Here is a 56,887-nt window from a genome sequence, read left to right as displayed (position 1 = left end):
AGTGAATCTACGTCGTAAAGGCGTCGCGTGGACAAGTGCTCTGTCCGGTGAGGAGACGAGCACCGGACCGACATCCCCACAGGGCCGCCGCCTCCGGGCAGGAGCCGCGTTAGAGTTGCGGCGACCCGGTTCCGCGTCCCACCGCGAGACCCGCCGCCCCCATGGAAAGCGGAAGCAATGACCACGACGTCCGGACATCCCGCACGCTCTGGCCCCGCCGACCCGCCGCCGGCCGCCGACCCCCAGGACACCGGGGAGACCGACGCGGTCTCTGCCCAGGACGCCGCCGACGTGTGCGACCAGGCCCAGGACCTCGCCGAGAACGGCCACCTCAAGCGCGCCGCCAAGCTCTACCGCAGAGCCGTCGCCGCGGACCCGCACCCGCGGGTGCTCGCCCGCGCCCTGCTGGGCCTGGCCGTGGTCGAGGACCAGCGGGGGGACCTCCCCGCCTCCCGCGAGGCCGCCCGCGGGGCGGTGGCCACCGGCGACCCCCGGTACGCCCCGCGCGCCGCCTACCACCTCGGCCTGTCCCTCGAGCAGGAGGGCGAGCACGTCGAGGCCGAGGGCGTCTGGCGCAGGCTCGTCGACCTGGGGGAGCCCTCCTACGCCGCCGTGGCCCACTACGGTCTGGCGCGGTCGGCGGAGGACCGCGGGGACCCCGGCGCGGCCGAGGAGCACTGGGAGGCGGCCCTGCGCCTCCCGCGCGGCTCCGACCCGATCGGCCGCCTGCACGCGGCCACCGTCGTCGAGGCGGCCCGGGACCTGGCTGGCCGCCTGCTCGGCCGGGGGCTGCCGGGCGCCGCCTCCGCGGCCGTCGAGCGGGGGCTCTCGGTCGCGGACGACCCCGGCTTGCGCCTGCTGCGCGCGGCGGCCCACCTCGAACACGCCATCGCCGACGTCGGCGCGATCGTCGACCCGGGCGAGGGGGAGCGGGACGCGCCCGCCCCGGACGCGGGGACCTCGGCCTCGGCGGTGGAACTCCTCGCCGGACTGCTCGCCCTGCGCGGGGAGCCCGACGGCGCCGAGCGGGTCTGGCGCGCGGGCCTGGGGAACGGGGACCCGGAGACCGCGCACGAGGTGCGCCGTCGGCTGCGCCGGGGGTTCGCCGCCCCGGAGGACGCGGGGGCGGGCCCGTGGTGGGAGCCCTACCTGGAGGAGGCCGCGGCGACGGCCACCGCCCCGGCGCTGGCGGGGGAGCTGTTCGCCGTCGTCACCCGGATGCACGCGCTGCTGGCGCTCCCGGTGGTGGAGGGGGAGTCGCGCGCCGACGCGCTGCGCGCCGCCATGGAGCAGGCCCTGCGCACCCCGAGCGGCCTGGTGTGGGGCGCCGACGTGCACGCCGACTTCCGGAGCCGGCTGCGGGAGGCGATGGGGGGAGAGGACGTCCTGCCCGAGGGCTGGCCCGACCTGTGACACGGAACCGCCCGGGGCTCGTCGCCTTCCGGGCGGGTGTGCGTCGGCCGGGGACCGCGCCGGCGGTGGCCCGGGGCCGGCGGCGGGCGGTGTCGCCCGCTTCCGGTGCGTGGGCGGGGCGGGTCCCTGGCCGTGTTCCTCGGTGTGCGGGGTCAGGCGGCCACGCGGGGCCGGTGCGGGGCGACAACCGCCCCGTCGGGCAGCAGTTCGCCGGTGTCGTCGAAAAGGACGACCCCGTTGCAGAGCAGGCTCCATCCCTGTTCAGGGTGGCTGGAGACGACCCGTGCGGCTTCGCGGTCGGTGTCCTCGAAGGACGGGCAGGCGGGTTGGTGGCTGCACATGGGACAGGCCTTTCGTTCCAGAAGAGCTCGTCGTTGAGCTGACGCCAACTTTAGTGGCTCACATCACATGCTTGCTCTGGTTTAGGCCCACCGTGGTGGTCCCGGTGTCGTCGTCCGCTCTCACACGGTGAGATATCCGCAGGCAGGCAATGGTTCCGGTGTGTCCGGCTCCGGCCAGAACGGTTTCAGTATCCGCCGCGCGTTCGGCGTGCCGCTGGGCGGCTGCGCATGCCCGCCCCGGCGAGCCCGCCGCGCTGGAAGGCCCGCACCAGTTCCCCGCCGAGGTTGACCCCGGCGCCCAGCGCCAGGCCCACCATGACCGCCTCCACCACGCTGAGCAGGCCCGACACCGCCGTGCCCTGGGTGATCTCGATCAGCCCCCGGTACAGGATGCTGCCCGGGAGCAGCGGCGCGATCGACGGGACCAGGTACGGCAGGACCGGGCGTCTCGTGCGTCTGGCGAGCCAGTGCCCCACGACGCCCACCGCGACGGCGCCGGCCATCGTGCCCACGACCGGCGGCACGTCCAGGAGCGAGCGCAGACCCGCGTAGATCGCCCAGATCATGACACCCAGGGCCCCGATCGTCGGGAGCATCCGGGGCGGGACCGCCAGCGAGATCGCGAACGCCATCGCGATCCCCGCCGCGCCGATCAGGACGGGGACCTCCAGGGAGGTACCCGCCGAGGGCAGGCTGTCGAGGTCGACCGGCACGCCCAGCCGGATCGCCGTGTAGGCCACGGCGCCCACCCCCGACACGATCGCGCCCAGGATGAAGAAGGTCTCCAGGAGGCGCGCCGCGGACGACACGTAGCTGCCGCTGATGCCGTCCTGGAGGCTGGACACCAGGGGCCGCCCGGGGAGCAGGGCCATGATGTTGCCGGTGATGATCGCCGCGGCCTGCAGTCCCAGGTCCAGCGTGGTGCTCACCCAGAGCAGGGCCACGCCGATGGTCGCCGCGACCACCGCCGCCGCGGCCATCTGGTAGAACTCGGCGACGCCGCGCCGGGCCAGGAACACCGCGGTCCGGTCGCCCAGCACGGTGGCGAGGAACGCGGCGGCCGCCACGACCAGGCCGCCGCCCATCATCACACTGGCGCTGGAGGCGATCAGGCCGAACCCGAACACGATCACCCAGTTCGGGTACGGCATGCGGGCACGCCGGATCTGGGACAGCCGGGCGGTGGCGTCCTCCAGTTCCAGCAGCCCCAGCGCGGCCTGCTGCACCAGGGTGTGCAGCTCGTTGACGCGGAAGTAGTCCAGGGAGCGCCGGCGCACGACCCGTTCGCCGGTGACGGGCGGCTGGTCGCCGCCCGGGTGGGTGGACAGGGTGATCGTGGTGAAGGTGACCGACACCTCGGACCGGGGCAGCTCGAAGGCGACCGAGAGGCTGAGCATCGACTCGCTGACGGCCTCCGTGCCCTCGCCGCTGGCCAGCATGAGCTCGCCGACGCGCAGGACCAGGTCCATGGCCCTCGCGTCGGGCAGGTTGACGCCCTCGTTGTCGTCGAGGCCGTCCGGGGTCAGTTCCCGTTCGTGTTCCGCCCGCCAGTCCCGCATCCTGCTGAGCAGGCGGTCCTCACTCGGGGGAACCGGTCGCTCCCGCTTGCTTGGCATCCCTGTTCTCCGTTCCCTCCCCGCCTGTACCCCGTGGTGGTCGGCGCGTCGATCACAACCCCAGAGGGGACGCAGTCCGGACGTGTCGGGTTCGCCTGGAACAGGGGCGGGCGCCGGTGAGTTCGATCACCGGCTCATCCTGTCAAGGCGGGATGGACTCCGACAGCGACGCGCCGGGACCCGCGGGGCGGGTGGCCCGGTGTCGCGGCGCGCCCGGACGGCGCCGTGCCTCAGCCGTCCCCGTCGGGCCGTCCGGGCCTGACGAGTCCGTGTTCGTAGGCGTAGACCACGGCCTGTACGCGGTCCCGCAGTCCCAGTTTGGTGAGGATGCTGCCCACGTGCGACTTGACGGTCGTCTCGCCCAGGACGAGGTGGGCGGCGATCTCGGCGTTGGACCAGCCGCGCGCCACCAGCCGCAGGACCTCGTGCTCGCGGGAGGTCAGGGCCGCGGCCGGGGCCTCCTCCTCGGCTGCGGGGGGCAGCAGCGGCGTGAAGCGGTCCAGGAGGCGGCGCAGGACCGGTGGGGCCACGACCGCGGCGCCGCTCGCGACCACCTCCACGGCGGTCACGAGATCGGCCGGCGGGGAGTCCTTGAGGAGGAACCCGGTCGCGCCCGCGCGCAGGATCTCCACCACGTACTCGTCCAGGTCGAAGGTGGTCAGTGCCAGGACCCGCACGCTGTGTCCCAGCGGCTGGGCCCAGGACGTGATCCGGCGGGTGGCCTCGACCCCGTCCATGCCCGCCATGCGGATGTCCATGAGGACGACGTCGGGCACCAGGGTCCGGGCGGCCCGCACCGCCTCGCGGCCGTCGGAGGCCTCCCCGACGACCGACAGGTGCGGGGCGGACTCCAGGATCATGCGGAAACCGGCGCGGACGAGGGGCTGGTCGTCGACCAGCAGTACAGAGACGGGCACACGGCCGATTGTGCCTCATCGGGGGGCTTGTCCGGTCCCCGCCGTTCGGGGCGCGGGCGGCGGCGCGGCGGACGGGTCCGGGCCGCGGCCGGTCAGGCGGTGGGCAGCGGCGGCGGTGTGCCGCCGAACTCGGGGCACAGGGCCTGGTGCTCGCACCAGCCGCACAGCTTGCTCTTGCGGGGCGCCCACACGCCGGTCCGTCCGGCCTCCTCGATCCGGGCCCAGATGCCGGAGATCTCCTCCTCCGCGGCCCGGAGCTCGTCCTCGGTCGGGTCGTACCAGCGCACGGCCCCGTCGCCGCCGAGGTAGACGAGCTGGAGGCGGGCGGGGACGACGCCGAGGTCGCGCCAGATCATCACGGCGTAGAAGAAGATCTGGAAGCGGGCCTTGTCCTCGAACCTGGGGTGCGGGGACTTGCCGGTCTTGTAGTCCACGATCCGGATCTGCCCGGTCGGGGTGACGTCGAGGCGGTCGACGTAGCCGCGCAGTTTGAGCCCGGTGGGCAGGGCCACGTCCAGGCGCATCTCGCGGTCGCGGGGCTCCAGGGCCGTCGGGTTCTCCAGGTCGAAGTAGCGGCGCACCAGGTCGCGGGCGGACTCCAGCCAGGTGTCGCGCTCCGCCTCGTCGGCGAAGAGCTCGTCGACCTCGGGCTTCTTCTCGCGCAGAGCGGTCCACTGCGGGTCGACGAGGGCGGCGGCGTTGTGCGGGGTGCGCGACTCCGCGGGGAGCTCGTAGAGGCGTTCGAGGCAGGCGTGGACCAGGGTGCCGCGCAGCGCCGCCGCGCTGGGAGCCTCCGGGAGCCGGTCGATGGTGCGGAACCGGAACAGCAGGGGGCACTGGAGGAAGTCGGAGGCACGCGAGGGCGAGAGGGCGGACGGAAGGGGCGCGGTGGTCATGGGACGAGCCTATGAGAAGGTCGCGACAGGCCGGGCGCGGTGGCCCCGTACCCTGGGGACGTGACCACCGGTAGTGAGCCCTCCGCGCCCAGAACCCGCGACCGCGCCAAGAGCAAGGGGCTGCTCCTGGGCCGCCCCTTCGGCATTCCCGTGTACGTGACGCCGTCGTGGTTGATCGTGGCGGTGCTGATCACCCTCGTCTACGGGGGGATCGTCGAGGGGCGGCTCGCGCTGGGGCCCGCCTCCTACCTGTTGGCGTTCGTCTTCGCGGTCCTGCTGTACGCCTCCGTCCTGGTGCACGAGCTCGCGCACTCGGTGGTGGCGCGCATGTACGGGCTGCCGGTGCGGCGGATCGTGCTGTACGTGCTGGGCGGGGTCTCCGAGATCGAGCGGGAGGCGCCCACTCCGGGGCGGGAGTTCTGGATCGCGTTCTCGGGTCCGCTGTTCTCCCTGATCCTGGCCGCGGGCGCCTTCGGCCTCTACCAGTTCGCCGACCCGTTCAGCGTGGTGGGCGAGCTGCTGTTCCAGCTGTGGATCGCCAACTTCCTGGTGGGCGTGTTCAACCTGTTGCCCGGGCTGCCCCTGGACGGCGGCAGGCTGTTGCGCGCCGGGGTGTGGAAGGCGACCGGCAGGCAGGTCGCGGGGAGTGTGGCGGCGGCCTGGGGCGGCCGGGGGCTGGCCCTGGTCGTGGTGGCGCTCCCGTTCGTCCTGGCGTGGTCGTCCGGCGGGCGGTTGAGCCCGTGGGCGGTGGTGTGGGGCCTGCTCCTGGGCGGGTTCATGTGGATGGGCGCCACCGACGCCCTGCGGGCGGCCCGGGTGCGCGAGCGGGTGCCCGGCCTGAGCGCGCGCGACCTGGCCCGGCCGGCGGTGCGGGTGCCGTCCGGCACCCCGCTGGCCGAGGCGCAGGGGAGGGCGCGCGAGGCGGGGGTCGTGGAGATCGTCGTGACCGACGCCGACGGCACCCCGACGTCGATCGTGCACCCGGCCTCGGCCGCGGCGATCGCGGAGGAGCGCCGGGCCCGGGTGCCGGTGTCGAGTGTGGCGCGGGCGGTGACGGACTCCTCCCTGGTGCCGGTGGACCTGAGGGGCGAGGAGCTGCTCGACGCGCTGACCGGGCACCAGCTGCCGGAGTACCTGGTGGTGGACGAGGCGGGCGGCGGGGTGTTCGGCGTGCTGCGCGCCGCCGACGTCAACGCGGCGATGTCCGGCCGGGCCTGAGGCGGCGGACGGCCACGCCTCCGCCGGGCCTCCGCCGGGCGCTCCCCGGGCGGCAGGCCGCGGCGGCCGGCGGTTCCGATGCGGATCACGGGTATTCCCCGCCGCTCCCCGCCTCTTAATCCGGGGCCGCGATACCGGTCAGGAGCGACGTGAGCCGGCGGTCCAGGTCGTCGACGCATCCGGCCCGGGGCCCCCGGTACCCGCGCCTGAACCTCCGCACCCGCCCGATCACCCGCTCGGAGTCGAAGCGCACCCCCGTGGCGAGCGCCTCCCGCGCCAGGCGGAACGCCTCGTCCACGTCGCCCGCCTCGGCGTGCGCCGAGGCCAGCTCGACCTGGAGGACCGCCGCCTGCTTGGCGTTGGCGGCCTTCTGGGCGAGGGCCTCCGCGAAGGCCTCGCGGGCCTCGTGCGGGCTCCGCAGGCGCACCCCGACCAGGGCGCGGTAGCCGGCGACCTTGGCCTGGTCGAAGGCGAACACCCACGGCCAGGGCGGGTCGGTGTTGGTCGTGCGGGCGGCCTCCTTCTCCGCCCTGCCGATGGCGCGGGAGGCGGCGGCCCCGTCGCCGGTGCCCGCGTGCGCGAGGGCGCCCACGCAGGCGAGCCAGGCGCGGGCCGTGGGGTGCGCGGAGGGGCCCAGGACGTGCTCGGCCTCCCGCACCAGCCCCAGGCCCAGCTCGGGGTCCTCCGCCGTGTCGATCTCGAAGGCGGCCAGGGACCCCAGCATGTACACGTCGAGCAGGCGCATCCCGGCCTGGCGGGCCCGGACGACCGCCGTGCGGTAGTGGACCCGGGCCGAGCCCATGTCGCCCAGGTCGGCGTGGAGCCAGGCGGCGAACCCGGCGGCCTCGCTGGCCGCCGCGCTGAGCGCCGGATGGAACGGAGTCCCATGCGAGTGCGCGAGCATCTGCTCGGCCAGCTGCACATGCGCCACGGCGCTGGGCAGCAGGTGGCGGGCGGGGGCGGACGCGTCCATGCGGCGCTGGCCGCCGGTGATGGAGCGCAGCGCGGACGCGGTGGTCTCGTCGACCGGGTGGGGCGCCTGCGAAGGCGGGGGAGCGGCGGGGGCGGCGGTGAGAAGGGCCCCGGCGGCGACCGCCTTCCCGAACTCGCGTCGTCTCGTGGTGTCCACCTCCTTCTGGACGGGTCCGTCCGGAGGCGGGGAGCCTCCGAAGCGGAGCAGGTGCAGCGGGACGCCCAGGCGCTGGGCGAGGTCCTGGACCTGGCTGACCGTCAGGGCCTGCTGTCCGTTGACCACCCGGGAGACCCAGCTCTGGGAATAGGCGACCGCGCGGGCGAGGTCTCCCTGGGACCATCCGCGCGCAGTGCGCACGCCTTCGAGAACTGTGGCCATGTCGCAGGTCGCCAGCGCGTTCGCCATGCGGGGCCGCGACCACAGGTCCGGTGGCAGAACACCGTCGGGTTGGGGCATGAGCTTAGATTAGGGATTCCGGCCACCCTGGGTGGCTATGTGTGAAAAAGAAGGTGCGATGCGTGATCCGCATAGAGACGCCCCGTACCGGGGCCGATGCGGGAGAGTACAAGAGTCGTTGGTCCCGGTAGGCATCCGGGAGGAAAGGGAGGCACCCCGTGACCGTGGAGACCCCGCCGGCGGGAAGCCCGAGTCTGCGGTGGGAGCCCGCCGCGGCTGATCCGGCGGACCGCGTGGACCCCGCCGGTCTGGCCCTGCGGGTCCTGGCCGCCGAACTGCGCTCACACGGCGTGGAGGTCCGCGAGGACGGGGCTTCCGGAACGGTCGACGCCGGCCCCAGCGCCCGCCCCCAGCGCGCGCTGCTCAGACCGCACAGGGGCGACCTCTGGTGGTGGATGCGCTGGCCGGCCCAGGTGGATGTGCATCCCGCCCTGTCGGGGGTCCCCATCTCCCCCGCCACCCGGACCTCCGACGCCGCCAGGCGGATCGTGGGCGCCCTGTCCATGACCGTCGGCGACGCCTGAACAGGCGCGGGTCCCCCTCAGCGCCCCCACGGGCGTGAGCGGTGCCCGCGCCCGGGAGGCGGGCGGGCCGGGTCTCCCCGAAACCCGGTCTCCCTCCGCGCGGGGCCCTGCCCGGTCCCGCCCGCCCACCCGTTCGACCCCCCGTGCGCGGGCCGTCCGCCGCCCGGCCCCCTCCGTCCCGGTCTCCGGCGGGCGGCCCGCGCCTTACCTCCGTCGCGCCCGGTCCGTCCGCCGCACTCTTCACCGAGGACCTCTTCGCCACCGGCAACGACGACGACAACCGGGCCGCCGTGCTCGGGGCGGCCGCCGAGGACCTGACCCTGGCGGGGGTGGCGGTCCACGGACCCGGGAGCGACGTCGACCAGGCGCTCAAGGGGCTGCGCCCGCACCCCTGAGGGACCCGGCGCGGGAGCCGCCCGGCTCCCGCCGGGGAGACCGCGGGCCGCCGCCCGGCGGGGACGGGACGGCGGCCGTGGCTCAGACCGTCCCGGGCTCGGCCGCCGCCAGCGCGGCGCCGACGATCCCGGCGGTGTTGCGCAGGGTCGCGGGGACGATGGGGGTGCGGATGTCCACATGGGGGAGGAACTTCTCCGACTTACGGCTCACCCCGCCGCCGACCACGATCAGGTCCGGCCAGAGCAGGTCCTCGACCACCCTGTAGTAGCGGTGCAGGCGCTGGGTCGCCCACTCGTGGTAGGAGAGGTCCTCGCGCTCCTTGGCGCCGGAGGAGGCCCGCGTCTCCGCGTCGTGCCCGTCGATCTCCAGGTGCCCGAACTCGGTGTTGGGCACGAGCTTGCCGTCCACCACCAGGGCGGAGCCGATGCCGGTGCCCAGGGTGGTCATCAGCACCACGCCCGGCACCCCCTTGGCGGCGCCGTAGCGGCTCTCCGCGACCGCCGCGGCGTCGGCGTCGTTGAGGACCCGCACCGGTCGGCCGGTCGCCTCGGTGAACAGGGTCCGCGCGTCGGTGCCCACCCAGCTCTTGGGCAGGTTGGCGGAGGTGCGCACGACCCCGCCCTGCACCACCCCGGGGAAGGTGATGCCCAGCGGCGCCTGCGAGACCTCGGGGAAGTGCGCGGAGATCTTGCCGACGATCTCCGCGATCGCCGCGGGGTCGGCGTGGCGGGGCGTGAGGACCTTCATCCGCTCCCGGAGGAACTCCCCGGCGACCAGGTCGACAGGGGCGCCCTTGATGCCGCTGCCCCCGATGTCGATCCCCAGTGCCGTGTTCGGCTGTGACATGGGTCGTCGCCTCCCGTGTTCCTCGTGTGGTGGATGGGCGTCGTCGCGGTCCCGCGGTGTCGATACTGCCCCGGAGGCGGGGTGTTCGCACGTTCGGACCCGGCGGGAGCCGCCCGTTTCCGGACTTGTGCCCGGACCGCTACGACCGTCCGTAGTCGGTTCGGGCCGCCTCCGGCCGTTCGCCACGGTATCGGGGGGCCGATACCCTGGGCGACTGCCCTGACTCAACCAATTGCGACGTGGGAAGACGAGAGCGACGTTGACCGGTATCCATGGCCGCCGCGGCCCCTTCACCGACGGCGACACCGTGCAGTTGACCGACCCCAAGGGTCGCATGCACACGATCACCCTGCGCGAAGGCAGCGCCTTCCACTCCCACAAGGGCAAGGTCGAACACGACGAGCTCATCGGCCTGCCCGACGGCAGCGTGGTCCGCTCCAACACCGGCACGGCCTACGTGGCGTTGCGCCCGCTGCTGATCGACTACACGCTGTCGATGAAGCGCGGGGCGACCATCGTCTACCCCAAGGACGCGGCCCAGATCCTGGTCGAGGCGGACATCTTCCCGGGGGCCCGGGTCGTCGAGGCGGGCGCCGGATCGGGCGCCATGTCCAACTGGCTGCTGCGCGCAGTCGGTGAGAACGGCATGGTGCACTCCTACGAGCGCCGCGCCGACTTCGCCGAGATCGCCCGCAAGAACGTGGAGAGGTTCTACGGCGGCCCGCACCCGGCGTGGAAGCTCACCGTCGGCGACCTGGTGGAGGAGCTCGACGAGACCGACGTGGACCGCGTCTTCCTCGACATGCTCGCCCCCTGGGAGTGCCTGGACGCGGTCGCCGGGGCGCTGATCCCCGGCGGACTGCTCTGCTGCTACGTCGCCACCACCACGCAGCTGTCGCGCGTGGTCGAGGGGCTGCGCGAGGACGACCGCTTCTACGAGCCGCGCTCGTGGGAGACCATGCTCCGCACCTGGCACGTGGAGGGGCTGGCGGTGCGCCCGGACCACCGCATGATCGGGCACACCGGGTTCCTGGTGGTGGCCCGCCGCCTCGCCGACGGGGCCGAGGCCCCCGAGCGCCGCCGCCGGCCGGCCAAGGGCGCCTACGGCAAGGACTTCACCGCTGCCCGCGAGCAGGACGGCCGCGGTCCGGCGCAGACGGCTGCCGGGACGGCGCCCGCCGAGGCCGTGGACCCGCAGGCCCCGGAGACCCCCGACGCGGGCCCGGGGGAGCCGGGCACCGCCGGGGAGTAGCGGGAGCGCCCGCCCGCCCCCTGCGTCCCACCGCGCCGCGCGAGGCCCGTCCGGAAGACCCGGGCGGGCCTCGCGCGTGTCCGGGGTCGCCGCCCCGGACACGCGGCCGGCCCCCGTCCGAGGCTTCTTGGGGGAGTCCTTCCTTGCCCGGGCCCGGCACGGAGGTTACTTTCTGATTACGTCGGGTCATCCGCTATCACTGTGACCTGGCGTAACGCAAGAGTTCAAAATGAGTCCTACGACACTCCCCGCGGCAGACAGGTTAGGAAATGGGCAGGGGTAGGTAGGCTCCGAGTAGTCATACTTCTCCTAGGGAGGTGGCGGACGTGGCCGAGCGCGACGACGAGCGTCAGAGCGACCGGGACCGTGAAGTCGCTGAACTCACGGCTCAGGTCTCCTACATGGAAAAGGAACTCAGCGTGGTTCGGCGCAAGCTCGCCGACTCGCCCCGACATGTACGCCTGCTGGAGGAGCGGTTGAGGGAGGCCCAGGCCAACCTCGCCGCTGCCAACGGCCAGAACGAACGGATCGTCTCCACGCTGAAGGAGGCGCGCGAGCAGATCGTGGCGCTGAAGGAGGAGGTCGACCGGCTGGCGCAGCCGCCTTCCGGATTCGGCGTCTACCTCGGTTCACGTGACGACGAGACCGTCGAGATCTTCACCAACGGCCGCAAGATGCGCGTCAACGTCAGTCCCTCGGTGGACCTCGAGAGCCTGCGCCCCGGCCAGGAGGTCATGCTCAACGAGGCCTTCAACGTCGTCGAGGTCGAGTCCTTCGAGACCGTCGGCGAGGTCGTCATGCTCAAGGAGCTCCTCGAGGACGGCGAACGCGCCCTGGTGATCTCCCACCACGACGAGGAGCGGATCGTCCGCCTGGCCGAACCGCTGCGCGACGAGCCGATCCGGCCCGGCGACTCCCTGCTGCTGGAGCCGCGTTCGGGCTACGTGTACGAGCGGATCCCCAAGTCGGAGGTCGAGGAGCTCATCCTCGAAGAGGTCCCCGACATCGCCTACACCGACATCGGCGGCCTGTCCGGGCAGATCGAGATGATCCGCGACGCCGTCGAGCTGCCCTACCTCTACAAGGAGCTCTTCTACGAGCACAAGCTGCGCCCGCCCAAGGGCGTCCTCCTCTACGGCCCTCCCGGCTGCGGCAAGACGCTCATCGCCAAGGCGGTCGCCAACTCGCTGGCCAAACAGGTCGCCGAGCGCACCGGCCGCGACGTCGGCAAGAGCTTCTTCCTCAACATCAAGGGCCCGGAGCTGCTGAACAAGTACGTGGGCGAGACCGAGCGGCACATCCGCCTGGTCTTCCAACGTGCCCGTGAGAAAGCCTCCGAGGGCACCCCCGTCATCGTCTTCTTCGACGAGATGGACTCGATCTTCCGGACCCGCGGATCGGGCGTGTCCTCCGACGTGGAGAACACGATCGTCCCGCAGCTCCTCAGCGAGATCGACGGCGTCGAGGGCCTGGAGAACGTCATCGTCATCGGCGCCTCCAACCGCGAGGACATGATCGACCCGGCGATCCTGCGGCCCGGCCGCCTGGACGTCAAGATCAAGATCGAGCGGCCCGACGCCGAGGCGGCCCGCGACATCTTCGGCAAGTACATCACCGAGGACCTGCCGCTGCACGAGGAGGACCTCGTCGAGCACGGCGGATCGACCAAGGCCACGGTGGACGCCATGATCCAGCGGGTCGTGGAGCGGATGTACACCGAGGGCGAGGAGAACCGCTTCCTGGAGGTCACCTACGCCAACGGCGACAAGGAGGTCCTGTACTTCAAGGACTTCAACTCCGGCGCGATGATCGAGAACATCGTCTCCAGGGCCAAGAAGATGGCCATCAAGGACTTCATCGACCAGCAGTCCAGGGGCATCCGGGTGTCGCACCTGCTCCAGGCCTGCGTCGACGAGTTCAGCGAGAACGAGGACCTGCCCAACACCACCAACCCCGACGACTGGGCGCGGATCTCCGGCAAGAAGGGCGAGCGCATCGTCTACATCCGGACCCTCGTGACCGGCAAGAAGGGCGCGGACGCGGGCCGTTCCATCGACACTGTCGCCAACACGGGCCAGTACCTGTAGAAACGCGCCTGCCACGCGCTCGGAGGGGGCCGACCGGATTTTCCGGTCGGCCCCCTTTCGCGTCGGTTGTTGCCGGTCCCCGTGTCAGCAGGATGAGGGCTGTTCAGCGGGGTGCGGGCGCGAACACGCCGTCGAGTCGGTGCTCGATCAGCTCCACGGCCTGCTCAGGACTGTGCTGACCGAGCAGGACGCTGGTCTGCAGGCCGATGGCGCCCGCCACCAGGAACGCGCTCTCGGCCTCGGTGTCGATCCCTGCCGGCACCTCGCCGGACTGCCGGCCCCGGTCGAGCAGGCCGGACACGAGGTCCTCCAGGGCGCGTGGCGCGTCGCGGGCCGCGGCGGCCAGGGCGGGATCGACGACGAAGGGGATGAAGTAGGCGGCGTACACCAGGTGCCGGGTGCGGCGCTCCTCGTCCAGCGGGAGCAGCTCCCACAGCACCCCGCGTACGAGCGCGCGCATGCCGGGAGCCTCGCCCAGCTCTGCCAGGCGTTGCCCGGCCCGCTGCTCGGCGTCGGCGTTGAGGATCTCCAGCGCTCCCAGCAGCAGACGGTCGCGGGTGCCGAAGTAGTACTGCAGCAGCTGGGCGGAGACCTCGGCCTCGGCGGCGACCTGGCGCAGGGTGACGTGTTCGAGTCCGCCCCGGGTGGCCAGGCGCCACACCGCCTGGGCGATCTGGCGACGGCGCAGGTCGTGGTCCACCTGTCGGGGCATGGCGGTTCTCGGCCTCGTCCTGGCCGGTTGGGGCTCGGGAAGGGCCAGACGGTCCGGGCACGTCAGGTGAGCGGTGGCCAGGGCGTCGGAGCAGGTCTGGATACGTGCCGGGAGGAGGACGAGGAAGGGCTGGAGGAGCTGCGAGAACTCGGCAGGGGATACCGTCTCGGTCCGCGCTGTGCGGCCTTGAACTACTCGAACACGCTGGGCGGCGTGGGCCAGGCGAGAGTTTCGCCCAGACGGCCGCTGCGGACCCGGTCGGGGCGTGCCTCTCCGAGAACGGGGCCGTGGTCATCGGATTGCATCACTGACTCGGCGCGGCTGCACGGCTCCGGCCCCGGGGGCGGGCGCACGGTGGTGATCGCCTTCGCTTCCCCCGGGCCTTACTGTCTGTGGAGTGTCAGCCGCACCAGGAAAAAACCTTTCATCACACCAGCCCCGTGGTGTCGAATAAGCGACACATTAATCGACAGGTATGGCTATGGTCGTTACATGGACAGGTATCGTCTTCCGGCATCCTATGGTTTCATCGGAGAAATTCTCCTTCGGCAACATATGCAAGCGATGCAAGCGCAAGCCGAGCGGCAGGACGAGATAGAACGCTTTTTGTCGTTCTGGGGATGGAAGATCCGCCGAGCTCTTGTGTATCTTGTCGGCGGTTCGGCCGCTCTGCTGTACTTCAACGGCGGGTTCGCGTGGACAACGGCCATGACTGTAGGTGTGTGTGCCACGGTGGTGGTCAGCCTGCTGTGGATTCTCTGGGCAGGTCGGATTCCTCGTGAGTACCAGCTGGGTCAGATCCTCCTCGTATGGTCGATCGCCAGCGGGTTCCATCTCGCCGTACTCATCTGGGGCTGGGTGGCCTATGGAGCCGCCACGGCCATACCGTGGCTTTTCATCGAGTTCGGCATTGTGGGGCTCGTCAGCGGTCTCGTGCAGGTCCGTAAGAACGATCTGTTCTGGTATTGAACGTCGATGTCTGCGGGACCGGTGCTCATTCCGGTCCGTTCGGCAGGCGTACCGGGTCCTCCGTTGCCGAGGCAGCGCCGTTGAATTTCTCGCCGGTGCGGAGAGGAAACGGACGCGAGTACTCGGTGCCACCAGGTGTAGCGTTCACCGTCCAGGGAGTCATGCGGTTCTCTCTGTTTCCTGTCCCCGAAGCAGCGGCGTAGCCCACCCGGTCCACTCCTCGAGGGGTGCGGTCCCACACCCGGTCGGCGTGTGCGCCGGAAGGTGAGGACACAGGCTCCCTCGCCGGTATGGCGCCGCCTTCGTCAGCGGGAACAGAATATGTCCGGTATACGGGCGGGGGGTTCGGTTCTGCTCCAGATGCAACGGTCTTCCCCGGTCGTCCGCCGAGCGGTACTTTGCACGCATGAGCGAACAGGAGAAGCCCTCCGTCGTGGAGAACACGATTGGGGAGGTCGGCCCCGGGGCCGATATCACCCAGCTCGGCCACATCGGCGCCCCCGCGCAGGGCGGGACTGTTCGCAACACCATCGGCAGGGTTTCCGGGAACGCGAAGGTGGTCCAGGCGGGGGACATCGTGGGCGACCTCCACCTGTGATCCGCCCCGGCTCGATCGAGGAGACCGGCAACGACCTCGCCCGTCGAACCCGTGTGTGACGCTCCATGACGTGCACGGGCGAGCCGGAGCCGCTGGCACGGCTCGGCCGAAGAGTTCGGTGATGACGTGAGGGGTGAGTCGTTCGGAACGCCCTTCTCACAGGGAAACCCGCGCTCAGCGGTGTCGGGCGGGGGAGAGGCCGGTGCGGGTGGCGCAGAAGGTGAGGACGTCGGTCCGGAGCCCGAGCCGGCGGTCCGGGGATCGCGGTCCGTGGCCTGCACCGCTCCAGCAGCGCAGCACGGGACCCCCCTGACCCCCGACACGGGAGAGCCCTTCCGACGCGGTCGTCGGAAGGGCCCGTCCGTCTTCGGTCACCGACCGGGTCAGTGTGCTCCGCTGATCGTGCTTGAGGAACCCGCCCCGTGCTTGCCCGCGTGCGTACAGGACTTCGAGTACCAGGACTTGCCGTCCTTCGCCTTGGACTGCACTTCGCAGTGGTGGGCGCCCTTGGGTCCGGCCGAGCTGGACTCCGACCCGTAGTAGGCGTCGGCCATCGACACCGCAGGGGCTCCGAAGGCCAGAGCGGGAGCGATGGCGGCGATGAGTGCGAAGCGGCGCAGGGTCTTCTTCGGCATGCTAGCTGTTTCCTCTCACGGAAGGTCCGGCTCGGCGCCGGACCCGCTCAGGCCCTTCCCCCGCGGCCACGTCGACGTGGCGGGGTCCCGGACCTCGTCCACGTCCCACCCTGCGGTCCGGGCGCACCAACAAAGAACCCCAGCTGTTCCCGTATACGCCCAAGCCGCTCGTGGAGCACCCGGTCGGGTGGGGCCGAGGCCGCTCCTTGTCTTCGTCCGGTCGGCTGTGGCGGCGAGGTGCGGAGAGCGTCGTTTCGCCGCTGAGCGGTCGGACCGGTCGAGCGGAGACGCCGGGTGACCCGGGATCGTTTTCCGTGGGCCGGGGCCGGGCGGAGGTGTTCGCCGCCCGGTGTCGAGCCGGGTACACCACGCGGGGGTAGGTACGGCGTCCAGATGGGCAAGGGCGAGCCAAGACATAGTCATAACTACTTTATGTTAACATTTGAATACTCAGGGTTGCCACTTGGTTGGTGTGGATATTTATTGCGTGGGGCCGGACATCGACTCCGAGCCCCGCACATGGTTCCTGTGACATGTCACCCCACTGGTGGCCTGCCAGGCCATACCGAGAGGAAACACCCTTGGACCGCAAGACCGTGACCCGCCTTGCCTTCGCCGCCGTCGTCGCGCCCGCTCTCGCCTTCGGCGCTCCGACCGCGGCCATGGCCGACTCCTTCTTCGCGACCGGCCACACCGAGGCCGGTCACCACGGCGCCTCGCAGAGCGCCGTCATCGCCTTCGCCACGGACGGCCACCACCAGAACGGCGAGGGCGGCCACGAAGGCGGCAAGAGCGGCAGCTTCTACATCGAGAAGCACAGCGAGGCCGGCCCCAAGGGCGCCTCCGAGGGCGGCACCGTCAGCGCCGCCGGCTAGGACGCTCCAGGGAGCCCGCGGTGACACATCCGCGGGCTCATGAGGACCGCAGCCCACAGCCCGAATACGGGTGAGCCCTGGCGCGGTGGTGGTTCCCCCCACCGGGCCAGGGCCTTTCCACCTCTGAACACGATAGGCAGGATCGATGGTTCTCTCATACCGTGCCCTGGCCGTGACGGTCCTGGCACTCGGCCTCACCCTGGGGGCGCCTGCGGTGGCCTCGGCCGACGCCCGCTTCCAGAGCCTGGACCATTTTTCCGGGCCGGAGGGGGCCGGTATCACGATGATCCGAAGCGTGGCCAGCGACGACGGAACGGTCGTCTACGAGATGGTGACCTACTTCGCGGGTCCGCACGGCGCCGGGATGAGCCGCACCTTCAGCTCCGCGAGCTGACGTCGAGGCAAGGTCCCCCGCGGCCACGACGTGGCCGCGGGGGACCGGGCACGCGGGAACAGGGCTTGCCCCCGCCCCGGCCACGAACGCGGGAAGGCTGCGGCACCTCTCTCTGCGCGAGGCCGTCCTGCCCGCCGGGTCCGGCCCCTGACAGCCCGGAGCCGGCGCCGACTCTTCCGGACACGGAGCGGGCTCACCCCTGGTCGTCCGGGTGCGAGCCCCCGCCGCCCCCCAAGGGCAGGGGCCGGTCACCAGGTGAGGGACGTGGTCCACGACTCCCCGTCGGCGGCCACGTAGCAGAAGGCCTCCTGGATCCCGTAGTCCCACGATTCCTCGTTCGGGGCGATGTAGCCGACGAAGTACGTGTCCGGCATGCGCGCGGGGTCCAGGGCGCTCTCGCTCATGGGGCTACAGGTGGCGTCGATGTCGGCGGTGAAGGCCGCCTCCCCGGGCCAGTCGCTTCCTGAGGGCGAGTAGGAGCCGATCACCTGGGCGTTGTGCGGCTCGTCGCAGGAGGTGAGCTCGACCTCGTAGAACTCGGCGGTCGCCGGGTCGATGAAGCAGTCGCCGGTCTCCAGCGTGCACACCGTGGCGTATCCGGGCGAGGGCTCGCACAGGTCGACGGGGGAGGGGCCCTCGCCCTCGCCGGAGGCGGAGGGGAGCGTGCCCGGGATGGACAGGTCCGTGTCCTCCGAGGCGTAGGAACCGGAGTCCGCCTGCGCGACGATGACGGCCGCGGCCGTCCACCCGAGGCCCCACATGCCTGCTGCCAGGAGTCCGACCAGGGAGAAGACGACGCTGATCGCCTTGGCGGCCGCGAACCCGCTTCCGGCGGCCGGGACGAAGGGGGCCGACGCCTCGGCGACCGGAGGTGCGAACGGCGGACTCGCCGCAGCGGGCGTGGGCGCCGGCGGCGGGTACACGCCCGCGTGGAATTCCGCCTGGCCTGCGGGCCAGTCCGGTGTGATCGGCGCGGCCGGGTCCGCCCCGGGGGGAGCGGCCGAGCCCGCGGGGTCGGCCTGGCTCACCGGCCGGTCCGGTGTGAACGGTGCGGCGGGGTCCGTGCCCGAGGACGCCTCGGTTCCGGAAGGCCACGCCTCGCCCACGCGCCCGTCGGGTGCGCCGGCCGCCGGGTCGGCGGGTCCGGGCGGCCAGGCGGGCTCGGCCGGAGGGGGAGTGCTGTTCGCCGCGGCTCCGGCGTCCTTGCCGGTCGGGCCCGCGGGTCCGGTCATCGCTTCCCCGGGCCCCGCCGCGGACGGACCTCCGGCGGCGGACGCGCCGCCGCCTGCCTGGTCGGCGCCCGGGAGCTGGGCCTGGGACGGCGACCGGAGCACCCGGGTGAGGGCCAGGAGCCCGAAGACGATGGCAAAGGGGATGGGCAGGACGAGGAAGCCCAGCAGGCCCAAGACGAGCGCCGCGATGGAGAAGCCGCTGATCTTCCGCTCGTGGACGGTGTTGTGCACCGTGTGGTGGACGTTGTGGTGCGTGTTGCTGGTGTTGTCGCCCATGTGGATCGGGCCCTGATGGTCGCCGCCCACGCTCACGTTGTGGTGGCCCGTCACCGTGAAGGAGGACACCCGTATGTTCATCATGGCGGCCACCTCCCTGGTCAGGCCCGGGTCCTCCTGCAGGGCCTGCCTGATCCCGCCGTGGAGCTCCCCTGCGGCGCCGGGGTCCTCCGGCGCTCCGGCGAGCCTTCTGACCGCGTCCTCGACCTGGGGTGCGGCCCTCCCGCGCCTGAGCACGGCGGCCAGCACCCGCTGGCCGAGTCGCACGGTGCCGCTCGCCGCCGCGTCCTCGGTCTGTGTCAGCACCGCCTGCCCGTAGGCGCTGATCGCGCCTTTCACATAGGGAAACACCTGGGAGGCGAGTGTTTCGGGATCCATCGAAGGCGCTCCTCTTCGGTTCCGGCGGCAGGCGTCGAGATGACGCGAGGGGGACCGGCCGGTGGGGGCCACCACTATAACGACGCGGTGCGCGCGCACAAGGAGGAATGCGACAACGGTTTACCGGGTTCGTGGAGAACGGTCTTTCCGCAGCCCTTGGAACGGGAAAGGAAACGGTCTGAACTCGTAGAACGCCCTCGGGGTCGGTGGTTGCGCGTCCGTGTCCGGAAGCGGACACGGTTTTTCGGCTCCGCCCGGGAGCCTGTCGTTCTGCCGGTCTCCTCGCGAACCTGACGAAGGTCCTGAACAGGAAAAACCTTGGGGTGACGAAAGGTGATTGTTTATTTATGGGACTGGAGAGGTGAAGTTCATGCGCTTTCTGGTTTTGGACAAAAGGTCGGGTTCAGGGTGATTTGTGGTGAATGCAGAAGCTGCTGCGGTCCATGGCGGGGAGACGCCCGAGCAGCCCGGGCCCGGCCTCTGGGGCCGAGGCGGACCGCCACCGTGCGGGCGGTTCCCGCGTGCGCGGGAACCGCCCCTCACGCGGTCCGGGAACGGACTCAGTCGCCGGCCAGGGGGTCGTAGGCCTCGCCGGTCACCGGGTTGGTGGCCAGGCCCGTCGCGGGGTCGTAGTCCACGTCCATGCCCAGCTCGGGATCGTGGTACAGCCCGGTGTCCGGGTTGCGCGGCAGACCCACCTCGGGGTCGACCTCCCAGCCGGTGACGGGGTCCACGGTCGGCGAGGGAGCCTCGGAGGGCTGGGCCGAGGGCTCCGCCGTCGGCGCGGCGGAGGGCGCGGGCTCCTCCTCCTGCCGCTGCTCCTCCGGGTCCTCCTGCTCCACCGCCACGACGTCGCTCCTGGCCGCCTGCGATTCCGCGCCGCCCTCGGGGTCGAGCACGCCCCAGCTCACCAGGGCCAGGATGAGGATGCCCAGGCCCACGCGGTAGTAGACGAACGGCATGAAGCTGTGCGTGGAGATGAAGCGCATCAGCCAGGCGATCACCACGAACCCGACCACGCCGGCGACGAGGGTCCCCACGATCGTGGCCCCCCACCCCGCGTACTCGTTCCCGCCGATGTCGGTCAGCTTGTACAGGCCGGAGCCGAACACGGCGGGCAGCGCGAGCAGGAAGGAGTACTCGGCCGCGTCCTTGCGGGTGAACCCGAGCAGCATCCCGCCGGTGACGGTGCCGCCCGACCGGGACACGCCCGGGATGAGGGAGAGGGCCTGGAAGAGGCCGAAGACCAGGCCGCGCGAGGCGGTGAGGTCCTCGATCCCCCGGTGCTTGCGCGTGTACCGGTCGACGATGCCGAGGATCACGCCGAAGACGATGAGGGTCAGCGCGATCAGGCGCAGGTCGCGGAAGACGCTGTCGATCTGCTCCTCCAGGAGCAGGCCCAGGACCACGATCGGCAGGGAGCCGAGGATGACGTACCAGCCCAGGCGCGCGTGGATGTCGCCGCGCAGCTCGCGGTCGAACAGCGACCTGGTCCAGGTGGAGAGGATGGCCCAGATCCGCTGCCGGAAGTAGATCAGGACCGCCGCTTCGGTGCCGAGCTGGCTGACGGCGGTGAAGGCGGCCCCGGGGTCGGGCCAGCCGAAGAACGCGGACATCACGCGCAGGTGTCCGCTGGAGGAGACGGGCAGGAACTCGGTCAGCCCCTGGACCAGGCCGAGGACGATGGCTTCGAAGAGGGACACGGCGGGAACTGCTCCAGGATGCTTCGGGCGCCCCTGGGGAGGGCGGGGTGGCGGGTGAGCGGCGGGGGATGCTCCGGGAGATCGGCCGAGGGCGGCGGGGCCCACGGCGTCCGGCCCCGGTCTGATCTGCGCCGCGTTCGACTGGGTGGGCACGGCGGCCCGCTCCCGGGAGGTCCGAGCGTACGCGGAGCCGCCACCGGGGTTCCCGGCGGGTCGGCCGCGACGCAGGGGAGGTGGTGCGGGGTGAGGCGACGACCGTCCGACGAGAGGCGTCCGAAGCGTCACTCAACGTCACACACTAGCGCCGTGGGGTAGCGTTTCGCGACTCGGGGTGGGACCGACGGCGCGGGGGCCGAACACGGCAGGGTCCTTGTCCGGAAGCGGCCAGGGTTTCCCTCCGTGCGGGTCGCCGCCGTGAAATGCCTGTTCCGCGGGTGCGTGTCTGCCCGGCCCGCACTCCGCGCGGGCCGGGCAGGGCGTGGCCCCCTGCCGCCGGCGCCGGGGCCCGCCCCGCCCCGGTCCTGCCGGACCCGGTTCCCGTTGCCGCAGGCGGGGGGCGGGTTCTGGGGTACCCGGGCGGAATGAACAGTGGCTTCTCGCCCCTACGGACCCCGTGCGGGTTTCCGGGGGACGACCCTTAGCGTGAGTTCCACGGACGGACAGCACCAGGGGAGAGAGCCATGGACGTCGTCATCATCGGAGCCGGAGTCGGCGGGCTGGCGGCGGCCGTCGGCCTCAGGCGCAGGGGACACGACGTACGGGTCTTCGAGCGGGGCGAGGTACTGCGCACCGGCGGAGCGGCCCTGACGCTGTGGTCCAACGGCACGGCGGCCCTGGGCGGGCTGGGCATCGACCCGACCGTGCTGGGACGTCCCACCGAGGTCATCATCGGATCCACGCACACCGGCGCCGAGCTGTACCGGATCGACCTGCGGTCCGTCTCCGAGCGCCTCGGGTGGCCCAATCTGTGCCTCCCGCGCCGCGAGCTGCTGGACCGGCTGGCGTCGCAACTCCCGGACGGCGTCGTCCGCTTCGGTCCGGCATGCACCGATGTGCGCCAGGACGCCGACGGCGTGACGGCGCTGTTCGAGGACGGCACCACCGCCCGAGCCGACGCCGTGATCGGCGCGGACGGCGTCCACTCGGCGGTCCGGGCCTGCCTGCGCCCCGGCGACGTGCCCCGCCCGCGCGGCTACGCCAGCTGGCAGGGCCTGACCCCGCTGCCGGTGCCGCTGGCAGGGAGCACCACCTCGCGCTGGCTGACCGGTCCCGGGGGGACGTGCGGAATCATCCCCACGGGCGGCGGGATGGTGCAGTGGTGGTTCGACCTCCCCTGGGCGCCCGGGGACCCCGAGCCCGTCTCGCCCGCGGAGGTGCTGCGGGAGCGCTTCGGGCAATGGACCGATCCGGACGTCCGCGCGGTGCTGGCCCACGCGAAGGACGAGGACGTCACCAGCTTCCCCCACGTGCAGACCCCGGTCCCGAAGACCTGGGGCAGCGGACGGATCACCCTCCTGGGCGACGCCGTGCACGCCTTTCCCCCCTCGACCGCGCAGGGGGCGAACCAGGCGCTGGAGGACGCCCTGGTGCTGAGCGCCGCGCTGGACGGCGTCCGGGCGGCCGACGCGGCCCCGGCCCTGCGCCGGTACGAGCGGGTGCGCGGCCCGCGGGCCGCTCGCGCCTCCTGGGTCTCCGGTCACCAGCCGACCCAGCGCATGAGGGGGACGAGGCCGGTACCGCTCTCCCCGGCCGCGATGGGCGGACTGCTGGAGGGGTATCTGAAGCTGGTCAGCAACGCCCTGCGGAACGCTCCGCGAGGACCGCGGGCCCGGGTCTGATCGCAGGCCGGGCGGCGGGGAGGAAAGGCGGGAACGGGACCGGGTGCCGGAGGGCGGTTCCGCCGTCTCCACCGCCGCCGGAGAAAAAGAACGGATGGCGCAAACGCCTCCGATTTTCCCCACTGGTGTTCCGGGATCCGTTGCGACCTGCGATGACAACGGATCCGACGCTTGCGGCGAAACGCCCGGGAAGACGGCGCTTGGGCCACGATTGGCGCGGAAGCGTTCAAGAGCGGGTCGCGGTGGATAACCTCTCACCATGAGTGTGCGGCGGATTATGGGTATCGAGACCGAGTACGGGATCTCCGTGCCAGGCAACCCCGGGGCCAACGCGATGGTCACCTCCACCCAGGTGGTCAACGCCTACCTGGCCGCCTCGGCGGCCCGGGCGCGACGTGCCCGCTGGGACTTCGAGGAGGAGAACCCGCTGCGCGACGCGCGCGGCTTCGACCTCGCGCGTGAGGTCGCCGACCCCACGCAGCTCACGGACGAGGACCTGGGGCTGGCCAACGTCATCCTCACCAACGGCGCCCGCCTGTACGTGGACCACGCCCACCCCGAGTACTCCGCGCCGGAGGTCACCAACCCGCTCGACGCGGTGCTGTGGGACAAGGCCGGGGAGCGCGTGATGGCGGACGCGTCAGCGCGGGCCGGGACCACCCCGGGCATCGACCCCATCCAGCTGTACAAGAACAACACCGACAACAAGGGCGCCTCCTACGGCTGCCACGAGAACTACCTGATGAACCGGTCGACGCCGTTCGGCGACATCGTCCGGCACCTCATCCCGTTCTTCGTCTCCCGGCAGGTGGTGTGCGGCGCGGGCAAGGTCGGCATCGGCTCGGACGGCCGGAGCAGCGGGTTCCAGCTCTCCCAGCGCGCCGACTTCTTCGAGGTCGAGGTGGGTCTGGAGACGACCCTCAAGCGCCCCATCATCAACACCCGGGACGAGCCGCACGCCGACCCCGACCGGTACCGGCGGCTGCACGTCATCATCGGCGACGCCAACATGAGCGAGATCTCCACCTACCTCAAGCTGGGGACGACCGCGCTGGTGCTGTCGATGATCGAGGACGGCTTCCTGAGCGTGGACCTGTCGCTGGAGACCCCGGTGGCGGACCTGAGGGCGGTCTCGCACGATCCGGGGCTCACCCACAGGGTGAAGCTGCGCGACGGGCGCAGGATGACCGCGCTGGAGCTGCAGGGCGAGTACCTGGACCAGGCGCGCAAGTACGTGGAGGACCGCTTCGGCACCGACGTCGACCCGGACACCGCCGACGTCCTGGACCGGTGGGAGTCGGTGCTGAGCAGGCTGGGCTCCGACCCGATGAGCCTGGCCGCGGAGCTGGACTGGGTCGCCAAGCTGAAGGTGCTGGAGGGGTACCGGTCGCGGGACAACCTGGAGTGGTCGCACCCGCGCCTGCAGCTGGTTGACCTCCAGTACTCGGACGTCCGCCCGGAGAAGGGCATCTACAACCGGCTGGTGGCCCGCGGCCGTATGCAGCGCCTGGTGGAGGAGGCAGAGGTGAACCGCGCGGTCACCGAGCCGCCGGAGGACACCCGGGCCTACTTCCGGGGCCGCTGCCTGGCCAAGTACGCGGACGAGGTCGCCGCGGCCTCCTGGGACTCGGTGATCTTCGACCTGCCCGGCTACGACTCCCTCCAGCGGGTTCCCACCCTGGAGCCCCGCCGGGGAACCAAGGAGCACGTGGGCGCGCTGCTCGACGCGTCGGACACCGCAGCGGACCTGGTCGCGGTGCTCACCCGCAGGAAGTGAGTCGCTGAGACGACGCCTGGGGAGGGACCGCGAGGTTCCGCCCCAGGTCGCTTCGGTTTCCCGGTTGATCACGGGGAGATAACGCCCTGGGTTTGCGCAGGTCGGTAACTGTGAACCCCGCGCACGCGGGGATGGACCGACGTTCCCCTGACGGCGCGAGATCACGGTCTTGTGAGCCCCGCGCACGCGGGGATGGACCGGGCGACCCGAGGGAGATGCTCGCCGGGGAGCAGTGAGCCCCGCGCACGCGGGGATGGACCGCGCCGGAACGCGGCGCGGCGCCGGTCCATCCCGTGAGCCCCGCGCACGCGGGGATGGACCGCGGGTCACTGCTCGGGCACTGCATGGCGAACGGTGAGCCCCGCGCACGCGGGGATGGACCGCGCTTACGGAGGGCCGTGAGCAAGGTGCGCAGTGAGCCCCGCGCACGCGGGGATGGACCGACACTCTGTTTTGAGGAGGACGTGCGAAGGCCGTGAGCCCCGCGCACGCGGGGATGGACCGGGAGTGCGGGGGCCCCGGAGCCGACCGATCGGTGAGCCCCGCGCACGCGGGGATGGACCGGGAGCGCCCCAGGACATTCCAGTCGAACCAGCGTGAGCCCCGCGCACGCGGGGATGGACCGGACCAGCCGCGGCTGACCCTGGCTCTGCTCGGTGAGCCCCGCGCACGCGGGGATGGACCGAGGTCGCCGAGATCTCCGGCGACGTCGATCAGGTGAGCCCCGCGCACGCGGGGATGGACCGCGGCCTGCATGTGCAGCCGGGCGTAGTCCGGGGTGAGCCCCGCGCACGCGGGGATGGACCGATCACCGTGCCCACCGCCCCCCCAGGGCGTGCAGTGAGCCCCGCGCACGCGGGGATGGACCGCGGTCGCCGAGGCGGTCCACATGGGCCCGTACCGTGAGCCCCGCGCACGCGGGGATGGACCGATCACCGTGCCCACCGCCCCCCAGGGCGTGCAGTGAGCCCCGCGCACGCGGGGATGGACCGCCTACACAGGACCGCTTCGACTGGCTGATGACGTGAGCCCCGCGCACGCGGGGGCGGGACCGCACTGAGACGGCCCGGGGCAGCGGCGGAAGTGTGAGCCCGTGCACACCGGAGTTCCGTGCGGATCGGCCCTCCCGCAGGGCCTGAGGACGGTTTTCGCAGGCCGGGCGCCGACCGCCATGTCCTGAAAGCCTGTGGCGGGATCCCCGCTTCCGAGACCGCTCCGAGTCGTGTGGCAGTCCCATGTTTGCCCGCGGCGGATCGGGTAGAGAGGGGTGTAACGCATCTGCGCGCCCCGAGGACCAGGGGGTACGGCCTCTACGGTCGTGCGGTCCCGGGATGACACAGCACGGATGCGGGGCCGGGCGCTCATGGGGGTGCGCGCGCGGCCCGCGCCGGACCGCCGGTATCGGGGGATGCCGCAGGGTCCGGCGAGACGCGGAGGCCCCCGCGCGACCTAGCGTCGCGCGGGGGCACTTCCCTTTTCCGGGGCGGACGGGCGCCCGAGGGCTGTTCCGCCGCCGACCCCTCGCCGGAAGGGGTCACTCCGCCGGCGGCTGCCCGGGTTCGCTCGCGGGCTCGCCTCCCCGGGCTGCGGCCTCGCGTACGGCCTCGGCGATGGCGTGGAAGTCCTTCTTGAGGATCGCGCCGTGGTTGCTGGGAACCTTCGCGCTGACCCGGATGTGGGGGTTGCGCGCGGTCACCCCGTCGAGACTGGTGCGGATCTGTTCCTGCTCGTCACCCTTGCTGCCGAAGGACGTCCCCGAGGCGACCACGTACCGTGTCGGGACGGCGATGGCGTCCAGCACCGGGCCCAGTTCGCGTTCCCGGGAGATCCGGCCGATCTCGATGTTGCTGTCCGCCATCTGCTCGGCGTTCATCCGCGGGGTCAGGCCCGTCGGGCGCATCAGCGCCGTGAAGGGGCTCAACCGCTTGAACAGCTTCCGGATCCGCTGCTCCGTGGCCTCGTCGATCCAGTCGTAGGGGAAGGCGCCGTCGACCAGGACCGCGCCCAGGGCCCGGTCCGGGTTGCGGCTGGCCCAGTGCGCTCCGACGAACGCGCCGTAGGACCAGCCCACGACCAGGGCCCGCTCCACGCCCCTGGCCGCCAGGACGGCGTCGACGTCGCGGACGGCGATCTCGAAGGAGTAGTCCGCCGACGTCCGCGACTTTCTGCCGCGGGCCCGTTCGTCGTAGGTGATGTGCCGCCATCCGGGGCCCAGGTCGGCGATGACCCGGCGCCAGTAGCCCTGGGTGGCGAACTGTCCGTTGAGGTAGACGACGGGGGTGCCGGGGCCGCCGGTGTCGGTGACGGCCAGCGCCGTGTCGTCGACCGGCACCATGCCGGTCCATGCCGCGCGGGTCGGGGAAGTGCTGTTCTTCGTCATGTCTCGCCTTGTCGTGAGGGGTGTTCTGCAGGAGTGCTCAGGGCGCCGTGTCGGGCCCGGTCGTGCTTTCTCAGAGGCTGTTGGCGGTGATGTCGCCGAGCGAGGTGGTGGCGCGGATGTCGAGTTCGGTGGTGCCGTCGTTCTTGAGGGCGTTGCTGATGCGGCCCCGGTCGGCGCCGGCGTCCAGGGAGGCCGAGACGCCGATGGCGGCGGTGACCGAGATGTCGCCGGACTGGGTGCGCAGCACGACCGTGCCGCGTACGGCCTCGGCGATGCGGATGTCGCCCCGGGTGGTGCTGATCTCGGCGGGGCCGTTGAGTCGGCCGACCTCGACGTCGCCGTCGACGGCGGTGAGGCGGACGCTCGCGGCCTCGTCGATCTTGGTCAGCCGGTAGGAGCCCTCGAAGGCGACGTCACCGAGGCGTCCGACACCGCGCAGCTCGGCGGCGGCGGACGTGGCCTCGACGGCCGAGCCGGCGGGCAGCCGGACGGTGACGTCCAGGGATCCGGTGGAGCCGAAGAGCCGGTCGGGGGCCGGGGCGGTGACCCGCAGGACGCCGTCGGTGTAGACGACGGTGGTCTGCTCGGCGGCCCTGGCGTCGCGGTTCTTGGAGGGGTCGGCGGGCCGGACCTCGACGGTGGTGTCGGCACGGTCCGCGGCGATGAACTGGATGCGGCCGGCGGGGACGTCCAGGACGGCGGAGATCGGGGTGGGGGTGGTGAACTTCTGCATCGTGCGCTCCCGTGCTCGTTTGTTTCTGATACGGGAAACGCTACGTTGTCTTTCCTTTTTCAGCAACATGATTGTTGCACAAAACTGCCATCAGTGCAGGTGAATGCAGCCAAAGTGTTGCAGTGGGGGGTGAGATAATGCAACGATGAGGATGTCATTCATTGCAATGGTTGAAGAATGAACGCTATGGGGGCCGACCGGGGCCGCCGCTCCCGCTCAGCTGTGCCAGATGCCGTCGAAGCAGGGCATGGGGTCCAGGCTCAGCGCGGTCCACAGCTCCAACCGGGTGCGGGGGTCGTCCAGGGAGCGGCCCATGACCCGCTCGGCGATGCGCAGCCGCGAACGCAGCGTGTTGCGGTGGATCCCGAGGTCCCGTGCGGTCGCCTCCACCTGGGCGCTGTTGTCCAGGTAGTGCAGCAGCGTGTGCGCCAGCTCCGTCGCGTTGCGCGCGTCGTGGTCGCGCAGCTGCCCCAGGACCGCCTGGTCGAAGACGCGTGCTCCGGTCGCCGGGACCGAGGACCGGAGCAGGGCCCACGCGTCGGCCTCGTCCACGTGCCGGTAGCCGTCGGCGGCGGCGTTGCGGGCCCGGTCCACGGCGGAGGGCAGGTCGTCCGGACGGCGCGCGCCGCACGCACCCGCGGCGGAGGGGCCGTCCGCCTCCGAGGCCAGGGCCGTGAACAGGCGCTCCCCGGTGTGCGGCCGACCGCTCGCCGGCAGCACCGCCAGCAGCACGTCGTCCAGGGCGGCGAGTCCCACCCGGTGGGCCACGTCGGTGTCGCCCAGCACGTCGACCAGCGCGTCCGCCGCGCGGTCCATCAGAGCGGCCGGGTCGGAGGTTCGCAGGCACACCACCTCCCACGGGGGGACGGGCAGGGTCAGCTGGACCTGGGGGCGTCCGGTCGCGACGGCGCGGAGCACGGGCGCGCGCTCGCGGTGCAGCGCCCGCCGGGCGTCGCGTGAGTGCAGGAGGTCCACCGCCAGCAGCGACGCCGCGTGGTTGGCGAGCATCCGCACGTGGGGGGTGACCGGGAACGGGCAGTGCAGCGCCAACCAGCCCAGCGTCCGCCCGGCCGGACCCAGCGTCTGGAGCAGGATCGTCGCGTCCCCGTCCGCCAGCAGCGTCATCCCGCGCGGGCGCCCCGCCAGCGCCGAGCGCACCGTCGCGTGCCAGGGGGGCTCGGTGCCCGGCACCGACACACTGGTCATCCCGTTCCGGTCCAGCAGGAGGGACGCGCCGGCCGTCGACGAGGACAGCTCTCCCATCACCCCGGCGGGCCCCGACCGCAGGGCGGCGCGCGCCATCGCGTCCTGTGCGGTCAGCAGCCGGTGCTGTTCCCGTGTCCGCTCGGCCGCGTAGTGGTCGGCGACCGTCTCCACCACCGCGATGAACGGGGTCTTGCCCTCCACCCGCAGGACCGGGAGGCCCAGGGAGTCGCCCTCCTCCAGCACCTCGGGCGGGATCTCGCGCAGCCAGACGTCGATCGCGAAGGCCAGTCCCGCGCACCCGGCCCCGTGCAGGCGGCGGACGTACTCCCGGCGCGAGCGCTCGTCGGAGCCCAGCCCCAGCCCGACCGTCAGCACCAGCTCGCCGCCGCGGAGCCACCGCACCGGGTCGTGCAGCTCGGTCACGTGCGCCCAGCGGATGGACCGGCCCAGGCCGGTGTGCCCGGCCGCGGCCCGCACCTCCAGGGCGGGGTTCGCGGTGATATCGCCGACCGTGATCGTCACGGGATCCCACCTCCGGAGGGGGTTGTGTGCACCTTGCACATTTGTAACAGCGCGTGGAGTGCGGACCGTCCCGACCCGGGCGGCCTCGGGGTGTCTACGGTCACAACAACATCCGAACCGGCTGTGGCCAGCGGCGACACCCCTCCCAGGGGTGCGGCCGGGACTCACCGAACGCGCAACGGAGTACACATGTCAGACCGGACCGCCCCCACGTCCTCGCACCCGGCGCGTGCGGCGATAGCGGCCTTCGTGGGCACCACCATCGAGTGGTTCGACTTCTACGTCTACGCCACGGCCGCCAGCCTGGTGTTCGGCACCCTGTTCTTCCCGCCCGGCACCGACCCCATGATCGGGCTGATGGCGTCCTTCGCCACCTTCTCCGTGGGCTTCTTCGCGCGCCCGCTCGGCGGGATCGTCTTCGGCCACTTCGGTGACCGGCTCGGCCGCAAGTCGGCGCTGGTCATCACGCTGCTGATGATGGGCGTGGCCACGTTCTGCGTGGGCCTCCTGCCCACCTACGAGCAGGCCGGCTTCATCGCCCCGCTGCTCCTGGTGCTGCTGCGCTTCGTGCAGGGCATCGCCGTGGGCGGGGAGTGGGGCGGCGCCGTCCTGATGGCGGTCGAGCACGCCCCCGAGAACCGCAAGACGTTCTACGGCGCCTTCGCTCAGCTGGGCAACCCCGCCGGCGCCCTGCTCGCCACCGGTTCGTTCGGGCTCATCGCCGCCTGGGACGCCGACCTGCTGTACACCTGGGGCTGGCGCCTGCCCTTCCTCGCCTCGGTCCTGCTGGTCCTGGTGGGCCTGCTGATCCGGTTGAAGGTCGAGGAGTCCCCGGTCTTCGAGGCCGTCCAGGAGAACGACGGCCGACCGGCGGAGCTGCCCCTGCGCGAGGCCGTGCGCACCTCGTGGCGCCCCCTGCTGCTGGGCATCGGCGTCCTGCCCGTGGCCGTCGGCGGCTACTACATCGTCACCACGTTCCTCCAGGCCTACGGCGTCGAGGTCGGCGTCAGCGAACAGGTCATCCTCAACGGCCTGAGCCTGGCCGCGTTCGTCGAGCTGGTCGCCACCCTCGGGGTGTCCTGGCTGGGCGACCGCTTCGGCACCGTCCGGGTCGTCACCATCGGCCTGGTGGGGGTCATCGTCCTGGCCCTGCCCCAGTTCCTGGTCATGGAGACCGGCAGCACCCTCCTGATCTTCGTGATGCTGTGCGTCATGCGCCTGGCCATGGCCGCCGTCTACGGCCCCATCGCCCGCGTCCTCGCCCAGATGTTCCCGCCCCGGGCCCGCTACACCAGCATCTCCATCGCCTACCAGGTCGCGGGCGCCGTCTTCGGCGGCCTGTCCCCGATCGTGTGCACGGCCCTGTTCGCCGTGACCGGCAGCATCCTGCCCGTCGCCGGCCTGCTCATGGCCATGGGCGTGGTGAGCATCGCCTGCCTGGTCAAGGCCCCCCGCCACCAGGACGACGACCTGGTCACCGCCGCCTGACGCGGCCGTCCGCACACCCGCCGCCGCACCGCGGCGGCACCGTCGCACACCCACCGCCGCCGGGCCATTCCGTCCGGCGGCACCCCACCCAGGGAGGAACCGCACCCGTGTCCGGTCTGCTCATCCACAACGCCAAAGTCCTGACCATGGACGACACCAACCCGCGGGCCGAGGCCGTCGCCGTGCTCGACGGACGGGTCCGCCTCGCCGGGAGCGTCGAGGCCGCCAGGGCCGCCGCAGGCCCCGGCGCGACCGAGGTGGACGCGGGCGGGCGGACCGTCCTGCCCGGGTTCATCGACCCGCACAACCACCTGCTGTCCACCGCCGAGTCGCTGGCCGCCGTCGACGCCGGCTACCCGCGCGTGGGCAGCGCGGCCGACCTGGTCGCGGTCATCGGGGCCGAGGCCGAGCGGACCCCGCCGGGGCAGTGGATCCGCGCCTTCCACATGGACGACGCCAAGTTCCCCGGGGGCCGCCCCACCCGCCGCGACCTGGACGGCGCCACCAGCGAGCACCCGGTCATCGTCTACCACGTCTCGGGCCACCAGGCGGTGGTGAACTCCGCCGCCCTGGCCTGGAGCGGTATCGGCGAGGACGTCCCCGACCCGTCGGGCGGCTCCTTCGTGCGCGACGAGGGCGGGCGCCTGACCGGGATGGTCCTGGACTCGGCCATGGAGCTGCTGCTGCCCCTGGCGGTCGACATCGGCTGCCACGGCCCCAACTTCCACACCGACCTCCCGGCCGATCAGCTGCTGGGCTGGCTCTCCGCCGCCGCCGTCCCCTACCTGTCGGCCGGTGTCACCACCGTGTGCGACCCGCAGGTGTCGGCGCGCGAGCTGCGCGTCTACCGGGCCGCCCGCGCCGCCGGGACCCTGCCGCTGCGCACGTTCGGCATGCCGCTCTCCCACCAGCTGGACTCGCTCACCCACGCGGGGCTGGCGAGCCCCTTCGGCGACGACTGGCTGCGCCTGACCGGCATGAAGTTCTACTCCGACGGGACCCTCCTGGGCGGTACAGCCAAGTTCAGCGTCCCCTACGGCGAGCGGGGCGAGTTCGCGGGCAGCCTCTACCACCACCCCGACCAGCTCGTCGACCTGGTGACGCGGGCGGCGGCAGAGGGCTGGCAGGTGGCCGTCCACACCCAGGGCGACGCGGCGATGGAGAACACCCTGGCCGCCATCGCCTCGGCCGCGCGCGTGTCCGGCCCGGACCCGCGCCCGCGGGTGGAGCACTGCGGCTACCCGACCCCGGAGCAGGCCAAGCGCTTCACCGACTACGGGGTCATCCCGGTCAACCAGCCCAACTTCCTGTACGACAGCGGCGGCGACTTCGTCCGCCGCCTCGGCGAGCGGGCGCACCGGCTCCAGCCGATGCGCGAGGAGATCGACCTGGGTCTGCGCCCTGTGCTGTCCAGCGACTCGTTCGTGTCCAGCCTGCGTCCGATGGACACCGTCGCCAACGCGGTGTGCCGTACCACCCGGGAGGGCGACCCGATCGGTGTCGAGCAGGCCGTCACCCTGCACGAGGCGCTGCGCGCCCACACCCTGGACGCCGCCCACGCCCTCGGTGTGGAGGACCGGCTGGGGGCCCTGCGCCCCGGATACCTGGCCGACCTGGTGGTTCTGGACCGCGACGTCGAGTCGCTGCCGGAGCAGCGTCTGCGCGAGGTCGACGCCTGGTTGACGGTGCTGGACGGGCGCGTCGCCCACCGCGCCTCCTGAGGGGCCCTGCCCGGTCCCGCCGCGCGCGGGGCCGGGCGGAGCGCCGGGGCGGCGCCGGTCGCCCGGCGCCGCCCCGCGGACATGGGCGTCCCCGCCCGCTGACGCGGGCGGGGACGGTCAGGGGTGGTGAGGAGGGTCAGCTGGTGCGGATGCTGACGCCCCAGGAGTTCACCATCGGCAGGACCTCCTGGTAGAAGGTGGTGCCGCCGACGGAGCAGTTGCCGGAGCCACCGGAGGTGACGCCCTGGGCCTGCGAGCCGGAGATGAACGAGCCGCCGGAGTCGCCGGGCTCGGCGCACACGTTGGTGCGGGTGAGCGAGTAGACGGTGCCCTGCGGGTAGCTCACCGTCTGGTTGCGGGCCTGGATGGTGCCGCAGTGCCAGCCGGTGGTGGAGCCGGAGCGGCAGATGGCGGAGCCGACGGCGGCCTGGCTGGTGCCGGTGACGCTCTGGTAGCCGCCGGTGTTGTAGCGGGAGACCAGGTTGGTCAGGGTGAAGTTGGAGGTGCCCCGCACGAACGCGGCGTCGTTGCCGGGGAAGACCGAGTTCTGGAAGGTGCCGCGGCCGTTGCCGATGGTCACCGCGGTGCCGACGGTGCCGCAGTGGCCGGCGGTGACGAAGCCGGGCTGTCCGGCGCTGTTGGTGGCGGCGAAGCCGACCGAGCAGCGTCCGCCCATGGTGTAGGCGAGGCCGCCGATGATGTCGGCGTAGGTCTCGGGGGTCTCGCTGGTCTCCTGGACCTGGACGGCGGAGGCATTCACGCCCGCCTCGGCGAGCAGGGCGTCGATGTCGGCGCCGGAGCCCTCCAGGACCTCGACCACGACGGTGTCGCTCGTGACGTCCGGGTACCAGCCGACGATGCCCTCGGGGACGTCGGCCGCGTTGAGGTCGTCCACGACCTCGGCCAGGCCCTCGGTCCCGTAGGAGACGACGCTCGCCTCGGCGCCGGTCGCCTCGACGGCCTCGACCGCCGCGGCGTCGGTCACCAGGACGGTGAGGGTGTGGGTGTCGATGTCGAAGGTGGAACCGCCGTAGGCGGAGCCGGCTGCCTCGGTGGCCTCTGCGTCGATCTCCAGGGCGGCCTCCTGGGCCTCCAGGAGGGACTCGGCCTCGGACTGGGTGAGGTCGAGGTCGCGCTCGAGGGCCTCGAACATGCTGGCGGCGTTGTCGTCGGCGACGGGGCCCTGGGGGAGGGGGGCGGTCGCCGCGAGGGCGCCCGGCGCCAGGGACAGGGCCAGGCCGAAGGCCAGGGCTCCCGTGCCGATGGCGGAGATGACGGGGGAGGGTCGCATGGGTGTCTACTCTCCAAGGGGGATCAAGGGGGATTCGGAGTGTCCGCGCCGGTCGGGACGGAAACCCCATTTCCGGAGGCCGGGGTTGTTCCGACGTCCGGAATTCACCGAGACATCCGGTAAACGATCCCCAACATAAATGGACACTTTGGTGAGGGAAAGACCCGCTCTGTGTTGATCTATTCAGACGTACAAAGGATCGTCCGATGACCCTCTGTTCCGTCATGGCTACGCGTAGCCGCCCGGTGTGCGACCTTGCGGTTTCCGCAGTCGGACGCTCACGGAACGAAGCGGTGGTCCGTGCGCAAGGTGTGCTCCGTGGCCGGATGCGGACACCGGTACCCGGTACCGTTCGTGACAGCCTGGCTACCTGGATGTAACACCAGAGGTCACAGAGGTGCCAAAGGGGCTGTGCGGACGGTTCGCGACGCGGCCCCGGGCGCGGGCGTCTGGCCGGATGCGGACGCGTGGGCGGCCGTCCTTGCGGGACGCCGGCCGCCCACGGGCCCGAGGCGGTGGCAGGCCTCAGGAGGTGACCAGCTCCAGGCCCCACATGGCGAGGAGCGGGTTGACGTCCTGGAAGTAGGTGGTGCCGCCCGAGACGCAGCTGCCGGAGCCGCCGGAGGTCACGCCCTGGGCCTGCGAGCCCGCGACGAAGGGGGCGCCGGAGCCCCCGGGGCCCGAGCACACGTCGGTCCGGGTCAGGCCGTGGACCGTGCCCTGGGGGTAGCTCACCGTGTGGTTGCGGCCCAGGATCCTGCCGCAGCGCCACCCGCTGTAGGGGTTGGACGTGCACACGGTCGATCCGATCGGCGCGGGCTGTGAACCGGTGACCTCGGCGAACCCCCCGGCCTGGTCGTCGACCAGGTTGGTGAGGGTCCACCCGGGCCCCACGCGGACGAACGCGCCGTCGGAGCCGGGGAACTGCGAGTGCTGGAAGGTCCCCGCGGCCCCGGCGGGGATGCTCTCCACCGGGGCGCCCGCGGTGCCGCAGTGGCCCGCGGTCAGGAAGCCGGGCTCCCCCGCGGCGGTGGCGGCGAAGCCGATGGTGCACACGCCTCCGCCGGTCCGGAACAGGCGGCCGCCGACGACCTCGGCGTAGGGGACCGCCTGCTCCGCGCCCTCCCGCACCCGCACGGCGGCGGGGTCCACACCGGCGTCCTCGACGAGGGCGGCGGCCTCGGACGAGGCCCCGTCCACGGTCTCGACGACCACGGCGCCCTCGGACGGGTCCGGATACCAGCCGACGACCCCCGGGCGGGGCCCGGCCGCGTCGAGGCCGGCCACGACGCCGTCCAGCTCGTCGGCGGAGCGCGGGACCACCTCGACCCGCGCTCCGGTCCCTCGCACCTCCTCGGCGACGGAGGGGGTGTCGACCAGGACGGTCAGCCGGAGCGTGCCGCTGTCGAAGAAGGAGCCCGCGTACGCGGGACCGGCGGCCTCGGCGGCCTCCGCGTCCGCACGGGCGGCCTCCTCCTGGGCTCTGAGCAGGTCCCGGGCGGCCGACGGGCTCAGGCCGAACTGCGCCGCGACGGCGTCGGCCGGACCGGCGGAAGGCCCGGGGCGGGCGGGCGCGGTGGAGTCCGGGGCGGCGGGGAGGGCGGCCCACGAGGGCGCCGGCGCGGATCCGAGGGCGAGGACGGTGGTCAGGGCGAGCGCGAGGAGGGCGCCGGCGGCTCGCGGCACGGGGGAGGAGGATGGGGAGGTGTGCATGGTCGTCCGTTCTCCTGGGGGAGGGGTGTCTCCAGGAGAACCCGAAAGCCCGCACGGCGCCAGACGTCCTCTGCGCCTGTGGACGACGGAGACGGCAGGCGTCCCCGCCCGCGGGTGCGGACGGGGACGCGCTGCGGTGGGCCGGACGGCCCGTTCGGCGGCCGGGGTCAGCCGGTCACCAGGCTGAGCCCCCACGAGCTCAGCAGCGGTTCGACCTCCTGGTAGTAGGTCGTACCGCCGGAGGTGCAGTCGCCGGAGCCGCCGGAGGTGACGCCCTGGGCCTGCGAGCCGGAGATGAACGAGCCGCCGGAGTCGCCGGGCTCGGCGCACACGTCGGTCCGGGTCAGGTCCTCGACCGTGCCCTCCGGGTAGCTCACCGTCTGGCCGCGGGCCTCGATGGTGCCGCAGTGCCAGCCGGTGGTGGAGCCGGAGCGGCACACGGCCGACCCGATCGGCGCCTGGGTGGAGCCGGAGACGGTCGAGGAGCTGCCCTCGACCCGGTTCGTCCCGGTCCAGTTGGACGTGGCAGCGACGTAGGCGCCGTCGCTGCCGGGGAAGACGGACTCCTCGAACACACCGGAGCCGGTGCCGTCGGAGCTCTCGGCGGTGGTGCCGGCGGTGCCGCAGTGGCCCGCCGTCACGAAGCCGCCCTGCACGGCGAAGCCGATGGAGCAGCGGCCGCCGCCCATGTAGTAGGCCTCGCCGCCGACGATCTCGGCCAGCAGTCTGGGCGCCTCGACCGTCTCCTGCACCTCGAAGGCGGAGGCGTCCACCCCGGAGGCCTCGATGAGGCCGTCGGCGTTCGCGCCCTCGGTGACCTGGATGACGACGGTGTCGCGCTCCACGTCCGGGTACCAGCCGACGACGCCCTCGGGCGCGCCGACCGCGTCGAGTTCGTCCACGACCTGTGCCAGGCCCTCGGTGCCGTACGAGACCACGGTGGCCTCGGCGCCGGCGGCCTCGACCGCGTCGACGGCCGCGGCGTCGGTCACCAGGACGGTGAGCTCCTGTGTCTCGGGGTCGAACAGGGAGCCGCCGTAGGCGTCTCCCGCGGCCTCGGTGGCCTCGGTGTCGGTCTCGAAGGCGGATTCCTGGGCCTCGAGAAGTGCTTCGGCCCCGAGCGGGGTGAGGCCGAGGTCCCTCTCGAGGGCTTCCAGCATCGTCGCGGACCCGCCGCTGGCGGCGGGCTCGGCGGGGACGACCGCCGCGGTCGCGCCCGGCGTCACGGAGAACGCCAGGCCGAACGCGAGTGCGCCGGTGCCGATCGCGGAGATAACGGGGGAGGGTCGCATAGATCCCTACTCTCCTTGGGGAATTCTGACGGGGGTTCGGGGCCCGACGCCCGCCGGCGAGGGCGTCGGACCCCGGACCGGAGCCCGTGATGAGACGAAAACTCCGGCCGGTTCGCCGTATGTCCTGCAGTCAAGACACTCGGTCAACGTTCATCCACGTTAAGTGCACATCTTGGGCAACGAAAGGACCGAGAACCTGGTATTTCATTCAGGTGGCGAAAGGATCATGTGATGATCCGATGCTTTTGTTCCAATCACGCATCGTGACGACATGCCTGACCTTGTAGTTTCCTACTGTGATCATTTTCGGATCACACATGAGCTCTCGGCGCAAGGGGTGTTGTGTGGCCGGATGCGGCCACTGGAACCGGGTGCCATCCGTGATGGTTCGGCCACGCATATGTAACTGCAAAGGTCAGAGCGGTAACTCATGGGTAACTTTGTTTGCCTGGCGGACAAGCGTGCGTTTTCCGAACAGCTTTGCGATGTATCTCGTCCTGCCCGGAGGCGCGGGCCCGGGGACCGAACGCCCCGGGAACCGCTCCGGGAGACACGCCCGGTGCGAAACGGGCGCCCGCGCGGGCCACGCCGCGCGCACATCGGACGATCCGAGGTAACTAGCGGGTATCGGGCCCCGGGAAGGGGGTTGAGTCGCGCGGTGTTGGGCCAAGATAAGGGCGAGAGCCCCGAACGGGAGCCCGAACGGGAGGGAAGACGCCATGGCGACGAAGGACACCGGCGGTCAGAAGCACGCCTCGCGCCGCGACGAGGAGGTCGAGGAGACCGAGGCGGCGGCGGACGTCCAGGAACGCAAGGACCAGCTCGACGAGGACGTCGACGACATCCTCGACGAGATCGACGACGTGCTGGAGAGCAACGCCGAGGACTTCGTCCGGCAGTTCGTGCAGAAGGGCGGCGAGTAGCCGCTCCGCGGCGGTTCGCTGACAGCGCACCCGGGCGCCCCCGGCACCGCCGTGCGTCCGACTAGGGTCAGTCTCATCGGCCGGAGCACCGCCCGGCCGCCGAAAACAAGGACAACAGGCGCCCCACCCGCCCCCACGCCGGGGTGGGGCGCGAGTGGAGGGAGTCGCGTGTTCGAAGGGTTCGAGGGCGGACGGTTGCCGGCCGCTTTCATGAGTGCGGGAACCTCGTCCTTCACCGAGTTTCTCAGTTCGGTCAGCCCCGAGATGCTGCCCGGGCACAAGCTCCCGGCCGGAGGTGGGACGGAACACCTCACGCCCGACGCGACGACCATCGTCGCCCTGACCTTCCCGGGGGGCGTCCTGCTGGCGGGCGACCGCCGGGCCACCCAGGGCAACGTCATCGCCAACCGCGACATGGAGAAGGTCTTCCGGACCGACGAGTACTCCGCGGTGGCCATCGCCGGCTCCGCCGGGATCGGCATCGAACTCGCCCGCCTCTACCAGGTCGAACTGGAGCACTACGAGAAGATGGAGGGCCGCTCGCTCTCCCTCGAGGGCAAGGCGAACAAGCTCGCCCAGATGGTCCGGGGCAACCTCGGCATGGCGATGCAGGGCTTCGTCGTCGTCCCGATCCTCGTCGGCTTCGACGAGAACACCGGGGTGGGACGGGTCTTCAGCTACGACGCCGTCGGCGGACGCTACGAGGAGCAGCGCTACCACTCCATCGGCTCCGGGTCGGTCTTCGCCAGGGGCTCCATCAAGAAGCTCTACCGCGACGACCTGGACGAGACCGGCGCCGCCAAGGTGGCGCTCCAGTCCCTCTACGACGCCGCCGACGACGACTCCGCCACGGGCGGACCCGACCTGCACCGCAAGATCTTCCCCCTCGTCGACGTCATCACCGAGGACGGCCACCGCCGACTGCCCGTCGAGGTCGTCGCCCGCCTGGCGACGGAGGTGGTCGAGGGGCGCGCCGAGCACCCCGACGGCCCCACCGTCGATTTGGGCTGATCCGGCAGCCGTCCCCACCCCAGACTTCTCCCGACTAGGTAAGGAAACGATCCGCGGTGTCGATGCCGTTCTACGTCGCCCCCGAACAGCAGATGAAGGACAAGGCGGACTACGCGCGCAAGGGCATCGCGCGCGGCCGCAGCGCCGTCGTCCTGCAGTACGAGGGCGGGATCCTCATGGTGGCGGACAACATGTCCCGCACACTGCACAAGATCAGCGAGCTCTACGACCGCATCGGCTTCGCCGCCGTCGGCCGCTACCCCGAGTTCGAGAACCTGCGCCTGATGGGCGTGCGGTTCGCCGACGTGCGCGGGTACCAGTACGACCGCCGCGACGTCAGCGGGCGCCAGCTCGCCAACATCTACGCCCAGACCCTCGGAACCGTCTTCAGCGAGAGCCTCAAGCCCTGGGAGGTGGAGATCGTCGTCGCCGAGGTCGGGGACACCGCCGACGACGACGAGATCTACCGCATCACCTTCGACGGCTCCATCGTCGACGAACAGGGCTTCGTGGCCGTGGGCGGATCGTCCGAACACGTCTCCACCCAGCTCAAGGACCGCTTCGCAGCCGACGCCCCGCTCAGCGCCGCCCTCAACGCGGCCACCCGCGCCCTCGCGCGCGAGAACGGCGAGGAGCGGGAGCTGGAGGCCTCCAACCTGGAGGTCGCGATCCTGGAGCGCTCCAGGCAGCACCGCAAGTTCCGCCGCATCCAAGGCCGTCGCCTGACCGCCCTCATCGAGGAGGGCAAGGCCGGAGGCACTGTCGCCCCGGGCGGCGACAGCACCGAGGACGAGGCCGACGAGTGATCTGAACGATGACGACGGTGCGGCGCGCCCGAGGCGCCGCACCGGCCGGGCGGGTGCGGACGGCGAGGGCCCGTCGTCCGCACCCCGGTGACGGGAAGTTGGTGAGGCCGCGTGGAACGACGGATCTTCGGGCTGGAGAACGAGTACGGGGTCACGTGCACCTTCCGGGGACAGCGCAGGCTGTCGCCCGACGAGGTCGCCCGGTACCTCTTCCGCAGGGTGGTCTCCTGGGGGCGCAGCAGCAACGTGTTCCTGCGCAACGGCGCCCGGCTGTACCTGGACGTGGGGAGCCACCCCGAGTACGCCACCCCCGAGTGCGACAGCCTCGTGGACCTGGTGGCCCACGACAAGGCCGGGGAGCGCATCCTGGAGGGGCTGCAGGTCGACGCCGAGCAGCGCCTGCACGAGGAGGGCATCGCCGGCGACATCTACCTGTTCAAGAACAACACCGACTCGGCGGGCAACTCCTACGGCTGCCACGAGAACTACCTCGTCGGACGGCACGGGGAGTTCGGCCGCCTGGCCGACGTGCTCATCCCCTTCCTGGTCACCCGCCAGATCATCTGTGGCGCCGGCAAGGTCCTCCAGACCCCCCGCGGCGCCCTCTTCTGCGTCAGCCAGCGGGCCGAGCACATCTGGGAGGGCGTCTCCTCCGCCACCACGCGCTCCCGCCCCATCATCAACACCCGCGACGAGCCGCACGCCGACGCCGAGCGCTTCCGGCGCCTGCACGTCATCGTCGGCGACTCGAACATGAGCGAGACCACCACCCTCCTCAAACTGGGCTCCACCGACCTCGTCCTGCGCATGATCGAGGCCGGGGTCGTCATGCGCGACTACACGCTGGAGAACCCCATCCGGGCGATCCGCGAGGTCAGCCACGACATGACCGGCCGGCGCAAGGTGCGGCTGGCCAACGGCCGCGAGGCCAGCGCACTGGAGATCCAGCGCGAGTACCTGGACAAGGTGCAGAGCTACGTCGACCGGCACGGCACCGACGCCACCGGCAAGCGCATCCTGGACCTGTGGCAGCGCACCCTGGAGGCGGTCGAGACCCAGAACCTGGACACCGTCGCCCGGGAGATCGACTGGGTCGCCAAGTACCAGCTCCTGGAGCGCTACAGGGACAAGCACGACCTGTCGCTGTCGTCGCCGCGCGTGGCCCAGCTCGACCTGACCTACCACGACATCCACCGCGACCGCGGACTCTTCTACCTCATGCAGAAGCGCGGCCAGATGGACCGCGTGGTCGGCGACCTGAAGATCTTCGAGGCCAAGTCGGTGCCCCCGCAGACCACGCGGGCCCGGCTGCGCGGGGAGTTCATCCGCCGTGCCCAGGAGCAGCGCCGCGACTTCACGGTGGACTGGGTGCACCTCAAGCTCAACGACCAGGCGCAGCGGACCGTGCTCTGCAAGGATCCCTTCAAGTCGGTCGACGAGCGCGTGGAGAAGCTCATCGCCGGAATGTGACCTTCCGCAGCAGCCGGACACGGGCCCCGCCCGGAGGACCAAAGCCCTCCGCGGCGGGGTTCTGGCGTTCGGTGCGCTCCCGGGGGTGGTTACGGCCCTACTTTTCGGTAGTGTGACCCTGTCCCAAGCCGGAAATCAGAGGTTGTGACTCATGCACCGACGTGCCGCCGCCCTCGCGGTGCCGCTGGCCGCCATCACCCTGGCGGTCTCAAGCTGCGGAAGCATCCCAGAGGAATGGCGAACGCCAGCCTTCCTGCGCATGAACGGGGACCAGCTCGACCCGCGGCTGCCCACCGTCACCGGCGAGGTCGGTGAGGAACCGGAGGTCACCTTCCCCGAGTCCGACCCGCCGGACGAGGAGATCTCGGGCATCGTCAGCGCCGGCTCGGGTGAGGACGAGCTGGTGCGCGCGGACGACCTGGTCGTCGCCAACGTGGTCCAGTACCAGTGGACCGGCCCCGGCGAAGGCGAGCTCGCCGAGGGCATGTCCAGCTACGAGACCGGCGCCCCCGACCTGATCCGCATGGAGCAGATGCCGGAGCAGATCAGCGAGGTGCTGGTCAACCAGCCCGTCGGCAGCCGCGCCGTCTACGTCATGCCCCCTCTCACCGAGGACGAGCAGGCCCAGGCGGAGGCGGCCGGACAGGCCGCCCCGGCCGGCGCCAGCGTCCTGGTCATCGACCTGGTCAACAGCTTCAACAAGGGCTCGGTCGTGCCCGGGGAACAGAGCACCGACGGCGGCGACGGCCTGCCCGTGGTGACCCAGGAGGGCCACAGCGAGCCGACCATCGAGTTCCCGGAGGGCGCGGAGGCCCCCGAGGACCTGGAGGTCGTCCCGCTCATCGAGGGCACCGGCGACGAGGTGGAGGAGGGCGAGCAGGTCATCGTCCAGTACACCGGCGTGCGCTGGGAGGCCGACGAGAACGGCGAGCACCCGTCCTTCGACTCCACGTGGAGCCGCGGCGGCGACCCGTTCGACACGACCATCGGCGCGGGAGCCGTCATCGAGGGCTGGGACGAGGGCATCGTCGGCCAGCCGGTCGGCAGCCGCCTGCTCCTGTCCGTACCCGCCGACATGGCCTACGGCGCGACGGAGGAGGAGACCATGGGCGCTCCCGCCGGCCCCCTCGTCTTCGTCGTCGACGTGCTCGGGTCCTACCAGAACCCGCCGCCCGCCGAGGAGGAGGGCGGGGCCGCCCCCGAGGAGGGCGCCGAGGAGGAGGCCGACCCCGCCGAGGGCGGGGAGTAGCCGCCTCCGCGCGTACGCGTACGACCGCCCCCGCGGGCCTCCCGCGGGGGCGGTCGCGTGTCCGGGGCCGTTCGCGCCCGCGTGTCCGGGCCCCGCGGCGGGCGGGCTCCTGCGAGGCGCCGGGGCCTGACACGCCCGGTGGGCGCGGTCCCGGGCCGGGCGGGGCCCCGTGCGTAGAGTCGGAGGATCCGTGGACAGGCGAGGGGGAGTGATGTCGGACCGAAGGCGCTACTGCTACGTGTCAGGACTACGCCTCGGGGTTGCGGCCCTGGAGGAGCTCTGCGCCCAGGGGCGCCCGCCCGCCCTGGTGGTGTCCTACTCCGGGGAGCTGGCCCACCGCTGCGGGTACCTCGACTACGAGTCCGTCGTTCGCCGCCACGACCTGCCGCACCTGCGCGTCGCGGACATCAACTCCGACGAGGTCCGGGACGCCCTCGCCGCGCACGGCGTCGACCTGATGGTCGTCGCCGGGTGGTCGCAGCTGGTCCAGGAGGACGTGCTGGATCCGCTGGCGCTGGGGGCGGTCGGGCTCCACCCCTCGCCCCTCCCCGTCGGGCGGGGGTACGCGCCCATCCCCTGGACCATCCTGCGCGCCATGCGCTCCAGTGCGGTCACCCTCTTCCACCTCGAACGCGAGCCCGGTACCGGCGACATCGTCGACCAGAGCTGGTTCGACGTCCCGGCCGACGCCACCGCCACCGGCCTCTACGAACGGGTCGGCCACCTCCAGTCGGAGCTGCTGGTCCGGCACCTGGACGACCTCCTGGAGGGTTCGGCCCCGCGGCGGCCGCAGAGCGGCCACGCGTCGGTGTGGCCCACCAGGCGGCCCAGCGACGGCCACCTCGACCTCACCGCCGCCGGGAGCGACGTGGACCGGATGGTGCGCGCGCTCGCCTCCCCCTACCCGGGGGCGTTCGCGATGTTCGGCGGCGCGCGGATCACCCTGTGCGCGGGGGCGCTGCACGGCGAGGCCCGGGGCGGGGACCCCGGACAGGTGGTCTCGGTCGGGGAGGGGCGCAGGTGGGGGGTCACCTGCGGGGACGGGATGGTGTTCGTGCCCGAGTCGCTGCGGGTCGACGAGGGGGTGCGGGCCGAGCCGACCTCGCTGTCCATGTTCCGCCCGGGGGCCTATTTCGACGCGCCCTCCGAGCACATGCTCGCCTCCACCCGCAGGGTGCCGGTGCCCGGGCAGGCGCCGAGCCCGGACGCGCTCCAGAGCGCCTGAGAACCGGGCCTCCGGGGCCCGGGGCAGTGGGTCCTGCCGCCGGACGGGGGCGCCGGACGGGGGCACGGCGGGCCGGGGCGCCCGGACGCCGGGGAGCGGCAGGGCCGGCGCGCACGGCCGGGGCCGGGGCCGGCGGGCGCCGGGGCGCACACGGGGCGTCCCGCGCCCCGGGCCGGTGCGGGCGGGTCCGGCGGACGCGAGGGGTGCGCGCGGGCGGCCCCGGGGCAGCACGGGGCCGGCGGAGCCGTGGGACCCCCGTATCCAGGAAACCCCACCGGAGGGCGCGGGGGAAGGGGCTGTGGACGGCCGCCGGGCGGCCCCTACAGCAGCGCCGCCGCGTGGCGGCCCGCCGCGGCGGAGCTCAGGAACGCCGCGCGGTCCTCGTCGAGCCCGCGGCCCATCGTCGACACCTTCACCGGCAGGGACGCCAGGGCCTCCTCCAGACCGCCGACGCCGACCTCGACCAGGGTGTGCCGCTCACCCAGCGGCCGGGCCTGGGCGCGCACGCGCTCGCCGAACACCCCCGGCAGCACCGGCACCACCACGTCCGCCCGGGCCAGCGCCACGCGCCCGTACGCGGTCATGCTGTGGTGCGACACCCCCCGGTGCCGCTCGCGCCCGTCGGCCTCGCTCACCCGGAGCGCGGCCACCGGGCGCCCGCCCAGCACGGCCGCCGCGTTGACCGCCTCGCCGCAGGAGACCCCCGAGAACCCCCACGGGGTGCCGGTGCCCAGGTTCCCCGGCCCCTGGCACACCACCGCCACCTCCGCGCCCATCACGTGCCGGGCCGCCAGCAGCCCGGAGTGCACGGTGACCGCCTCCAGGTCGCCCCCGAAGGCCTGCCCGGTGGTCACGCACCCCTCGACCAGGCCCTCCTCCCGCAGCGCCCCCACCAGCTGCGAGAACGCGGCGGGCAGGGCCCCGCCGTCCAGCATCACGTTGACGATCCGGGTCCCCGGCCGCTCCGCGCGCACCCCGGCGACCACCGCGGGCAGCGCCGAGTGCAGGTCGGCCACCACCACGGGCATGCCGTCCACTCCGTCGGCGGACCGCAGCACCCCGTGGTGGGGCGACCCCTGCTCGTCCGCGCCCAGCACGGTCGCCTGGAGCGGCGTGTAGCGGGCCTTCACCAGGTGTCCGGGCCCCTCCCGGTCGGCGGGGAGGCGGTCCGGGACCGCCACGACCAGCGCGTACCCGCCCGTCCCCAGACCCAGGTCCAGGGCCCCGGTGTTGAGCAGCACGGAGTCCCCGACCTCAGGCTCCCCGACGAGGTCGGTGTAGGCCAGCGCCCGGCACGTCGCCACGGGGTCCGTCCCGGTCCCCTCCGCGCCCCCGCCCCCCTCGTCGGCGGGGTCCACCGCCACCAGGGCCAGGGCGACCCCCGGCCAGGACGGGAGGAGCTGAAGGACTTCACCACGGCGCCACCGGATCATGCCAGGCACGGTACCGTCGTTGCTGAACCGGAGTAGGGACGACGCGCCAGAGCGCACCCCGACCGGTCCATCCACCATGCGCGGGCGAGAAGGGTGCGGACGATGTCTCGCAGGAAGACGGAACGACAGCTGAACCTGGTCATCTGTCTGTTGTCCACACGCCGCCACCTGACCGCCCAGGAGATCAGGCAGACGGTGCACGGCTACGCCGAGGCGGACACCGAGTCGGCGTTCAAGCGCATGTTCGAGCGGGACAAGCGCGAACTGCGCGACAGCGGCATCCCCATCCAGGTCGGGACCGGGGACGCGGTCAGCGGCGAGGAGGGCTACCGCATCTCCCGCTCCGACTACGAGCTGCCGGAGATCGAGCTCCTCCCCGACGAGGCCCTCGTCCTGGGCCTGGCCGCCCGTGCCTGGAGGCACGCCTCCCTGGGCGAGGCGGCGGCCAACGCCCTGTTCAAGCTCCGCTCCGCGGGGGTGCCCGTGGACAGCGAGGCCGCACCCGGGCTCACCCCCGCGATGCGCACCGACGAGCCCTCCTTCGGCCCCGTCTGGCAGGCGGTGCGGGACCGGCGCCCCATCTCCTTCGACTACCGCAAGCCGGGCCAGGCCGAGTCCGAGACCCGCGAGGTCGAGCCCTGGGGCATCGTCAACCTGCGCGGCCACTGGTACGTGGTCGGCCACGACCGGCTGCGCGACGCGCGCCGGGTGTTCCGCCTGGGCCGCATCCGGGGAGAGGTGACCGTCCTGCGGGGAGGCCCCGACGTGGTCATCCCCGAGGGCGTCGACCTGCGCTCGGTGGTCGCGGGCCAGACCGCCGAGCCCGAGCGCACCGCCCTGCTGCGGGTGCGCGCCGACTCCGCGCACGCCCTGCGCCGCCGCGCCCTGCGCGTGGTCCCCGGGGAGAGGGACGGCTCGGGCAACGGCTGGGACACCCTCAGCTACCCCTACTCGGACACCCCCGCCCTCGTGCGGCGCGTCGCCTCGTTCGGCTCGCGCGCCGAGATCGTCGAGCCCGCCGGGGCCCGCGAGGCGATGGCGGCCCACCTGGCGGCCACGGCCGGGTCGGCCGGAGCCGCCGCGTCCGAGCCCGTCGGCACGGGCGGCGCCGGGGGGACCGACGCCCCCGCGCGCGGGCCCCGCTCGGCCGACCAGCTGCGCCGGCTGCTCATGCTGGTGCCCTACGCCCTGGGCCGCGACGTGCGCGTCCCGGAGGTCGCCCAGCACTTCGGGCTCAGCGAGAAGCAGGTCGTCGCCGACCTGAGCCTGCTCTGGATGTGCGGACTGCCCGGCTACACGCCCGGGGACCTCATCGACGTCGACCTCGACGCGGCCAAGGAGACCGGCGAGATCATCATCGCCAACGCCGACACCCTCGCCCAGCCGCTCCGGCTCACCGCCGACGAGGCGGCCAGCCTGGTCGTGGGCCTGTCCCTGCTGGAGGCGCTCCCCGAGACCGAGGGACTGGAGGGCGGTGCGCTCAAGCGGGTCGGGGAGAAGCTGCGCACCGCGGCCGGGGCCGCCCTGGGCTCCCTGGCCGACTCGGTCCAGGTACGGGTGGAGGGGGACGAGCAGGTCGCCCGGACCCAGCGGCGCTGCGCCGACGCCCTGGAGGCCGGGCAGCGCCTGCACCTGCGCTACCTGTCGGGCTACCTGGACCAGGTCACCGAACGCGACGTGGACCCCATGGGCCTGGTCGTCCAGGACGGCTACCCCTTCCTGGAGGGGTACTGCCACCTGCGCGAGGACGTGCGCCTGTTCCGCCTGGACAGGGTGCTGGAGCTCACGGTCCTGCCCTACGCGGCCGAGGTCCCCGAGGGGGTGGGCCGCCGCGACCTGTCCGCGGGGGTGCTCCAGCGCTCGGACCGCGACGCCCAGGTCACCCTCGACCTGGAGCCCACGGCGGGCTGGGTGACCGAGGACTACGTGTGCGAGTCGGTGGCCGAGCTCCCCGGGGGAGGGGTCCGCGCCACACTGCGCACGCCCGCCCCCGCCTGGGTGGTGCGCCTCGCGCTGATGCTGGGGCCGGAGGGGCGCGTGGTGGCGCCCGGAGCGCTCGCCGAGGAGGCGCGCGCCGAAGCACTGCGGGCGTTGGAGTACTACCGCACAGAACGAACCTGTGGGAAATTGGTCGAGACCACTCCGTCGCCCGAGTGAGGCCCAGCTGTTCACCGGGGGCAGGGGTGGCGGTCACTCCGCAAGGGATAAGGTGAACGCGTGATCGTCCTCGCCGTCCTGTTCGGTGTGTTCACAGCCGGACTCGCCGTCGTCGCGGCCCTCGCCCTGCGGGTGCGCCGCGCCGCGGGCGTGCTGTCCGAGCAGGTGGCACGGGCGTCGGGCGAGTACCGGGCGAGCAGTGATGACCTGCGTGAGCGCGTCGGTCGAAGCGGTGCGGGGACATGACGGACCCGTATCCGCATACGCGTACCATCGAAGGCGCTTGTTCGCGCCCCACAGAGAGGTAGAACCATGGGACCGTTCAACGGACCTACCCTCGCCATCCTGGCGATCCTGGCCCTGCTGCTGTTCGGAGCCAAGAAGCTGCCGGACCTGGCCAGATCCCTGGGGCGCAGCGCCCGCATCCTCAAGGCCGAGAGCAAGGGCCTGATCGACGAGGACGAGAAGGCCGAGGCCGAGGGGGCCCAGACCCAGCAGGCCTCCCAGCAGCAGAACCCCGCGGCCGGCCAGCAGTACCCCCAGCAGCCGTCGCAGCCGCAGCAGCAGAACTACCCCCAGCTGCCCCCCGGCCAGCGCATCGTCGACGAGTCCGGTGAGACCACCCACCGCACCTACGGCAACTGATCCAGGCGCCACATCCGCGTGGAGCCGCGCTCCCCGGTGCCCCCCGCACCGTGTGACGCCGCGGTTCCGCCTCAGCGGCCCGCCCGAGGGCGGCGCCGCCGGACGCCCGACGCCGAGAGGCGGGCGGCTCCCGTGACGGGCACCCCCCGGTGCCGGACACGGGTGCGACACGGGCGCGGCGCCGAGCAGGAGCGCCGCGCCGCACGGCTGGCATGGGGATCCGCGCCGACCGCGCGGACCCGGAGGAGAAGAGAGTGACCACACGATGAGCGCACGAGGCCGGGCGGCCAATCCGGAGGCCCGGATGCCGCTCATGGAGCACCTACGCGAGCTGCGCAGCCGACTGACCAAGGCGGCCATCGCGCTGGCCCTGGGCGCGGTGGTGGGATACCTCGTCTACGACTACGTGTGGGCGTTCCTGGTCGAGCCCTACTGCTCCCTGCCGGTGTCCCAGGTCAACGGACCCGACGACTGCTCCCTCATCGTCACCGGCCCCTTCGACGCCTTCTTCGTGGCCTTCAAGGTCTGGCTGTTCGTCGGGGCACTCGTCTCCGCGCCGTTCTGGCTCTACCAGCTGTGGGCGTTCGTCGCCCCCGCGCTGCACGGGCGCGAGAAGAAGTACGCCTACCTCTTCGCGCCGCTGGCCGCCGTGCTGTTCGCCGGGGGCGCGGCCCTGGCCTACGCCATCACCTCCATGGCGCTGACCATGCTGTTCGGCTTCCTGCCCGAGGACGCCGACCCCTTCCTGACCATCGGCGAGTACCTGAACTACATGCTCATCATGATGGGCATGTTCGGCATCGGCTTCGTGCTGCCCCTGCTGGTGGTCCTGCTCAACATCTCCGGGGTCCTCCCGCACGCCGCCATCGCCAAGTGGCGCCGCGTCATCATCTTCTCCTCGTTCGTGATCGCGGCGGTCATCACCCCGGCCGAGCCGATCTCCATGCTCGCGCTGGCGGTCCCGCTCGTCGTCCTCTTCGAGATCGCCGAGCTGTTCGCCTTCCTCAACGACCGCCGCAAGAAGCGCGACGACCCCTACGCCGGCCTGGACGACGACGAGATCTCCGAACTCGACGACACCCCGTCCGCCCTGGACGAGCCCGACGTGGGAGAAGAGTCCGGAAAACGCTCATGAGGGGCCCCGGCACACGCTAGGGTCGGGCGGTGGGGCGGGCTCGTCCCACCGTCGGCTCCGGCGCACCCCCGGGCCGACCCAGGCCGCGGAGAAGGGGAAGACCGATGAGTGAGCAGAGAGAAGCCCGACGGGAGCTCCCTCCCGAGGCCATGGGCAACGAGAAGTGGCACGACACCACCGACGCCGTCTGGATGCGCTCCTCCCTGTCCAAGGAGGAGTCCGAGGCGGTCGTGGAGGTCGCGACCTTCGACGACGGCTTCCGCGCCGTACGCGACGGCAAGTCCCCCGAGAAGGGCACGCTGTACTTCACCCCCGCCGAGTGGGAGGCCTTCGTCCTGGGCGCCCGCGACGGCGAGTTCGACATCCCCGAGGAGTACCTCACCGAGGAGGAGCGCCGGATCCAGAACGGCGAGGTCGACGTCGAGGTCGCGTGGGTGCCCTCCCCGCTGAACACCCCCAAGGCGATGGAGGAGTACCATCGCCGCCAGCGTGAGGAAGCCGAACAGCGGGAACAGCGGGCCGGGGCCTCCGAGGCCTCCTGACGCACCCCCGCGCGCACCCGGGCGCGAGGGGTGCGCGGGCGACCTCCACAGCTCCGAACTCCCTCCCTGTCCCTTACGGGGTAGCAAGGACTGGTATGCCCCCTCACATCGCTCTTCTCGTCAACCCCGTCTCCGGCAGGCGCCGCGCCGCCGTCACCGCGGTCCGGCTCAAACAGGCGCTCCGCGACGCCGGGGCCAGAGTGCACGTGTACACCGGGCGCTCGGCCTCCGACAGCCGGAGGATGGCGCGCCTGGCCGCCTCCGACAACCCGGACGCCCTCGTCGCCGTCGGCGGTGACGGCCTCGTCCACCAGGCCCTCCAGGGTGTCGTGGGGACCGGGGTCCCCCTGGCCGTGGTGCCCACCGGGACCGGCAACGACATCGCCCGCGCCTTCGGCCGCCCCAGCGGCCCGGCCCGGGACGTGGCCGCCGCGATCCTGCGGGGCCGCACCCGCCCCGCCGACACCGTGCGCATGACCCTGGCCGACGGCACCCAGCGCTACTACCTCAGCGTCCTGGCCTGCGGCTTCGACGCCCGGGTCAACGAGCGGGTCAACGACTCCCGGTTCAGGCTCGGCCGCGCCGGCTACGTGATGGGCCTGCTCGCGGAACTGCGCTCCTTCGCGCCCGTCGACTTCGAGATCGAGGTGGACGGCAGACGCATCGCCGAACCCGGCATGCTCGTCGCGGTCGGCAACACCAGCGCCTACGGCGGAGGCATGCTCGTGTGCCCCGACGCCGAACCCGACGACGGCCTCCTCGACGTGGTCTTCGTCCGCGAGGCCCCGGTGGGCCGGTTCCTGCGCCTGTTCCCCCGCGTCTTCAACGGCAGCCACACCGGATGCGACGAGGTGGTGGTCGAACGCGGCCGCTCCGTCACCATCCGCGCCGCGGCCGGCGCCGCCTACGCCGACGGCGAGCGGGTCGGGGAGCCGCCACTGGTCTGCGAGGTCGTCCCCAAATCGGTCGAGATGTTGGAGCTGACCTCATAGGCTGGAGGCCATATGAGTAGTCACTCCGAGCGGTACGCCGCTTTCCGCCGGCGCCAGGCCGCCTCCAGCCCCGCCATCGAGGCCTTCCAGGGCCTCTACGGGTTCGAGTTCGACCCGTTCCAGGTCAGGGCCTGCCGGGTCCTGGAGAACGGCCACGGGGTGCTGGTGGCCGCCCCGACCGGCTCCGGCAAGACCGTGGTCGGCGAGTTCGCCGTGCACCTGGCCCTGTCCGAGGGCACCAAGTGCTTCTACACCACGCCCATCAAGGCCCTGTCCAACCAGAAGTACAACGACCTGGTCAAGCGCTACGGCGCCGACCGGGTCGGACTGCTGACCGGTGACAACAGCGTCAACGGCGAGGCCCCCGTGGTCGTCATGACCACCGAGGTGCTGCGCAACATGCTCTACGAGGGCTCCTCCACCCTCGGCGGGCTCGCCTACGTGGTGATGGACGAGGTCCACTACCTCGCCGACCGCTTCCGTGGCGCTGTGTGGGAGGAGGTCATCATCCACCTGCCCGAGTCGGTGCGCATGGTGGCCCTCTCCGCGACCGTCAGCAACGCCGAGGAGTTCGGCGAGTGGCTGCAGCAGGTGCGCGGCGACACCACCGTCATCGTCGACGAGAAGCGCCCGGTGCCGCTGTGGCAGCACGTCATGGTCGGCAACCGCGTCCACGACCTGTTCGTGGACATGGAGGAGGACACCGGCCAGGAGGAGGAGCCCGACTCCGGCGGCCACCGCGGCAAGGGCAAGCGCAAGAGGGAGAGGCGCCGCCCGCAGCAGCACCGGGAGATCGAGGTCGGCGGCCAGAGGCTGCGGATCAACCCGTCCCTGATCCGGTTCGCCGAGGAGGACTCCCGGATCACCCAGCTGGCCGACCGGCGGCGCCACCCGCAGTCCAGGGCGCGGGGCAGCATCCGCCCGCGCTCGCGTTTCGCGCCGCCCTCCCGGACGGCCATCATCGAGGAACTCGACGACGACGGGCTGCTGCCCGCCATCACCTTCATCTTCAGCCGCGCGGGCTGCGACGACGCCGTCCGCCAGTGCGTGGCCTCCGGCCTGGTGCTCACCAGCCCGGAGGAGGCCGCCGAGATCCGCGAGTACGCGGAGACCCGGTGCGCCGACATCCCCCCGGCCGACCTGGCCGTGCTCGGCTTCGACCAGTGGCTCCGCGCCCTGGAGGCGGGCATCTCCTCCCACCACGCGGGGATGCTCCCCACGTTCAAGGAGATCGTCGAGCACCTGTTCTCCCGGGGGCTCATCCGCGCCGTGTTCGCCACGGAGACCCTCGCCCTGGGCATCAACATGCCCGCGCGGACCGTGGTCATCGAGAAGCTCGACAAGTGGAACGGCGAGGCCCACGTCCGGCTCACCCCGGGCGAGTACACGCAGCTCACCGGCCGTGCCGGACGCCGCGGCATCGACGTGGAGGGCCACGCCGTCGTCGTGTGGCAGGCAGGGACCGACCCCGAGGCCGTCGCCAGCCTCGCGGGCACCCGCACCTACCCGCTCAACTCCAGCTTCCAGCCGTCCTACAACATGGCGGTCAACCTGGTCGGCCAGGTCGGCCGCCGGCGCAGCCGCACCATGCTGGAGGAGTCCTTCGCCCAGTTCCAGGCCGACCGCGCCGTGGTCGGCCTGGTCAAGCAGCTGCGCAAGCACGAGGAGGCGCTGGACGGCTACGCCAAGGCCGCCGAATGCCACCTGGGCGACTTCATGGAGTACGCCTCGCTGCGCCGCGCCCTGAGCGACCGCGAGTCCATGCTCTCCAAGACCCGTTCGGCCCAGCGGCGCGACGAGGCCCTGGAGAGCCTGGAGAAGCTGCGGCCGGGCGACATCATCCGCATCCCGTCGGGCCGCTTCTCCGGACACGCCGTGGTGCTCGACCCCGGGCTGCGCCACGACCTGCCCGCACCGCTGGTGCTCACGGCGGACAAGCAGGTCAAGCGGATCAACGCCAGCGACTTCACCGTTCCCGTGCATCCGTCCGGGCGGATGCGCATCCCCAAGTCCTTCTCCGCCAAGTCGCCCAGGTCCCGCCAGGACCTGGCCTCCACGCTGCGCAACAAGCTCAAGGAGCGCGGCACCGACCCGGTCTACGAGCGGGGCGGACGCGACGCGGGCGAGGACGCCGAGGTGCTGCGGCTGCGCACCGCGCTGCGCGAGCACCCCTGCCACGGGTGCGCGGACCGCGAGGACCACGCCCGCTGGGCGGAGCGGTACTTCCGGCTGACCCGTGAGACCGACTCGCTGCGCCGCCGGGTCGAGGGGCGCTCGCACGTCATCTCCCGCACCTTCGACCGGGTGTGCGGCGTCCTGGAGGACCTGGAGTACCTGTCCGGGGACAGTGTGTCCGACGACGGTTCGCGTCTGGCCAAGATCTACTCGGAGCTGGACCTGCTCGTCGCCGAGTGCCTGCGCCGGGGGGTCTGGAAGGGCCTCAACCCGGTGGAGCTGGCCGCGTGCGTGGCGTCCCTGGTCTACGAGGCGCGACGCAACGACGACGCCTACCCCCGCATCCCCTCCGGCCCGGTCGAGACGACCCTCGCCGAGATGGTGCGGCTGTGGGGCGAGCTCAACGAGGTCGAGGCCCGGCACCGGGTGTCGTTCCTGCGCCAGCCGGACCTGGGGTTCGTGTGGACGGCGCACCGGTGGGCGCGCGGCGACCGGCTGGACGACATCCTGCGCCAGGCGGACATGCCCGCGGGCGACTTCGTGCGCACCGCCAAGATGCTGGTGGACATGCTCAGCCAGATCGCCGGGGCGACCGGTGACGCGGAGGTGCGCTCCACCTCGCGCAAGGCCGCCGACCTGGTGCGCCGCGGAGTGGTCGCCTACTCCTCGTTCAACTAGGAGCGTAGGCGCGTTCCGCGCTGCGGCCGGTCCTGTGGGGTCGGCCGCAGCGGGGAACACCCGCGGCCGCGGGGGCGTTCGTCGCATTGCGGGACCCCGGTGGTCGCAGCCGCTCCCGGCCGGGTCCATTATGGGAGACGCACGGGACCCCCGACACAGGGGCCTGTAGTTCGCAAGACACCTGAAACGAGGCTCGAACAGTGCTGCGCACCCTCATCAACGGCAAGATCCACCGCGCCACGGTCACCCAGGCCGACCTGCACTACGTCGGCTCCGTCACGATCGACGCCGACCTGATGGACGCCGCCGACATCGTCGACGGGGAGCAGGTCCACATCGTCGACATCGACAACGGAGCCCGCCTGGTCACCTACGCCCTCGTCGGGGAGCGCGGCAGCGGGGTCATCGGCATCAACGGGGCCGCCGCCCGTCTGGTCAGCCCCGGCGACCTCGTCATCATCATCGGCTACGCCCAGGTGGACGAGGCCGAGCGCGCCGAGCACGTCCAGCACATCGTGCACGTGGACCGCGACAACAGGATCGTCAAGCTGGGCAACGACCCGGCGGAGCCGGTCCCCGGCGACGCGACACTCGTCGCCGGGCGCTGACCGGCCCGGACACGCACGAGGCGGACGCCCGTGCCGGCGCCCACGGCGTCGGCACGGGCGTCCTGTCCGTGCAGCGGCTTTCGGAGCGCACCTACAACCCTTGCAAACTGGCCGATTCCGGCCTGATCGGTCCTCCCGGCGGCGGGTATGCCCACAGTCGGCATGGACGACACAGGAGACGAGGAACAGCGCCGGATCGCCGAGCACATCGAATGGCAGAAGCAGGGGGCGTGGGTCGTCGTCTGGGGGGCCTACACCCGCTGCTTCTGGGCCTACGCGTGCTGGCCGGTGGTCCCCGAGAGCGGCGTCGTCATCAGTGCGCGCGACCCGCACAACCTCTACGCCGAGATGCGCTACGTCGAGCGCGAGCACGACTTCCTGCGCTGGCGCTACGGCCGCGCCTAGGGCGTGTTCCGTGGATGCTGTCCGTCGCGAGCGGCGTATCCGGTGCGTTCATCGCAAGGCCGAAGAAGGAGTCAGGGTGGGGTCCTGTCGACAGAGGAGAACGCCGCGAGGGGCGTGCCGGGGCGACGCGCAGCAGGGCGAGTGTCCGCGGAACACGCCCTAGGAGGGTGCCTGCTCTTTCGGCCCGAACGCACTCGTTTCGCTCACGCGCCCGGACGGGGGCCACGGTAGGGCGTTCGCGCGTCGCGCAGGAGGCGCCGCGGGCGGCGGGGCCGCGCCGCCCGGCGCGGGCCCTGCGCGTACCGCCGCCGTCCGCCTCAGGGGCGCCCGGAGGAACCAGGGCCCCGTGGCACGCATACGCCCCGCCCCAGCGGACAGACCAGACGTATGGGAACCCTCTACCTCGCCCTCTCCGCCGCCCCCGCCAGACCGGAGGAGACGGCCCCCGACCTGGTCCGCCTGCTCCAGGGGAGGGGGTGGCGGGTCACCGTCCTGTGCACGCCGACGGGCGCCCGCTTCCACGACCTCGACGCCCTGGAGGCGCTGACCGGCGAACCGGTCGGCGTGGACTTCCGCCGTCCCGGAACGGGCACGAGCCTGCCCCCTCCGGACGCGGTCCTCGCCTGCCCCTGGTCGTTCAACAGCACGAACAGGACCGCCCTCGGCCTCACCGACACGTTCGCCGTCGCGCTCGTCTGCGAGATGATCGGGCGCGGCGTCCCCACGCTCCTGGTCCCCAAGACGGGGGACGGGCTCGCGGGCCATCCCGCCCTGGGCCGCAGTCTCCGGCTCCTGGACGAGATCCCCCACGTCACGCTGCTGCGCGATCCCGCCCACGGACTTCCTGCGTGGCACCGGGTGGCCGACGCCCTCGCCGGGGTGGCCGCGCCGTGAGGAGCCGTCGGGCCCGGCCCCTGTCCTGCCCGGGGGCGGAGGCGCGTCCGCTGCCCGGGGGAGCGGGGCCGCTGCCGCAGTTCACGGGGGCGGGAACCGCCCCCGTGGGGCGGGGACCCGACGCGCCCGTCCCCCTGAGCGGCCGGTTACGATTCCTCCGTAGATAGGACGAATCGGAGAGCAGGCCTCGTGTCGACAGAAAACGCTCATGTCGGGGAGGCCCTCCCCGAGGAGGCTCGCGCCCGCATCCAGCGCCGCACCGTCCTCGTCCTCATGCTCGCCCAGGTGGTCGGCGGCATCGGCATGGGCGCCATGCTCGCCGTGGGCGCGCTCATCGCGCTCGACCTGTCCGGCTCGGACGCCTGGTCCGGTATGGCCACCACCATGATCACCCTGGGCGCCGCCGTGTTCGCCCTGCCGCTGGCGTCGCTGGCCGCCCGCCGGGGCCGCCGTCCCGGCCTGGCGCTGGGCTGGATGCTCGGCGCCGTCGGCGGGACCATCGTCATCGCCGCCACGGTCCTGGAGGCGTTCGCCCTCTTCCTCCTCGGGATGGTGCTCGTCGGAGCGGGGACCGCGACCAACCTCCAGTCCAGGCACGCGGCCGCGGACCTGGCGTCCGAGGCCACGCGCGGCCGCGACCTGTCCGTCGTGGTGTGGGCGACCACCGTCGGCTCGGTGGCGGGTCCCAACCTCATCGGCCCCAGCGGGAGGCTCGCCGCCCTCCTCGGGCTCCCCGAGCTGCTCGGCCCCGTGGTCTTCACCACCACCGGGTTCGTCCTGGGAGCGGTCCTGATCTTCGCCCTGCTGCGCCCCGACCCCCTGCGCACGGCCACCGCCGAGCTGGCCCGCAGCGGAGCCCCCGCCGGTGTACGGCTGTCCGTGCCCGGAGCCCTGCGCGTCGTCGGGCGCAGCCCGGGAGCCCTCCTCGCGATCGTGGGCATTGTCGCCAGCCACACGGTGATGGTCGCGGTCATGACGATGACGCCCGTGCACATGTCGCACCACGGCGCCGCGCTGACCGTCATCGGCCTGACCATCTCCCTGCACATCGCCGGCATGTACGGCCTGTCGCCGGTGGTGGGCTGGCTCACCGACCGGTTCGGCCGGGTCCCGGTGCTCCTCACCGGCCAGGTGATCCTGCTGGTCGCGACCGCGGTGTCCGGGACGGCCGGGCACGACGAGGTGCTCGTGACGACGGGGCTGGTGCTCCTGGGGCTGGGCTGGTCCTTCGGCCTGGTGGCGGGGACGGCCCTGCTGGCCGAGTCGCTGTCGGCGGACGTGCGCCCGCGGGTGCAGGGGGTCAGCGACCTCACCATGAACCTGGGCGGCGCCGCGGCGGGAGCGCTGTCCGGTGTCGTGCTGGCCCAGGCGGGGTTCGGCGGACTCAACCTGTTCGCGGCGCTGTTCACCCTGCCCGTGTTCGTGCTCGCGGTGCGCGCCCTGGCGGCCCGTTCCCGGAGCACCCCGCGGACGCCGTGAACCGGGCCCCGTAAAAACATCCGGACCTTTACCGGAAACGCCCCCGCAGCTGTCCTACGAGCCCCCGGACCGCGGTTACCGTGCAGTTTTGGGGCGTCTACCGGCCTCGGTGGGCGGATTCCGCTGACAGGGGGTGTTCTCAATGACCGGTCGAGAGCCCGAGGACGGGGCGGGGGAAGCGTCGGAACCGCGTCCCGACCCGGTGAACCACCACCCGCCGGAGGAGTGGAGGCCCGGGGACCCCGGGGACCCGGTCGAGGGCGGCCGGCAGCCCCCCGGCGAACCGCCGCACGAGTTCCCCCACCACGATCCGCACATGCGGCAGCCCCCTCCGGGCGGGGAGGGGCAGGGGTACACCTCCCAGGACCCGCCCCAGGGCGGGCACTCCGGCA

49 protein-coding genes and 1 CRISPR repeat array (1 of these 50 only partly in view) are annotated in these 56,887 nt (G+C 72.3%); of the genes, 32 read left to right on the top strand and 17 right to left on the bottom strand.

Annotated elements, in window-relative coordinates; all coding sequences use genetic code 11:
* The first annotated feature begins 177 nt into the window (after positions 1-177).
* Positions 178-1,413, top strand: coding sequence for a tetratricopeptide repeat protein (locus ACQPYD_RS21795; RefSeq protein WP_433697443.1), 1,236 nt, complete (start codon positions 178-180; stop codon positions 1,411-1,413).
* Between the two features lie 152 nt (positions 1,414-1,565).
* Here ACQPYD_RS21795 and ACQPYD_RS21790 read toward each other — a convergent pair whose 3' ends face one another.
* From ACQPYD_RS21790 to ACQPYD_RS21775, 4 genes are all read right to left on the bottom strand, one after another.
* A complete protein-coding gene (locus ACQPYD_RS21790; RefSeq protein ID WP_267945346.1) occupies positions 1,566-1,754 on the bottom strand; it encodes a DUF5999 family protein in 189 nt (62 codons plus the stop codon).
* 185 nt (positions 1,755-1,939) lie between these two features.
* The gene (locus ACQPYD_RS21785) at positions 1,940-3,370 is read right to left on the bottom strand and encodes a threonine/serine ThrE exporter family protein (RefSeq protein ID WP_433697442.1); all 1,431 of its coding nucleotides are present in this window, start codon (positions 3,368-3,370) and stop codon (positions 1,940-1,942) included.
* Positions 3,371-3,600: 230 nt separating this feature from the next.
* On the bottom strand, positions 3,601-4,287 hold the full coding sequence (locus ACQPYD_RS21780; protein ID WP_433697441.1) for a response regulator: 687 nt from the start codon (positions 4,285-4,287) through the stop codon (positions 3,601-3,603).
* A gap of 92 nt (positions 4,288-4,379) precedes the next feature.
* Positions 4,380-5,183, bottom strand: a complete 804-nt coding sequence (locus ACQPYD_RS21775) for a RecB family exonuclease (RefSeq protein WP_433697440.1) — start codon at positions 5,181-5,183, stop codon at positions 4,380-4,382.
* Between the two features lie 150 nt (positions 5,184-5,333).
* Between ACQPYD_RS21775 and ACQPYD_RS21770 the strand changes: the two genes are divergently transcribed.
* Positions 5,334-6,401 (top strand): site-2 protease family protein, encoded by a 1,068-nt coding sequence (locus tag ACQPYD_RS21770; protein ID WP_433702100.1) that lies wholly within the window; start codon positions 5,334-5,336, stop codon positions 6,399-6,401.
* A 115-nt stretch (positions 6,402-6,516) separates the two neighbouring features.
* On the opposite strand, the gene ACQPYD_RS21765 is transcribed toward ACQPYD_RS21770, so the two are convergent.
* The gene (locus ACQPYD_RS21765; RefSeq protein ID WP_433702099.1) at positions 6,517-7,779 is read right to left on the bottom strand and encodes a helix-turn-helix domain-containing protein; all 1,263 of its coding nucleotides are present in this window, start codon (positions 7,777-7,779) and stop codon (positions 6,517-6,519) included.
* 209 nt (positions 7,780-7,988) lie between these two features.
* Between ACQPYD_RS21765 and ACQPYD_RS21760 the strand changes: the two genes are divergently transcribed.
* Together ACQPYD_RS21760 and ACQPYD_RS21755 are read left to right on the top strand one after the other, a co-directional pair.
* The gene (locus ACQPYD_RS21760) at positions 7,989-8,354 is read left to right on the top strand and encodes a hypothetical protein (RefSeq protein WP_433697439.1); all 366 of its coding nucleotides are present in this window, start codon (positions 7,989-7,991) and stop codon (positions 8,352-8,354) included.
* A gap of 143 nt (positions 8,355-8,497) precedes the next feature.
* On the top strand, positions 8,498-8,749 hold the full coding sequence (locus tag ACQPYD_RS21755; RefSeq protein ID WP_433697438.1) for a DUF2000 family protein: 252 nt from the start codon (positions 8,498-8,500) through the stop codon (positions 8,747-8,749).
* Between the two features lie 82 nt (positions 8,750-8,831).
* Here the strand turns inward: ACQPYD_RS21755 and ppgK are convergent, their stop codons facing one another.
* Positions 8,832-9,596: a polyphosphate--glucose phosphotransferase gene (gene ppgK, locus ACQPYD_RS21750; RefSeq protein ID WP_433697437.1), complete on the bottom strand. Its 765-nt coding sequence runs from the start codon at positions 9,594-9,596 to the stop codon at positions 8,832-8,834.
* 259 nt (positions 9,597-9,855) lie between these two features.
* Here ppgK and ACQPYD_RS21745 point away from each other — a divergent pair, with 259 nt between their 5' ends.
* Positions 9,856-10,848, top strand: coding sequence for a tRNA (adenine-N1)-methyltransferase (locus ACQPYD_RS21745; RefSeq protein WP_433697436.1), 993 nt, complete (start codon positions 9,856-9,858; stop codon positions 10,846-10,848).
* 317 nt (positions 10,849-11,165) lie between these two features.
* Complete coding sequence (gene arc, locus ACQPYD_RS21740; protein WP_267945338.1) at positions 11,166-12,935, top strand: proteasome ATPase; 1,770 nt, start codon at positions 11,166-11,168, stop codon at positions 12,933-12,935.
* Positions 12,936-13,038: 103 nt separating this feature from the next.
* Here arc and ACQPYD_RS21735 read toward each other — a convergent pair whose 3' ends face one another.
* Entirely contained in the window at positions 13,039-13,647 is a 609-nt protein-coding gene (locus tag ACQPYD_RS21735) for a TetR/AcrR family transcriptional regulator (protein ID WP_433697435.1), read from the bottom strand.
* A 492-nt stretch (positions 13,648-14,139) separates the two neighbouring features.
* Between ACQPYD_RS21735 and ACQPYD_RS21730 the strand changes: the two genes are divergently transcribed.
* Entirely contained in the window at positions 14,140-14,616 is a 477-nt protein-coding gene (locus ACQPYD_RS21730; RefSeq protein WP_433697434.1) for a hypothetical protein, read from the top strand.
* A gap of 406 nt (positions 14,617-15,022) precedes the next feature.
* Positions 15,023-15,214, top strand: a complete 192-nt coding sequence (locus tag ACQPYD_RS21725; protein WP_433697433.1) for a hypothetical protein — start codon at positions 15,023-15,025, stop codon at positions 15,212-15,214.
* Between the two features lie 383 nt (positions 15,215-15,597).
* On the opposite strand, the gene ACQPYD_RS21720 is transcribed toward ACQPYD_RS21725, so the two are convergent.
* Positions 15,598-15,849, bottom strand: a complete 252-nt coding sequence (locus ACQPYD_RS21720; RefSeq protein WP_267945334.1) for a hypothetical protein — start codon at positions 15,847-15,849, stop codon at positions 15,598-15,600.
* Between the two features lie 581 nt (positions 15,850-16,430).
* On the opposite strand from ACQPYD_RS21720, the gene ACQPYD_RS21715 reads away from it, so the two are divergent.
* On the top strand, positions 16,431-16,724 hold the full coding sequence (locus tag ACQPYD_RS21715) for a hypothetical protein (RefSeq protein ID WP_433697432.1): 294 nt from the start codon (positions 16,431-16,433) through the stop codon (positions 16,722-16,724).
* 145 nt (positions 16,725-16,869) lie between these two features.
* Positions 16,870-17,118, top strand: coding sequence for a hypothetical protein (locus tag ACQPYD_RS21710; RefSeq protein WP_433697431.1), 249 nt, complete (start codon positions 16,870-16,872; stop codon positions 17,116-17,118).
* Positions 17,119-17,366: 248 nt separating this feature from the next.
* Here ACQPYD_RS21710 and ACQPYD_RS21705 read toward each other — a convergent pair whose 3' ends face one another.
* Both ACQPYD_RS21705 and ACQPYD_RS21700 read right to left on the bottom strand, forming a co-directional pair.
* Positions 17,367-19,004 (bottom strand): DUF4190 domain-containing protein, encoded by a 1,638-nt coding sequence (locus tag ACQPYD_RS21705; protein ID WP_433697430.1) that lies wholly within the window; start codon positions 19,002-19,004, stop codon positions 17,367-17,369.
* A 560-nt stretch (positions 19,005-19,564) separates the two neighbouring features.
* Positions 19,565-20,707: an undecaprenyl-diphosphate phosphatase gene (locus tag ACQPYD_RS21700; protein ID WP_433697429.1), complete on the bottom strand. Its 1,143-nt coding sequence runs from the start codon at positions 20,705-20,707 to the stop codon at positions 19,565-19,567.
* A 680-nt stretch (positions 20,708-21,387) separates the two neighbouring features.
* Between ACQPYD_RS21700 and ACQPYD_RS21695 the strand changes: the two genes are divergently transcribed.
* On the top strand, positions 21,388-22,545 hold the full coding sequence (locus ACQPYD_RS21695) for an FAD-dependent oxidoreductase (protein WP_433697428.1): 1,158 nt from the start codon (positions 21,388-21,390) through the stop codon (positions 22,543-22,545).
* 259 nt (positions 22,546-22,804) lie between these two features.
* Positions 22,805-24,322: a depupylase/deamidase Dop gene (gene dop, locus ACQPYD_RS21690; protein ID WP_433697427.1), complete on the top strand. Its 1,518-nt coding sequence runs from the start codon at positions 22,805-22,807 to the stop codon at positions 24,320-24,322.
* A gap of 110 nt (positions 24,323-24,432) precedes the next feature.
* Positions 24,433-25,375: a CRISPR direct-repeat array (repeat unit 29 nt; unit sequence GTGAGCCCCGCGCACGCGGGGATGGACCG).
* Positions 25,376-25,856: 481 nt separating this feature from the next.
* On the opposite strand, the gene ACQPYD_RS21685 is transcribed toward dop, so the two are convergent.
* From ACQPYD_RS21685 to ACQPYD_RS21675, 3 genes are all read right to left on the bottom strand, one after another.
* The gene (locus ACQPYD_RS21685; RefSeq protein WP_433697426.1) at positions 25,857-26,702 is read right to left on the bottom strand and encodes an alpha/beta fold hydrolase; all 846 of its coding nucleotides are present in this window, start codon (positions 26,700-26,702) and stop codon (positions 25,857-25,859) included.
* A gap of 70 nt (positions 26,703-26,772) precedes the next feature.
* Positions 26,773-27,435 carry a DUF4097 family beta strand repeat-containing protein gene (locus ACQPYD_RS21680; protein WP_433697425.1) on the bottom strand — a complete coding sequence of 221 codons (663 nt, stop codon included), beginning with the start codon at positions 27,433-27,435 and terminating at the stop codon, positions 26,773-26,775.
* Between the two features lie 216 nt (positions 27,436-27,651).
* Positions 27,652-29,163, bottom strand: a complete 1,512-nt coding sequence (locus tag ACQPYD_RS21675) for a PucR family transcriptional regulator (RefSeq protein WP_433697424.1) — start codon at positions 29,161-29,163, stop codon at positions 27,652-27,654.
* A gap of 189 nt (positions 29,164-29,352) precedes the next feature.
* On the opposite strand from ACQPYD_RS21675, the gene ACQPYD_RS21670 reads away from it, so the two are divergent.
* Positions 29,353-30,651, top strand: coding sequence for an MFS transporter (locus tag ACQPYD_RS21670; RefSeq protein WP_433697423.1), 1,299 nt, complete (start codon positions 29,353-29,355; stop codon positions 30,649-30,651).
* Between the two features lie 107 nt (positions 30,652-30,758).
* Entirely contained in the window at positions 30,759-32,372 is a 1,614-nt protein-coding gene (locus ACQPYD_RS21665; RefSeq protein WP_433697422.1) for an amidohydrolase, read from the top strand.
* Between the two features lie 136 nt (positions 32,373-32,508).
* On the opposite strand, the gene ACQPYD_RS21660 is transcribed toward ACQPYD_RS21665, so the two are convergent.
* The 3 genes from ACQPYD_RS21660 to ACQPYD_RS21650 all read right to left on the bottom strand — a co-directional run bounded on the left by ACQPYD_RS21660 (position 32,509) and on the right by ACQPYD_RS21650 (position 36,668).
* Entirely contained in the window at positions 32,509-33,663 is a 1,155-nt protein-coding gene (locus ACQPYD_RS21660; protein WP_433697421.1) for a S1 family peptidase, read from the bottom strand.
* Positions 33,664-34,188: 525 nt separating this feature from the next.
* Entirely contained in the window at positions 34,189-35,376 is a 1,188-nt protein-coding gene (locus tag ACQPYD_RS21655; protein WP_433697420.1) for a S1 family peptidase, read from the bottom strand.
* Between the two features lie 167 nt (positions 35,377-35,543).
* Positions 35,544-36,668 (bottom strand): S1 family peptidase, encoded by a 1,125-nt coding sequence (locus tag ACQPYD_RS21650; RefSeq protein ID WP_433697419.1) that lies wholly within the window; start codon positions 36,666-36,668, stop codon positions 35,544-35,546.
* Between the two features lie 719 nt (positions 36,669-37,387).
* Here ACQPYD_RS21650 and ACQPYD_RS21645 point away from each other — a divergent pair.
* From ACQPYD_RS21645 to ACQPYD_RS21620, 6 genes are all read left to right on the top strand, one after another.
* Entirely contained in the window at positions 37,388-37,591 is a 204-nt protein-coding gene (locus tag ACQPYD_RS21645) for a ubiquitin-like protein Pup (protein WP_267945320.1), read from the top strand.
* Positions 37,592-37,759: 168 nt separating this feature from the next.
* Positions 37,760-38,602: a proteasome subunit beta gene (gene prcB, locus ACQPYD_RS21640; RefSeq protein ID WP_433697418.1), complete on the top strand. Its 843-nt coding sequence runs from the start codon at positions 37,760-37,762 to the stop codon at positions 38,600-38,602.
* Between the two features lie 56 nt (positions 38,603-38,658).
* Entirely contained in the window at positions 38,659-39,408 is a 750-nt protein-coding gene (gene prcA / locus ACQPYD_RS21635; protein ID WP_433697417.1) for a proteasome subunit alpha, read from the top strand.
* Positions 39,409-39,519: 111 nt separating this feature from the next.
* Positions 39,520-40,878, top strand: a complete 1,359-nt coding sequence (gene pafA, locus ACQPYD_RS21630; protein WP_267945317.1) for a Pup--protein ligase — start codon at positions 39,520-39,522, stop codon at positions 40,876-40,878.
* 151 nt (positions 40,879-41,029) lie between these two features.
* Positions 41,030-42,127: an FKBP-type peptidyl-prolyl cis-trans isomerase gene (locus ACQPYD_RS21625; RefSeq protein ID WP_433697416.1), complete on the top strand. Its 1,098-nt coding sequence runs from the start codon at positions 41,030-41,032 to the stop codon at positions 42,125-42,127.
* A gap of 211 nt (positions 42,128-42,338) precedes the next feature.
* On the top strand, positions 42,339-43,352 hold the full coding sequence (locus tag ACQPYD_RS21620; RefSeq protein ID WP_433697415.1) for a methionyl-tRNA formyltransferase: 1,014 nt from the start codon (positions 42,339-42,341) through the stop codon (positions 43,350-43,352).
* Between the two features lie 320 nt (positions 43,353-43,672).
* On the opposite strand, the gene ACQPYD_RS21615 is transcribed toward ACQPYD_RS21620, so the two are convergent.
* On the bottom strand, positions 43,673-44,785 hold the full coding sequence (locus ACQPYD_RS21615; protein WP_433697414.1) for a DUF3866 family protein: 1,113 nt from the start codon (positions 44,783-44,785) through the stop codon (positions 43,673-43,675).
* Between the two features lie 102 nt (positions 44,786-44,887).
* Here ACQPYD_RS21615 and ACQPYD_RS21610 point away from each other — a divergent pair, with 102 nt between their 5' ends.
* The 12 genes from ACQPYD_RS21610 to ACQPYD_RS21555 all read left to right on the top strand — a co-directional run.
* Entirely contained in the window at positions 44,888-46,942 is a 2,055-nt protein-coding gene (locus tag ACQPYD_RS21610) for a helix-turn-helix transcriptional regulator (RefSeq protein WP_433697413.1), read from the top strand.
* 60 nt (positions 46,943-47,002) lie between these two features.
* On the top strand, positions 47,003-47,188 hold the full coding sequence (locus tag ACQPYD_RS21605; RefSeq protein WP_433697412.1) for a hypothetical protein: 186 nt from the start codon (positions 47,003-47,005) through the stop codon (positions 47,186-47,188).
* A gap of 66 nt (positions 47,189-47,254) precedes the next feature.
* Complete coding sequence (tatA, locus tag ACQPYD_RS21600) at positions 47,255-47,587, top strand: Sec-independent protein translocase subunit TatA (RefSeq protein WP_433697411.1); 333 nt, start codon at positions 47,255-47,257, stop codon at positions 47,585-47,587.
* A 304-nt stretch (positions 47,588-47,891) separates the two neighbouring features.
* Positions 47,892-48,722 (top strand): twin-arginine translocase subunit TatC, encoded by an 831-nt coding sequence (gene tatC, locus ACQPYD_RS21595; protein ID WP_433702098.1) that lies wholly within the window; start codon positions 47,892-47,894, stop codon positions 48,720-48,722.
* A 104-nt stretch (positions 48,723-48,826) separates the two neighbouring features.
* On the top strand, positions 48,827-49,264 hold the full coding sequence (locus ACQPYD_RS21590) for a DUF397 domain-containing protein (protein WP_433697410.1): 438 nt from the start codon (positions 48,827-48,829) through the stop codon (positions 49,262-49,264).
* 95 nt (positions 49,265-49,359) lie between these two features.
* On the top strand, positions 49,360-50,256 hold the full coding sequence (locus ACQPYD_RS21585) for a diacylglycerol/lipid kinase family protein (RefSeq protein ID WP_433697409.1): 897 nt from the start codon (positions 49,360-49,362) through the stop codon (positions 50,254-50,256).
* A 12-nt stretch (positions 50,257-50,268) separates the two neighbouring features.
* The gene (locus ACQPYD_RS21580; RefSeq protein WP_433697408.1) at positions 50,269-53,109 is read left to right on the top strand and encodes a DEAD/DEAH box helicase; all 2,841 of its coding nucleotides are present in this window, start codon (positions 50,269-50,271) and stop codon (positions 53,107-53,109) included.
* A 200-nt stretch (positions 53,110-53,309) separates the two neighbouring features.
* Positions 53,310-53,717 (top strand): aspartate 1-decarboxylase, encoded by a 408-nt coding sequence (gene panD, locus ACQPYD_RS21575; protein WP_330161564.1) that lies wholly within the window; start codon positions 53,310-53,312, stop codon positions 53,715-53,717.
* A gap of 147 nt (positions 53,718-53,864) precedes the next feature.
* Positions 53,865-54,122 (top strand): hypothetical protein, encoded by a 258-nt coding sequence (locus ACQPYD_RS21570; protein WP_378553801.1) that lies wholly within the window; start codon positions 53,865-53,867, stop codon positions 54,120-54,122.
* A gap of 387 nt (positions 54,123-54,509) precedes the next feature.
* Positions 54,510-55,016, top strand: coding sequence for a flavoprotein (locus ACQPYD_RS21565; RefSeq protein WP_433697407.1), 507 nt, complete (start codon positions 54,510-54,512; stop codon positions 55,014-55,016).
* A gap of 273 nt (positions 55,017-55,289) precedes the next feature.
* Positions 55,290-56,495: an MFS transporter gene (locus tag ACQPYD_RS21560; protein WP_433702097.1), complete on the top strand. Its 1,206-nt coding sequence runs from the start codon at positions 55,290-55,292 to the stop codon at positions 56,493-56,495.
* A 142-nt stretch (positions 56,496-56,637) separates the two neighbouring features.
* Positions 56,638-56,887 carry the start of a DUF4352 domain-containing protein gene (locus ACQPYD_RS21555; protein ID WP_433697406.1) on the top strand. The gene runs 1,013 nt beyond the window's last position, so 250 of the gene's 1,263 nt are visible here — the first part of the coding sequence; it begins with the start codon at positions 56,638-56,640; the stop codon falls past the right edge of the window.

The organism is Nocardiopsis sp. CA-288880 (assembly GCF_050955985.1).
GTDB lineage: Bacteria > Actinomycetota > Actinomycetes > Streptosporangiales > Streptosporangiaceae > Nocardiopsis > Nocardiopsis tropica.
The sequence above is the reverse complement of the archived record's forward strand: the minus strand, read 5'-3'. Positions and strand labels throughout refer to the sequence as shown.

What these genes read in the sequence shown, in the direction of transcription:
- tatA (WP_433697411.1), top strand. Translation starts at nt 47,255, where the DNA reads ATGGGACCGTTCAACGGACCTACCCTCGCCATCCTGGCGATCCTGGCC.
- ACQPYD_RS21560 (WP_433702097.1), top strand. Translation starts at nt 55,290, where the DNA reads ATGCTCGCCCAGGTGGTCGGCGGCATCGGCATGGGCGCCATGCTCGCC.
- ACQPYD_RS21565 (WP_433697407.1), top strand. Translation starts at nt 54,510, where the DNA reads ATGGGAACCCTCTACCTCGCCCTCTCCGCCGCCCCCGCCAGACCGGAG.
- ACQPYD_RS21730 (WP_433697434.1), top strand. Translation starts at nt 14,140, where the DNA reads ATGGACAGGTATCGTCTTCCGGCATCCTATGGTTTCATCGGAGAAATT.
- ACQPYD_RS21660 (WP_433697421.1), bottom strand. Translation starts at nt 33,663, where the DNA reads ATGCGACCCTCCCCCGTCATCTCCGCCATCGGCACGGGAGCCCTGGCC.
- ACQPYD_RS21685 (WP_433697426.1), bottom strand. Translation starts at nt 26,702, where the DNA reads ATGACGAAGAACAGCACTTCCCCGACCCGCGCGGCATGGACCGGCATG.
- ACQPYD_RS21585 (WP_433697409.1), top strand. Translation starts at nt 49,360, where the DNA reads ATGCCCCCTCACATCGCTCTTCTCGTCAACCCCGTCTCCGGCAGGCGC.
- ACQPYD_RS21670 (WP_433697423.1), top strand. Translation starts at nt 29,353, where the DNA reads ATGTCAGACCGGACCGCCCCCACGTCCTCGCACCCGGCGCGTGCGGCG.
- ppgK (WP_433697437.1), bottom strand. Translation starts at nt 9,596, where the DNA reads ATGTCACAGCCGAACACGGCACTGGGGATCGACATCGGGGGCAGCGGC.
- ACQPYD_RS21625 (WP_433697416.1), top strand. Translation starts at nt 41,030, where the DNA reads ATGCACCGACGTGCCGCCGCCCTCGCGGTGCCGCTGGCCGCCATCACC.
- ACQPYD_RS21705 (WP_433697430.1), bottom strand. Translation starts at nt 19,004, where the DNA reads ATGGATCCCGAAACACTCGCCTCCCAGGTGTTTCCCTATGTGAAAGGC.
- ACQPYD_RS21645 (WP_267945320.1), top strand. Translation starts at nt 37,388, where the DNA reads ATGGCGACGAAGGACACCGGCGGTCAGAAGCACGCCTCGCGCCGCGAC.
- ACQPYD_RS21785 (WP_433697442.1), bottom strand. Translation starts at nt 3,370, where the DNA reads ATGCCAAGCAAGCGGGAGCGACCGGTTCCCCCGAGTGAGGACCGCCTG.
- ACQPYD_RS21735 (WP_433697435.1), bottom strand. Translation starts at nt 13,647, where the DNA reads ATGCCCCGACAGGTGGACCACGACCTGCGCCGTCGCCAGATCGCCCAG.
- ACQPYD_RS21580 (WP_433697408.1), top strand. Translation starts at nt 50,269, where the DNA reads ATGAGTAGTCACTCCGAGCGGTACGCCGCTTTCCGCCGGCGCCAGGCC.
- ACQPYD_RS21765 (WP_433702099.1), bottom strand. Translation starts at nt 7,779, where the DNA reads ATGGCGAACGCGCTGGCGACCTGCGACATGGCCACAGTTCTCGAAGGC.
- tatC (WP_433702098.1), top strand. Translation starts at nt 47,892, where the DNA reads ATGCCGCTCATGGAGCACCTACGCGAGCTGCGCAGCCGACTGACCAAG.
- ACQPYD_RS21650 (WP_433697419.1), bottom strand. Translation starts at nt 36,668, where the DNA reads ATGCGACCCTCCCCCGTTATCTCCGCGATCGGCACCGGCGCACTCGCG.
- ACQPYD_RS21795 (WP_433697443.1), top strand. Translation starts at nt 178, where the DNA reads ATGACCACGACGTCCGGACATCCCGCACGCTCTGGCCCCGCCGACCCG.
- ACQPYD_RS21720 (WP_267945334.1), bottom strand. Translation starts at nt 15,849, where the DNA reads ATGCCGAAGAAGACCCTGCGCCGCTTCGCACTCATCGCCGCCATCGCT.
- ACQPYD_RS21775 (WP_433697440.1), bottom strand. Translation starts at nt 5,183, where the DNA reads ATGACCACCGCGCCCCTTCCGTCCGCCCTCTCGCCCTCGCGTGCCTCC.
- dop (WP_433697427.1), top strand. Translation starts at nt 22,805, where the DNA reads ATGAGTGTGCGGCGGATTATGGGTATCGAGACCGAGTACGGGATCTCC.
- ACQPYD_RS21725 (WP_433697433.1), top strand. Translation starts at nt 15,023, where the DNA reads ATGAGCGAACAGGAGAAGCCCTCCGTCGTGGAGAACACGATTGGGGAG.
- ACQPYD_RS21590 (WP_433697410.1), top strand. Translation starts at nt 48,827, where the DNA reads ATGAGTGAGCAGAGAGAAGCCCGACGGGAGCTCCCTCCCGAGGCCATG.
- ACQPYD_RS21620 (WP_433697415.1), top strand. Translation starts at nt 42,339, where the DNA reads ATGTCGGACCGAAGGCGCTACTGCTACGTGTCAGGACTACGCCTCGGG.
- ACQPYD_RS21615 (WP_433697414.1), bottom strand. Translation starts at nt 44,785, where the DNA reads ATGATCCGGTGGCGCCGTGGTGAAGTCCTTCAGCTCCTCCCGTCCTGG.
- ACQPYD_RS21790 (WP_267945346.1), bottom strand. Translation starts at nt 1,754, where the DNA reads ATGTGCAGCCACCAACCCGCCTGCCCGTCCTTCGAGGACACCGACCGC.
- ACQPYD_RS21610 (WP_433697413.1), top strand. Translation starts at nt 44,888, where the DNA reads ATGTCTCGCAGGAAGACGGAACGACAGCTGAACCTGGTCATCTGTCTG.
- ACQPYD_RS21680 (WP_433697425.1), bottom strand. Translation starts at nt 27,435, where the DNA reads ATGCAGAAGTTCACCACCCCCACCCCGATCTCCGCCGTCCTGGACGTC.
- ACQPYD_RS21710 (WP_433697431.1), top strand. Translation starts at nt 16,870, where the DNA reads ATGGTTCTCTCATACCGTGCCCTGGCCGTGACGGTCCTGGCACTCGGC.
- ACQPYD_RS21695 (WP_433697428.1), top strand. Translation starts at nt 21,388, where the DNA reads ATGGACGTCGTCATCATCGGAGCCGGAGTCGGCGGGCTGGCGGCGGCC.
- ACQPYD_RS21655 (WP_433697420.1), bottom strand. Translation starts at nt 35,376, where the DNA reads ATGCACACCTCCCCATCCTCCTCCCCCGTGCCGCGAGCCGCCGGCGCC.
- ACQPYD_RS21570 (WP_378553801.1), top strand. Translation starts at nt 53,865, where the DNA reads ATGCCCACAGTCGGCATGGACGACACAGGAGACGAGGAACAGCGCCGG.